Consider the following 55,777-nt stretch of genomic DNA (forward strand, 5'->3'; position numbering starts at 1 on the left):
TTCTAGGGTCATCGCAAGAACACCGCCGCCTGCGTTTCTCTTTCCAAATCAACAATGTCAAAGACCTGGAACCTCCGAAGAGGCCCGACCGTTTAGCGCCGTGTCGTCGGCGGAGGCGGCGATTTAGAGAACCGCAAACCCCGTGTCAACCGCTCTTTTCAGAGATCTTTCGGAGAGAAGAGCGAACCCTTCAGACCGCAAGAAACCACCGGAGGAAAGCGAGGCTTACCTCTGAAAACCCGTCGGCGATTCGATTGGAGCGCGGAACCTAGTGAAACCAACCGATGAAAGCAAGAAGTTTTTCGCTTCTTTCTTCCGTGAAACCGTGAGGACCTAAACCCCCGCGGCCCCGCCGGCCGGCCCGTTTCCGAGCGAGGCGGCTCTATACGGACCACCCTCTTTGTCAGCAAGCGGATTCTGATGAGATTGGGGAAGTTTCTCGCAAAACCGGAGTCGGCCAACAGCGCGCGCGCCTCTCAGCCTGCAATATAGGTCCGCAAGCTCTCGGCCTCATGGGCGTGTTCGGCGATCTGGCACTTCACCACGTCGCCGATGGAGATGACGCCGACCAGACGATCCGCCTGCATCACCGGCAGATGCCGGATGCGCCGATCGGTCATGCGGGTCATCAAGGCCGACATCTCCTCGGCCGGTTCGGCATAGATCACCTTGGCCGTCATATAGTCGGCGACCGGACGGGCCAGCGCATCGGCGCCATCGGCCGCCAACGCCTTGACCACATCGCGTTCGGAAAACACCCCGACCACCTTGTCGCCGTCACAGACGACCAGCGCCCCGACCCGCTTCTGCTCCAGTTCTGCGCACGCCTGCGTCACCGTCAGATCCGGCGCGATGGAGAAGACGGCGTTTCCCTTGGTCTTGAGGATTTCGGCGACGAACATCGCGGTCCCTTCTCTCTATAAGAGACGACCGCAGGGCCGGAATGGCGACAGGGCCGCTCAGGGAGCGATGATCGCTCACCCCCCGTCCGGAATCAACGCGCCTCAGCGATGAGGCGCGGCCCCGCTTCCGAACATCCGCCCCAAGGGACCGATGGCCAAAAAGCCAACGATGAAGCCGACCGCGTGGGCCTCCCAGGCGATCCTGGCCCCTTCGGCGCCGGGTAGTCCGCCGATCATGCCGGTCACGGCGTTGACCGCCATCCAGGTGATGGCTGCGCCGATCACGCGGCGATCGCCCATCGGCAGCACCCTGCCCTGTCCACCCAGCAGTCGCGTTGCGGCGCCGATCAGGCCGAAGACGGCGCCGGACGCGCCGACCATCGGCTCGCTGGATCCCCAATGGATCAGCCCATAGCCCAGCGACGCCAGGACCCCGCACACCAGATAGAAAAGCAGAAAGACCGTCGGACCAACCTTGGTCCCGAACAGCCGCGCCACCGGCGTCCCGAACGCCAGCGCCGCCACCGCATTCATGATGGCGTGAGTCCAGCCGCCGTGCAGCAGCATGGCCGTGAGCAGCACGCCCCACCGTCCCTGTTCCAGATCAATGGGCGCAAACGCCATGCTCATGCCCATGTCGGGCAGGTCGCGCTGGAACAGATACAGCGTCGGCATCGACACCGCGATCAGCAGCACCACCAGCGGCACGTTGAACATCGGCTCTCGCGCCGGGCGGCTGTTCGGCGGATCGAATCGACCGGATGCGTCTGACATGACGCCACAAATGCTCAGTGACCTGCGTCACATCAAGCGCTTCTTAATAACCTTAATGCAGGTTGGGGTGCGGATCACGCTCGTGGTCCGGCGTTCGTTTGTGCGCGAGGAACCCCAGAATGCCCGCCAAGAGGCTGTTTGTATCCACCGCCGTCATGGCCTTCGCCGCCGCTGCGAGCGTGCCGGCGATCGCGCAGTCGACGGGTTCGGGCGGCGCTTCGCGCTTCCAGCAGGGCTATGGCGGCGCGCGAACGGCCGCCAATACGGCCGCGACCGGCTATACCCGCGACGCCAACGGCAATCGCCTGATCGTCAACGGCATCATCCAGTCGGGCGCCTCATCCTATTCCAGCCAGTCCGGCGGCGCGGCCTCGGCCTATGCCGGCGCAGGCGCGTCCAGCAACGGCGGCACCACCATCGGCGGCTCCACCGCCATCGGCAATCAGCTGAACGTGGTGGTCCAGGGCAACCGCAACACCGTCATCGTCAACTCGACCCAGACCAACACCGGCGCCATCAACGCCGGTACGGCCTTGAACGGGAATATCAACCTGCCATGAGCCGCCGTCATCTCATCAAGGGGTCCGCCGCCGTTTCGGCCGTCGCCCTTCTCCTCGCCGGCTGCGTCAGCCCCGTCGCGGGTCCGTCGGGTCAATATGCGACGCCGATCGGCAATGCCCCGGTGACCGCAAACCCCACGCCCTATTCCGCCGCGCTGTATTGCCTGGCCGACTACGCCCGTCGCTACAACCTGCCCTCCCCACGCATGGCCGTGGGCCGGATCAGCGACTACACCGGCACGGTGTCGTCCGATGGCGGCCGCCAGATCACCGGCGGCGCCTCCCTGATGGCCAACTCGGCGCTGGCCAAGGCCGGCGCCCGCATTGTCGAACGCTACGACACCTCAGTGTCCGAGCTTGAGCTGCGCTACGCCAACAACAAGCTGATCGGCGACCAGGCTCCCGACGCCAAGGGGCCCGAAGACACGCAATACCGCCGCATCCTGGCCGGTCAGGTGCCGGGCTCTGACTTCTATGTGGTCGGCGGCATCACCGAAGTGAACTACAACATCCGCTCCGGCGGCTTCGACATCGCCGGCGGCGAGGTCGACAGCAACCGCCCCGGCTCGGGCATCGTCAACCACCGCGTCTATGTGATGAACATCGCCATGGACCTGCGCCTGGTCCAGACGACCACGCTGGAGGTGGTCGATGTCGTCTCCTATCAGAAGCAGATCATCGGCCGCGAAATCTCGGCGGGCGTCTTCGACTTCCTGAACGGCAACGTCTTCGACATCTCGGCCGGCACGGGCGGGATGGAGCCGACGCAGCTGGCCGTCCGCGCCCTGGTCGAACGGGCCACGGTCGAGTTCATGGCCAACCTCTATGGCGCGCCCGGCCCCGAAATCTGCCTGAACCCCGCCAACGACCCGCTCGGCGATTCCACGGTCGGCCCGACCGGCGGCTATTATCCGGCCTATCCCACTCAGGACACCAACAATGGCCAGACCCGCGCCGATCCGTCTCGTTGGCATGATGGCCGCGACGGCGACGTTCGCCGCACTCGCCACTGAGGCGAGCGCCCAGCAAACGCCGACCTGCGATCCGCAAGCCGGCGAAACCTGCTCCAGCACCCAGACCCAGACTGGCGACGTCACCGGCCTGGTGGATATCGATCTGTCCGTCGATCAGGTGACCGTCAGCACAAACGCCCAGGGCAATGCGCTCGCGGGCGGGGTCATGGCCGCCTCCGCCGGCCTGGTCTCGCGCCAGTCGATGACCGGCGCGACGGTGGCCCGCAGCAATGTGGTCGTGAACGGTGAGGCCGACGGCCAACTCAGCGTCGATACGACCGCGCGCGGCAACTATCTCGGCGTTACCACCGATCGCGCAACCTTCGCCGTGGACTCGAGCCAGTCCGCGACCGGCGACCGGGTCGAGGCCGGCACCTACGTGCAGGCGCCGAACGGCCGCGTTTTGCAGGGTGGTTTCGCCACCAGCACCGCCGTCGCCAACACCGTCGCCCTGGGCGGCCCCTCCTCGTCGCTGACCGGCGTCATCGACCAGAGGGCCCAGACCACCGTCTTCGTCGAGACCGTCGCCGACGTTCAGTACATTCCCGCGCCCGCGACCTTCTCGTCCCAGGCCGTCGCCAATGCGGTTCAGACCAACACCACCGGCGCGTCGCACCAGGATCTGGCTATCCGCCAGTCGAACGCCGCTTCGACGACCGAGGCGCGCACCGATGTCTATGTCGACAACGGCTGGGACCTGACGGTCGGCGCCAATGCTGGGGCGAACCAGGCGATCACCGCCAACGCTGGCGGCTCCATGCTGATCCAGACGGACCAAGCCAACGCCGGCCGCGTCCGCGCCGACGCCCGCGTCCAGACCAACCTCCAGGGCCAGACGGTTCTGGCGGCCCGCAGCGTCGCCAACGAGACGGTCGCCGGCAACAATGACATCTATCTGAAGCTAGACAACACACAGCTGAACACCGGCGGGGTCGAGGCCAACGCCACCTATGTCGGCGTCAACGGCTATGACGCCTATGTCGGCTCCGACGCGGTCGGCAACGCGGTGACGGGCTATGCGTGTTCCCAGTGCGGCGGCGACGTCAACGTCAACAACAACCAGACCAACAGCGGCAATGTCACCGCGACCACCAACGCCACGGTCTCGTCCGGACGCACAGCCGTGGTGGGCGCCAACGCCGTCGGCAACAGCGCCAGCTTCTACATCAGCCGCCCCGGCGGCTGATCCGAACATGACAAGTCGGTAAGGTTCGCCAGCCCCGCTTGTGGCGAAGGCAAGCACACTTTACACATCCGGCATCGCGCCATCGGGGGTTGCGGTTTCGGAGTGATATTATGCGTTCTGCGCGTCATCTGCTGCTTGTCGCCGTCTCGGGACTGGCCCTGACCACCGGGGCGTTCGCCGCCCCTGCTCTCGCCCAGACCGCGCCGCCCGCTGCGGCCGCCGCCGGTCAGGTCGCGCCGTCCGCCCCCTGGGCCCAGGCCGCCAGCGACATCCCCGCCGATCCCGCCGTCCGTTACGGCCTGCTGCCCAACGGCATGCGCTACGCCCTGCTGCACAATGCGACGCCTCCGGGTCAGGCCTCGTTCCGCCTGCGCATCGACGCCGGCTCGCTGATGGAGCGCGACGATCAGAAGGGTCTGGCTCACTTCATGGAGCACATGGCCTTCAACGGCACCAAGGACGTGCCGGAAAACGAGATGCTTCGCATCCTCGAACGCCTGGGCCTCGCCTTCGGCGCCGACACCAACGCCTTCACCAGCTTCGATCAGACCGCCTATATGCTGGAGCTGCCCAATACCAAGGATGAGACGGTCGATCCCAGCCTGCACATCCTGCGCGAGATGATGTCGGCGGCCCTGATGGCGCCGGACGCCATCGATTCCGAGCGCGGCGTCATCGTCGGCGAGGAGCGGACACGCGACACGCCGCAACTGCGCGTGCTGAAGACCCAGCTCGGCCTCCTGGCGCCCGGCCAGCGTCTGTCGGAACGCCTGCCGATCGGCGACCTCGACATCATCCGCACCGCGCCGCGCCAGCGCTTCGTCGACTTCTACGACGCCTACTATCGCCCCTCGCGCGCGACCTTCATCGCCGTGGGCGACTTCGACGTGGATGCGATGGAGGCCAAGGTCCGCGAGGCCTTCGGCGATTGGAAGCCGACCGCCGCCGATGGTCCCGAGCCCGATCTGGGCACCGTCGCCCCGCGTCAACCGCAGACCAGCATCCTGGTCGAGCCGGGCATCCAGTCCTCCATCCAGATCAACTGGATCAAGGCCCCGGACCTCAGCCCCGACACGGCCGCCGAACGCGCCGCCGACGTCCGTCGCGGTCTTGGTCTGGCCGTGCTGAACCGTCGTCTGGGCGAGATCGCCCGCGCCGACAACCCGCCCTTCATCGGCGCCGGCGCCGGTTATCAGTCGCTGTTCGACAGCCTGGACGCCGGCACCCTGTCGGTCGCCTTCAATCCCGGCGGCTGGCAGCGTGCGCTGGAAAGCGTCGAGCAGGAAAGCCGTCGTCTGGCCGAATACGGCGTCAGCGACGCCGAGCTTCAGCGCGAAATCGTCAACACCCGCACCGCGCTTCAGAACGCGGTGGCCTCGGCCGCGACCCGTTCGACCCCGGCCCTTGCGACCGGCCTCCTGGGCGCCGTCAACGACGACCAAGTGTTCAGCTCGCCCCAGACCAACCTCGATCTGTTCAACAAGGCTGTCGAAGGCCTGACCGTCGATCAGGTCAATCAGGCCACCAAGGCGGTGTTCGAGGGCCAGGGCCCGCTGCTGCTGTTCAGCTCCCCCGTGCCGGTCGAGGGCGGCGAGGCCGCCGTCACCGCAGCGCTGGAGGCCTCGCGCAACACCCCGGTTCAGGCCCGCGCCGCCGAGGCCGAACTGAAGTGGCCCTATGACAACTTCGGCGCCCCGGCGGTCCCCGCCGCCCGTTCGGAAGTCGCAGATCTGGGCGCGACCCTGGTTCGCTTCCCGAACGGCACCTTGCTGAACATCAAGAAGACCGACTTCCGCGCCGATCAGATCCTGGTCAGCGCCCGCACCGGTCTTGGCGAACTGGGCCTGCCTGCCGACACCCTGTCGCCCCTGTCGATGGCCAGCACCGTCCTGGCCCCCGGCGGTCTTGGCAAGCTTAGCTTGGACGAGATGAACCGCGTCCTCAGCGGACGCACCTACAGCGCCGCCGTCAATCAGGCCGGCGACGCCTACATCTTCGCCGGCGCCACCAAGCCCGCCGATCTCCAGCTGGAGCTTCAGGTCCTGGCCGCCTATCTGACCGATCCGGGCCTGCGCGGCGCCTCGTTCGAACAGACCAAGGCCATGTTCCCGCAGATCCTTGCCCAACTCGGCGCCACGCCGCGCGGCGTCTTCCAACGCGATGCTTCGGGCCTGCTGGCCAGCGGCGACGCGCGTGAGACGACCCCGACGGCCGAACAGATCGCCGCGATCCAGATCGACGACATCCGCTCCGGCGTTCGCTCGGCCCTGGCCCAGGGTCCGGTCGAGATCACCGTCGTCGGCGACGTCGACGTCGACGCGGTCATCGCCGCCGTCGGCTCGACGTTCGGCGCCCTGCCCTCGCGTGGTGAGGCGCCCACACCGCCCGCCGGCTCGACGGTGCGCAAGTTCCCGGCCCCGACCGCTACGCCGGTCCAGCTGTATCACACCGGACCCGCCGAACAGGCGCTGGGCTTCGTCGCCTGGCCGACCACCGATCAGGTCGAGGATCGCAAGACCGCGCGTCAGCTGTCGATCCTGTCGGACGTGCTTCAACTGCGCCTGAACGACGAAATCCGCGAGAAGCAGGGCCTGGCCTATTCGCCCAGCGCCGGCTCGACCGCCTCGGACACCTATCCGGGCTACGGCTTCATCTCGGTGACGGCGGAAACCCCGCCAGCCGCCCTGCCCAAACTATTCGAGACGGTAGACGCCATCGGCGCCGACCTGCGCGACAATCCGATCAGCGAGGACGAACTGAACCGCGCCCGTCGCCCGGCCGTCGAGCGCATCCGTCGCAGCATGGCCGACAACGGCTATTGGCTGACCCAGCTGTCGCAGGCCCAGAGCGATCCGGCGACGCTGGACCAGACCCGCAACCAGATTGCCACCCTGGAAGCCGTCACCGCCGCCGACCTTCAGGCCCTGGCTCGCCAGTATCTGAAGTCCGACAGCGCCTGGCGCGCCACCGTCACCGCTCAACCGGCGGCTCAGTAACGCATACGAAAAAGGCCCCGGTTCTCGCGAACCGGGGCCAGTCGTCAGGATCGTCGACGGAGAGCCGACGGTCGACTTATCTCATGTTCCGCCTGATCGGCGGCTGAACGGGCGTGTTTAGGTCCGGTTCAGAAGACCCGGCCGCCGACGCCGCCGTCCAAGGTGATCACCCCGGTCAGCACGGTCGCGCTCTCGACCTGTTCTTCGCGGTATTCCGTGTATTCCTCTTCGCGGTACATCGTCAGGATCTTGATCCCGGCGCCGTAGCGACGCAGCAGCGAACGCTCGTTGCAATCCCGCTCTGGCTTCTCGGGCCGGCATTCCAGCTTGCCGCCCGTCCCGTACCATAGCGCCTCATGCTTGCGGCAGGTCAGGGTCGTGCCGTGATCGAAGCTGACGTCGCCGTTGTAGTCGGCGATGGTCGCCTGCAGCCAGGTGCCCGACAGGCAGCGATACAGCTCGCCCTCGAACCCTTCAGCGATCTCGCGATCCGGCCGCACCTGCGAGGCGGGGTGCGGCACCTGGCGGTCGTCGATGCAGACGGCCTGGATGACGACCCGCTTCATCATGCTGCGGAAGGCGCTGTAGGGGGTGCGCACCGTCTGGGCGATCACGCCCTCGACGGCCAGGCCCTGGATGGTGGTCGGATAGGGCTGATCGACGCTGACATAGGCCGCGCCGCCGCCTCCGCCGAAGCTGCCCGAGAACCCGCCGGCGCGCGCATTGACGTATGACCGCGCGCCAGAGTTGGCGTTCGAGTTGGCCCCGGCGCCCGCGTTCGCATTGGCGCTCGCGCCAAGGTTCACGTTCACATTGACGTTGGTGTTGATGTTGCCGTTCCAGTTTCCACCGCCGCCGGGACCGCAGTTTCCACCGCCGTTGCAGGGCGGCGGCTCAGGCGGAGGCGGAGGCTCGCACGACGTGCAGGGCGGCGGCTGACAGCCGGACGTGCATTGCGCCAGCGCGGCTCCGGCGCCCGCCGAGACGGCGAGACCGGCCGCCAGGCCCAGCATCCATTTCGTGATCCGCAGCCGCATCGGCGGGAACTCCCAAGCGAATATCGTGTCGGCCGAACAAGATTCCGGCCGATCCTCCCGTCACAAAACCGCAAAAGCCTTTCGTTTCCGTTGATGAGGCCTGCGCTTCGGGATGGCGCAATGCCGCATCCGTCTGCTAGACCGCCCGCACAATGACCGTCCGCGTCTCCATTCGCCTGATTTCGATTAGCCGCCCGGCGTAGCGCTCCAGGGCCGAATGGCCCCGTGCACGCCGGGAAGACCGCCCTGATGATCGGGCGAACGAAGACAGCGACCTAATTTTCAAGACGCCGAGACGACCCATGGCCGACGCCCCCGAATCTAACGCCCGCGACTATCGCGACACCGTCTTCCTGCCCGAGACGCCCTTCCCCATGCGCGGCGGCCTGCCCCAGAAGGAGCCGGTCATCCTGGAACAGTGGGGGGACCTCTACGGGACCCTGCGCGCTGAGCGACAGAAGCAGAACGCCCCCCTCTATGTCCTGCACGACGGCCCGCCCTACGCCAACGGCGACATCCACATCGGCCACGCCCTGAACAAGACGCTGAAGGACTTCGTGGTCCGCAGCCGGTTCCTCCTGGGCTACGATGTCGATTACGTCCCCGGCTGGGACTGCCACGGCCTGCCGATCGAATGGAAGATCGAGGAGCAGTTCCGCGCCAAGGGCCGCCGCAAGGACGAGGTGTCCAAGGACGAGTTCCGCCGCGCCTGCCGTGAATACGCCGGCAAATACATCGACCTGCAAAAGGACCAGTTCCACCGGCTGGGCATCGTCGGCGACTTCGCCAACCGCTACGCCACCATGGACTTCACCTCCGAAGCCGCTATCGTCGCCGAGTTCCACAAGTTCAAGAACTCGGGCCAGCTCTATCGCGGATCCAAGCCCGTCATGTGGTCGCCGGTGGAGCGCACGGCGCTTGCCGACGCCGAGATCGAGTATCACGACCACGTCAGTCCGACCATCTGGGTCAAGTTCCCAGTCACGGCCATGTCGGACGACCATCCCGACGATCTCCTGGCCTTCCGCTCCAGCACCCCGTCCATCGTCATCTGGACGACCACGCCCTGGACCATCCCGGCCAACCGCGCCATCTCCTACGGCCCCGAGATCGCCTATGGCCTGTATGAGGTCACGGCCATGGAGGAAGGTCTGGAGTTCGCGCCCTGGGCCAAGCCCGGCGACCGGCTGATCGTCGCCGACAAGCTGGCGGAAGACGTGTTCAAGGCCGCCAAGATCGCCGCCTGGACCCGCGTCTACGACATCAATCCGTCGGGCCTTGAGACCGCCCACCCGCTGGCCGCGCTCGACGGCGGCTACGGCTTCTCCGTGCCCCTGCTGGCTGGCGACCACGTCACCGACGACGCCGGCACCGGCTTCGTCCACACCGCGCCCGGCCACGGCGCCGACGACTTCGAGGTCTGGAAGGCCCACGGTCATCACGAGGTGCCCGACACCGTCGATCCCGACGGCGCCTACTACCCCGGTGTCCCCCTGTTCGCGGGCCTGAAGGTGCTGGAGACCGAAGGCAAGAAGACCGGCAAGTTCGGCCCCGCCAACGGCGCGGTGATGGAAAAGCTGATTGAGGCCGGCAACCTCTTGGCGCGCGGACGACTGGAGCATTCGTATCCGCACAGCTGGCGCTCCAAGGCCCCGATCATCTTCCGCAATACACCCCAGTGGTTCATCCGCATGGATCAGCCCCTGAAGAGCGGCGACACCTTGCGTGAGACGGCGCTGAACGCCATCGACGCCACCGCCTTCCATCCCGTCGCCGGCAAGAACCGCATCCGCTCGATGGTCGAGGGCCGTCCCGACTGGCTGGTCAGCCGCCAGCGCGCCTGGGGCACGCCTCTGGCCATGTTCATCGACAAACAGACGGGCCAGCCTCTGCATGACCCCGAGGTTGACGCCCGCATCGTCGCGGCTGTCGCCGAACACGGCGCCGACATCTGGTTCACCGCGCCCGACAGCGATTTCCTGGGCGCCCACGACCCGGCCCGCTACGAAAAGGTCGAGGACATCCTGGACGTCTGGTTCGATTCCGGATCGACCCACGCCTTCACGCTCGACCCGCGCCTGCCGGAAAACGGCTACACTGGCGACCGTCCCGCCCACTGGCCCGCCGACCTCTACCTGGAAGGCTCCGACCAGCACCGCGGCTGGTTCCAGTCGTCCCTGCTGGAAGGCTGCGGCACCCGTGGCCGCGCCCCGTTCAAGGCGGTCCTGACCCACGGCTTCACCCTCGACGAGAAGGGGGAGAAGATGTCCAAGTCCAAGGGCAATACGACCGACCCCCTGACCATCATCAAGGAGTCGGGCGCCGACATCCTGCGTCTGTGGGTGGCACTGGTCGATTATTCGGACGACCAGCGGATCGGCAAACAGATCCTGCAGACCACGGTCGACGCCTATCGCAAGCTCAGGAACACCGTTCGCTATCTGCTGGGCGCCCTGGCCGATTTCGACGAGGCCGAACGCCTGCCGCTGGACCAGATGCCGCCGCTGGAGCGGTTCATCCTGCACCGCCTGCACGAACTCGACGCTCAGGTCCGTGCGGCTTACGCCGAATACCGTTTCCAGGACGTCGTCCGTCCGGTGCTGGAGTTCTGCGCCGGCGACCTGTCGGCCCTGTATTTCGACATCCGCAAGGACGCCCTCTACTGCGACCGCCCCGACGCCTTGCGCCGTCGCGCCGCCCGCACTGTGATGGACGAGGTCTTCATGCGCCTGACCGCCTGGCTGGCCCCGTTGACGCCCTTCACCATGGAAGAGGCCTGGACCACCCGCTTCCCCGACGCCGGCTCCAACTGCGCGCGCGTGATCCCCGACACCCCGGCGGAATGGGAGAACGAAACAGCCTACACCAAACTCAAGAACCTGCTTCCCATCCGCGAAGTAGTGCTAGGTAGTTTGGAACTGGCACGACGCGACAAGATGATAGGATCCAGCCTCGATGCTGATGTTCTCATCGTCTTGGATGACCCGGCTTTGATCCAACTGGTTCAAGACGTTGCAGGGTCTGAGAATCCTGACCAGTTCATGGCAGACTTCTGCATCGCCAGTGTCGCAAGGCTGACTCGCGATGACCCTCAGGGTCCCGAAGTGCCATTCAGACTGCCTGAACATGCAGGCATAGGTGCCCTAGTGCGACGCTCCGACAACCCGAAATGCGCCCGCTCCTGGCGCCGCGTCCCCGACGTCGGCTCGGACCCCGCCTACCCCGACCTCTCGGCCCGCGACGCCGATGCGGTTCGGCACTGGGACCAGACGCACGCCTGATCGCACCAAAGTCTCCTCCCCACAGCGTGGGGAGGGGGACCGCGAAGCGGTGGAGGGGTTCTAGACGCCGCTTGAGCGCCGGTATCCGCTGAAGAGCCCCTCCGTCTCTCCGCTGCGCTTCGAGCCACCTCCCCATGACATGGGGAGGAGACGATGCTCAGCCATTGCAATGCCGCTGTCCACTCGCAGCGATTTCAACCACTTGCCGATTTATGTCCCCCGTCTCCCATCCACGGGGTCAAACGGCCCCATAATAAATCCGTCTCGTCGCATGGAGGGCTCGTAAGGCCTGCGACCTTGCGGCGGCGAGAGCGGAGGGAACGGGGGCGATGGTGAAATCCCATCGCGGCGCCGGGGCTGATCGGTCGGGGAATCGCCCCGGCGTCCGCAGTCGCGTCGCAGGGTCGAGGGGGATACTCGGCCGAACCGGGGATCGGGGATCGCTGCTCCGACCCGCCCGTCGCAGGCTTATGGGGTTAGGCGATAAGACCGCCACCGCTCGGCGCCCCGAGCTTGCAGGCCAACCTTCCGCGCGGAGCGTCACACCCTTCGTCGAACGGTAATCACATCACAGAACTCCGGGCGAAGGCCCGGCGCTCCGCCCAGCCCTCCAGACTTCGCAGGCCGAACGCCGCGAAGACAAAGCCGTTTTCCGTCCCGCGCGACACCCCGTCATCTTGTCAAACCGCCCCTCGCGCCCCAACTGCAAAGCCTACCCAAATCACACCTTCGCTCGCGACAGGAGCCCTGATGCCGCATGCCGACAGCCTGATTCTCACCCTGGTCGGGGGCTTCGTCCTCGCCTTCGTGTTCGGCATGCTGGCGCATCGGCTGAAACTGTCGCCCCTGGTGGGCTATCTGGTCGCGGGCGTGATCGTCGGCCCCTATACGGGCGGCTTCGTCGCCGACACCGAACTGGCCCCGCAACTGGCCGAGATCGGCGTCATCCTGCTGATGTTCGGCGTCGGCCTGCACTTCTCCCCCAAGGATCTGATGCAGGTCCGAAAGGTCGCCATCCCCGGCGCCCTGGTTCAGATCGGCGTCGCCACCGTGCTGGGCTGGGGGCTGGGCCGGTTCGTGCTGGGCCTGGGCGATGTAGAGGCCTTGCTGATGGGCTTCGCATTGTCCGTCGCCTCGACCGTCGTCCTGCTGCGCGCGCTTGAGGAGCGTAAACAGGTCAAGGGCGAGATCGGCCGCATCGCCGTGGGCTGGCTGATCGTCGAGGATCTGGTCATCGTCATCGCCTTGGTCATGCTGCCCATGGTGTTGGTTCCGGCAGGAACCCAGACGGACTTCGCCGCCTTGGGGACCGACGTCGGCCTGACCCTGCTCAAGGTCGTGCTGTTCGTCGTCGGCATGCTGGTCGTCGGCGGCAAGGTCATTCCCTGGCTGCTGATCCGCATCGCCCACACCAAGTCGCGCGAGCTCTTCACCCTGGGCGTCCTCGCCATCGCCCTGGGCATCGCCTGGCTGGCCTATTTCCTGTTCCACTCCTTCGCGCTGGGCGCCTTCCTGGCCGGTCTGGTGATGAACGCCTCGCCCCTGGGTCACAATGCGGCCGAGCGGTCCCTGCCCCTGCGCGACGCCTTCGCCGTGCTGTTCTTTGTTTCGGTCGGCATGCTGTTCGACCCGATGATCGTGGTTCGCCAGCCGTGGGCGGTCCTGGGCGTGCTGGGCATCGTCATCGTCGGCAAGTCGGTCGCGGCCCTGGTCATCACCAAGACCTTCAAGCTGGATCGCCCAACTGGCTTCACCGTCGCGGCGTCCCTCGCCCAGATCGGCGAGTTCTCCTTCATCCTGGCGGCGCTCGGCGTGTCGCTGGGCGCCATGAGCCGCGAGACCCACGACCTGATCCTGGCCGCCGCCCTGTTGTCGATCTCGTTGAACCCCTTCGTCTTCCTGTTCACCGACCGGATGGGCGGCAAGCCGAAGCCTCCCGCCGCCGCCGCGATCCGACCCGCCGCTGCGGACGGCCCGATCACGGATGCGGTCGCGGCGCCCTGAGCCCCTTTCCGCGCCGCCCGCCGCCCGCTATCGTTCGTTCATGGACAAAATCGCCGCAGATCAGGCCGTTCTTCATTATGGCGACGGCGAGTTCGCCGTCTTGAAGCCCGGCCGCTTCGTGCGCTGCGCCGTGACGGACAAACCGATCCCGCTGGAAGTCCTCCGCTATTGGAGCCCCAGCCGTCAGCAGCCCTATTTCGGCCCGGCCGAGTTCATCGCGGCCCAGCAAGGCGATCGATGATCCCGTCGCGCCGCGCCCTGCTGACCGGCGCGGGCGCCAGCTTGATCGCCGCGCCGCTAATGGCTGAAGACCGCAACGCCCTGCCGCTGGCCTTGAACGGCGCTTGGCGTCAGGGCGGCTACGCCTTCGGCCGCACCGCGCCGCGCGCTCTGATCTTCGTCGACGGCGAGGCCCTGACCACCGCCTCGACCGCCGGCCTCTTCGTGATCGGCTTCGACCGCGACGCCGGTCCGACCACCCAGATCGAAGCCCGGTCCGGCTACCGGTCCGCTCGTCGCACGCTCGACATCGCCCCCTACGCCTTCCCCTCGACCAGCGTGAACGGCCTGCCGCCCTCGACCGTCGAGCCCAGCGATCCCGCTCTGCTGGCCCGCATCCAGCAGGAGATCGCGCTGAAGACGGAGGGCTTCGCCAGCCGCATCGACGCCGACGACTTCAAGGATGGGTTCGTCTGGCCGCTGGAGAGCTACCGGGTCTCCAGCGCATGGGGCGCCCAGCGCGTCCTAAACGGCACGCCCGCCCGGCCGCACTATGGCATCGACCTGGCTGCTCCGCAGGGCAGCGTCATCCGCGCCCCCGCCGACGGCCGCATCGCCTTCGTCCGCCCCGAAATGCATTTCGAGGGCGGCCTGACCCTGATCGACCACGGTCAGGGCCTGATCAGCTGCTATCTGCATCAGTCGCGGCTGGACGTGGCGCTGGGTCAGCGCGTCCGGCGCGGCGATGCGCTGGGCCGCGTCGGCATGACCGGCCGCGCCACCGGCCCCCACCTGTGCTGGCGCATGAAATGGCGCGATCGCAACCTGGATCCTTCCCTCATGATCGGGGCGCGTGTTCCAGAAAGTCTAGCCTGATCAAAGGCTCCTCTTGCGAGACTACGCATATCCCCTTAGCCTCGATCAAAGATCTGGCGGGGCCCGATGTTTTCTCTGAAATCGCTGAACGTCCTGCTCGTGGACGACAATCAGAATATGCGCGCCATCGCGTCGGCCGTGCTGCATTCGGCCGACATCCGCAACGTCTATGAGGCGTCCGAGGGAGCCACGGCTTTCGATCTGCTGCGTCGCCACGCGATCGATCTGGCCATCGTCGATTTCAACATGTTCCCGCTGGACGGGGTCGAGTTCACACGGCTGGTCCGCACCAGCCCCGACAGTCCCAATCCGTTTCTGCCGATCATCATGATGACCGGCCATTCCGAACGCAGCCGCGTCTACGAGGCGCGCGACGCCGGAGTGACCGAGTTCATCGTCAAGCCGATCACCGCCAAGGCCATTCTGGATCGGCTGAACGCCGTCATCATGCGGCCGCGCCCTTTCATCAAGACCGATGGCTATATCGGCCCGTGCCGTCGGCGCCGCGATACGCCCGACTACGCCGGGCCTTACCGTCGAGGATCGGACGCCTCGCGGTCCAACGCCGCATAGACCTTGTCGGGCCAGCGCTTGTGGACCCAGAACCAGTCCACGGGATGCTCTCTGACCCGGTCCTCGACGAAACGATTGGCGGCCTGGATGCCGGCCAGCGTATCGGCCGCCTTGTCCTCGCTTTGATTGACCACGATCGGCTCGTGCGCCGTCACCCGGAACCGCACGCCTGGCAGGCGAACCACCGACAGCGGCAGCATGACCGTGTCGAACTTCAACGCCAGCCTGGCCGCCCCAGGCGAGGCGTTCACCGGCTGACCGAAGAACTCCACCTCCGGCCCCTGATTGTATTTCTGATCGACCAGCAGGGCGATGGAATCGCCGCGCTTCATCCCCGCCATCAGCTCGCGCGTCCCATCGCCCTTGGGCGCGAACAGGCGGATGCCGTATCGCTCCCGGCTCTGGCGGATCAGGGCGTCGACGTACGGATTATTGGCGGCGCGATAGGTCACCTGACACGGCACGCCCGACGCCATGATCACCGCCGCCATCACCTCAAAGTTGGCCAGATGGCCCGAGATCAAAACGGCCGGCTTGCCGCTGTCGCGCAGGGCGTGCAGCCGCTCCATCCCGACCACCTCGACCCGCCCGCCTTCGGGCGTCAGATGATCCATGACCGCCAGTTCGGCGAAGGTCCGGCCCGTCTGATCCCATTGCGCCAAGGCCAGCGCCTCGCGCTCGTCTGCAGGCATGTCAGGAAAGGCGATCCGCAGGTTGCGCATTACCGTCTTCTGCGTGCCGGTCAGCGGCCCCAGCGTGCGCAGCAGCCAGCCGCCCAACCCCGACGCCCGCTCGACGCCCAGCAGGCGCAAAAAGCCGAACAGCGCCTGAAAGCAGAAGGCCTCCAGGCGCCATGCGAAATCCTGCTTCCACGCTTTTGCGCTACCGCCCGCCGTGCGGCTTGAGCGCGTATCTTCACCAGGCAATCGTCAATCCACCGTCCACCACAAGGGTCTGGCCGGTCACATAGGCCGACGCAGGGCTGCACAGATAGACCGCCGTGCCCGCGATTTCATCGGGCTGGCCGATCCTTTTCAGCGGCGCCGGCTCGGTGACCTGCTTCAACAGCTCCGGGTTCTCCCACAGATATTTGGCGAAATCGGTCTGAACCAGCCCAGGCGCAATGCAGTTGACCCGCACGTTCGACGGTCCCCACTCCACCGCCAGATTGCGCACCAGCTGCATGTCCGCCGCCTTGGAGATATTGTAGGCGCCGATCAGGGCGTTGCCGCGAAGCCCGCCGATGGACGAGATCACCAGGATCGCCCCGTCCTTGCGCTCCAGCATCTGCGGCGCGACCATCTGGATCAGCCAATGGTTCGAGATGACGTTATTCTGCAGGATCTTCTCGAACTGGTCGTCGGCGATGCCCGCCATCGGCCCGGCGTAGGGATTGGTCGCGGCATTGCACACCAGGATGTCGATCTGGCCGAAGACGGCGTTGGTCTCATCAACCAGCCGCTGCAAATCCTCCTTCGAGGCGATGTTGGCGGGAACGGCAATTGCGCGTCCCTCGCCATACTTGCCGTTGATCTCGGCGGCGACCTCGTCGCACGGCCCGGCCTTGCGCGACGAGATGACGACCTTGGCCCCGTGTTCGGCCAGCCGTTCGGCGATGGCCTTGCCGATTCCCCGCGATGAGCCGGTGATGATTGCGACCTTGCCGGTCAGATCGAACAGTTCCATTGCGTTTCCCGTAGGTTTGGCGGGGATATTTGCAGCCCCGCTCTAGCCGAATGACATTGATAGCCTGATACTCAGGCGATTCCATCCGGGAGTGGCCGACCGCCAGCCGATGCGCAACGTAACAACGGGCTTTCTGTATTTCGCCTATCTGTTCCTCGGCATGACCGTGGGCGCCTTCCTGTGGCGCGCGGGCCTTGGGATCGGCGCAGGCGTGGCCGGAACGCTCGGCGCACTGGGGCTGTTGGGCGCCTTCCACGGCATCGTCACCGGCATCGCCGAGCGCCGCGTCCTGAAAAAGGAAATCGGCCAGGTCCGCGAGGCCCACCGCCTGCTCGCCGATGCGATGGAATCGACCCAGGGCGCCCTGACCGAACTGGCGCACGCCATCGAGACCGGCGTCCTGTCCGACACCGATGCGCTGACCGGCGAGGTCCGGATGCTTGAATCCCTGGTCCAGCAGATGAGCGAAAGCATCGACGAACGTCTGGCCGCCGCGCCCCATATCGGCGTGGAGACCTTCGAGGGCCGTCGCATGGCCCAGTCCAACGTTCTGCTGCGCACCATCCACGAGGCGCTCAGTGAAGGCCGCGTCGATCTGTACCTTCAGCCGGTCGTCTCCCTGCCCCAACGCCGGACGATCTTCTACGAGAGCTTCACCCGGCTGCGTGACTCCACCGACCGCGTCATGATGCCGGCGGAATACCTGTCCCTGGCCGAGGGCGAGGGCCTGGTGCCGGCGATCGACAATCTGTTGCTGTTCCGCTGCGCCCAGATCGTGCGGCGGCTGGCGCGTCAGGACCGCAAGGTCGGCGTCTTCTGCAACGTGGCCCTGACCTCGCTGGGCGACGAGACCTTCTTCCCGCAGTTCCTCGACTTCCTCAGCGAGAACCGCGACCTAAACCAGGCGCTGATCTTCGAACTGGGCCAGGCGACGTTCGACGCACGCGGCGCCATCGAGGCGCGCAACATGGCCAAGCTGGCCGACCTGGGCTTCCGCTTCTCGCTGGACAAGGTGCAGACGCTGGACCTCGACTTCGCCGATCTGCAACGCTCGGACGTCAAGTTCATCAAGGTTGCGGCCGACCTGATGATCGAACAACTGCTGGACCTGGACGGCGGCGCGCCCTTGCGCTCCATGCCCGACATCCAGGCCGCGGACTTCGCCGCCCTGACCCGCCGCTATGGCGTCGAGGTCATCGCCGAAAAGGTCGAGAACGAACGCCAGGTCGTCGACATCCTGGAACTGGACGTCGGCATGGGCCAGGGCCATCTGTTCGGCGAACCCCGCGCCATCAAGGAACAAGTGTTGGCCGAGACCGACCCCCCGGCCGAGTTCCTGCGTTCCACCCTTCGCAGCGCCGAGCAGCGTCGCCGGTTCAGCTAGACCTTCCGTCTCGGCGCCCAAGCCGCTAATCACGGCGCCATGACCCTCCCCCACGCCCTGCCCCACCTCGGCGCCGTCGCCGGCGATTATGACATCCTGCTCTGCGACGTCTGGGGCGTGATCCATAATGGCCGCGAAAGCTGGCCTGGCCCGTGTGAGGCGCTGACGCGGTTCAACCGCGAGGGCGGCCATGTCGTGCTGATCTCCAACTCGCCCCGCCCGGCCTCGGACGTGATCGCTCAGTTGGACGGGCTGGGCGTGCCGCGCGAGGCATGGAAGGCCTTCGTCACCTCCGGCGACGCGACCCGCGCCGAACTGGCCAGGCGCGCGCCCGGCCCGGCCTGGATCGTCGGCCCTGAACGTGACGCGCCGCTGTATGCGGGCCTTGGCCTCGAGCGCGCCGCGTCGCCTGAGGACGCCGCCTTCATCTCCGTCACCGGCCCGGTGGACGACACGGTCGAGACGCCCGAAGACTACCGGGAACGGTTCGCCGTCGGCGCCGCACGCAACATCGAACTGATCTGCGCCAATCCCGACCGCGTCGTCCAACGCGGCGACCAGCTGATCTACTGCGGCGGAGCGCTGGCCGACCTCTATGAATCGCAGGGCGGCCGGGTCGTGATGGCGGGCAAGCCCTTCGCCCCGATCTACGACCTGGCGATCAAGGAGGCGGAAGGCCTGCTGGGCCGCTCCGTCGATCGCTCGCGCATCCTGTGCATCGGCGACGGCGTCGTCACCGACGTCATGGGCGCAAACGCGCAAGGGCTGGATTGCCTGTTCATCGCCCAGGGCATCCACGGCGACCAGGCCAAGGGCGAGGACGGCGCGCTTGACCCTGCCCGCGCCGCCGCTCTGCTGAAGGCGGAAACGACCTATGCGCGATACGCCGCGCTCGAACTGAACTGGTAAGGCTCGCCATTTTGTCGCACCGCCGCTAAAGCCTCATCCATGGTCGAATTGGTTCAGCAGCATCCGTCCGGTGGTTACATCCTGGACGAACTTCACGTCGGCATGGCGGCCGAGAAAATCGTCGTCGCGACGGAGGACCGCATTCGGCTGTTCGCCGAGGCGTCCGACGACTTCAACCCGGTGCATCTGGACGAGGCCTTCGCCTCCAAGACCGCCTATCGCGGCCGCATCGCCCACGGCCTGCTCAGCGCCTCGTTCGGATCGGCCGTGGTCGGCACCATCCTGCCGGGCGCCGGCTCGATCTATATCTCCCAGACCCTGGCCTTCCATCAGCCGGTGCGGATCGACGACGTCGTGCGCATCCTGATCACCGTGATCGAGGTCGAGCCCGAGAGCGCGCGGGTCAAGCTCAGCTGCGAAGGCTTCGTCGGCGAGACCATGATCATGGACGGCGTCGCCGTCGTCCGCGTCCCCCGCCGGCGCAAACCCTCCCAGCGTTGATGCAGATTGTCCGCGACTGGCGCGACCTGCCGGACGCGCTGAAAGGCGCTGCGGTCGCCGTCGGCGCCTTCGACGGCGTGCATCGCGGGCATCAGGCCGTCATCGCCGGCGCCCGTAACGCGGCGGAACGGCTGGGCGCGCCGCTGGGCGTCGTCAGCTTCGATCCTCATCCCCGCCGCTGGTTCCAGAAGGACGCCGCGCCCTTCCGACTGATGACGGCCGACCAGATGGCCGAGGCCCTGGCGCCGCTGGGTGTGGACATCCTGTATCTCCTGCCCTTCGACGCCGAGATGGCCGGCATGACCGACGCCGCCTTCGCCGAGCGGGTTCTGGCCGAGGGTCTGGGCGTCCGCCACGCCGCCGTCGGGTTCGATTTCACCTTCGGCAAGGGCCGATCCGGCTCGCCCGAAGCCTTGCACGCCTACGGCGAGCGGCTGGGCTTCACCGTCTCGGTCGCCGAACGGCTGGATGACGCGGACGGGCTGAAACTGTCGTCCAGCGCCGTTCGAGAGGCCCTGAAGGCCGGCGACATGGCCCGCGCCGCCGCGATCCTGAGCCGCCCCTTCGCCATTCGCGGCGAGGTGATCCACGGCGACAAGCGCGGCCGCACCATCGGCGTGCCGACGGCCAATATCGCGCTCGGCGACTACATGCGCCCCGCCTACGGCGTCTATGCGACCCGCAGCCGATTGCCGGACGGGCGGGTGATCGACGGCGTCGCCAGCCTGGGCGTGCGTCCCATGTATGCGCTGGAGACCCCGCTGATGGAGGTCTGGCTGTTCGACTTCGACGGCGACCTCTACGGCCAGACGCTGGACACGGAACTGGTCGCCTGGCTGCGTGGCGAGGAGACCTTTGACGGTCTCGACTCCCTGAAGACCCAGATCGACGCCGATGCGGCGGCGGCGCGGTTTGTCCTCAGCCGGTCATAGAGGCCGAAGCTCCGCTGCGAACCGCTTCCAGTTCTGCACATAGTGTTCGGCCGACATCTGCAGCACGGCGATGTGCGCCGGGTCACGCTCCCGCACCACCTTGCCGGGCTGGCCCACCACCAGACTGTTGTCCGGGATGATCTTGCCCTCGGTGATCAGCGCATTCGCGCCGATGATGCAGTTCCGGCCGATCTTGACCCCATTCAGCACCACGGCCCCGATGCCGATCAGGCTGTAATCCCCGACCTCGCAGCCATGCAGCATGGCCTTGTGTCCCACCGTCACGCCGCGTCCCAGCGTCAGCGGCGAACCCATGTCGGTGTGCAGCACGCTGCCGTCCTGAATGTTGCTGTCAGGCCCCACTGTGATCGGATCGTTGTCCCCGCGCAGCACGGCGCCGAACCAGACACTGGCGTTGGCATTGAGAATCACATTCCCTATCACCGATGCGCTTGGTGCCACCCAGTATTCGCCCTGCGGCGGAAGCTGTGGTTTGCTGTCGCCCAAGGCGTAAATGGTCATCTGTACACCGCCTAATCTTTGAAAAATGAGGGCTTTAACGGATCGCTAACCACGATAGCATCATTCTGTTGATGCGATTCGTGGGTCGCCATTTCGGCCCCGGATCCGAAACCGGATCAAGCCCGATCCGGTCATCAAGTCGGGGCTTTCGCGTGGCGCGTTGGGATCCTGGTTCGGTTGTTCGGCGGCGGGCGCACCCCGTTGCAGACGGCCCTGCTGTCGATCCGGGCCGCTGCTCTGCAGGCCGCGACCTCTTCCTCCCCAAGACCATCCAAGGCGGCGCCCGTTCGGGTCCGCCTTTTTTCATGCCCTGGAGGCGTCCATGACCAAGCGTGCTGCAACCAAGCGTCAAACGCGTGAACACGGAATCCTGGATTCGCGTGATTTCATGGAGGAGTCGAAAGTTCGTCGGCTTCACGCCCCACATCACGAGCGATCAGGGTGGTCGCCCTATCCTTCGAACGACGACCGCGACCAAGGTTATCTGAAGACGCTGAAGCCCAAGTCTGAGGGCCAGGGCGAGTTGATGGAAGCCATCGACCACCACAACCTGGTCATGGCGCTGGGTCCCGCAGGCACCGGCAAGACTTACCTCGCTGTCGCCAAGGCGGTCGAGGCGCTGGAGGCGGGCAAGGTCGGCCGCATCGTCCTGAGCCGCCCTGCTGTCGAGGCCGGCGAATCCATCGGCTTCCTGCCCGGCGACATGGAAGACAAGCTGGCCCCCTATCTGCGCCCGCTCTATGACGCCCTGTCCGATCGTCTGTCGATGAAGCGGGTCAAGGCGCTGATGGCCGAAGGCCTGATCGAGATCGCCCCGGTCGGCTATATGCGCGGCCGCACGCTGAACAACGCCTTCATCGTCGTCGACGAGGCGCAGAACTGCACCTACGTCCAGCTCAAGATGCTGCTGACCCGACTGGGCTGGCATTCGACCATGGTGGTGACCGGCGACCCGCAGCAGTCGGACCTGCTGCCCGGCATCTCCGGCCTGTCGGACATCTCGGCTCGACTTGAGGCCGTACCCGACATCGCCGTGGTGCGTCTGGCCGAGCGCGACATCGTCCGTCACCCGCTGGTCGCCTCGATGATCGGCGTCCTCTAGCTCTGATCCTGCAGCCGACGCTGGATGGCGTCGGCTGCAGACCCGTTGCACCGCGAAACCAAAAGCCATTGTCCCCGGGCGCACCGCACCGCTAAAGGTCGGCTCGCGGCTGATGAGGGATTTCGATGCGCGTAGCGATGATTGGGACGGGCTATGTGGGCCTGGTGTCCGGCGCCTGTTTCGCCGACTTCGGCCATGTCGTCACCTGCATCGACAAGGACCCGTCCAAGATCGAACGGCTGGAGCGGGGCGAAATCCCGATCTACGAGCCGGGGCTGGATGATCTGGTCGCCGCCAATGTGCGCGAAGGCCGACTGTTCTTCACCCTGGACGGCGCCGAGGCCATTCGCCGGGCGGACGCCGTCTTCATCGCCGTGGGCACGCCGACGCGTCGCGGCGACGGCCATGCCGACCTGTCCTACGTCCACGCTGCCGCCGAGGAGATCGCCGGCCTGATCGAAGGCTTCACGGTCGTCGTCACCAAATCGACCGTCCCGGTCGGCACGGGCGACGAGGTCGAGGCGATTATCCGCAAGACCAATCCGAAGGCCGACTTCGCCGTCGTCTCCAACCCCGAATTTCTGCGTGAAGGCGCCGCGATCGGCGACTTCAAACGTCCCGACCGCGTCGTCATCGGCATCGACGACATGACCGGCGACACCGGCGGTCGCGCGCAAAAGGTGATGAGCGAACTTTATCGTCCGCTGAACCTGAATGAGAGCCCGCTGCTGTTTGTGGGCCGTCGCACGTCCGAGCTGATCAAATACGCCGCCAACGCCTTCCTGGCGATGAAGATCACCTTCATCAACGAGATGGCCGACCTGTGCGAAGCCGTCGGGGCCGACGTCCAGCAGGTCGCGCGCGGCATCGGCCTGGACAAGCGTATCGGCTCGAAGTTCCTGCACGCCGGCCCCGGCTATGGCGGCTCGTGCTTCCCCAAGGACACTATCGCCCTGGTCCGCACCGCCCAGCAGTATGGCGCGCCGACAAAGCTGATTGAGGCGACGGTCGAGGTCAACGACGCCCGCAAGAAGGCCATGGCCGACCGCGTCGCCGCGACCCTGGGGACAAGTGTCCAGGGCAAGACGGTCGCCCTTCTGGGTCTGACGTTTAAGCCGAACACCGACGACATGCGTGACGCCCCATCACTGGACATCGCGCCTGCCCTGATCGCCGCAGGCGCGACCGTCCAGGCCTTCGATCCCGAAGGCATGCATGAGGCCGCTAAGCTTTTGCCGGACATCCAGATGAAGGACAGCGCCTATGACGCCGTCGTCGGCGCTGACGCTGTGGTCCTCGTCACCGAATGGGACCAGTTCCGCGCCCTGGATCTGGACCGCATCAAGCTGCTGATGAAGCAGCCGGTCCTGATCGATCTGCGCAACATCTATCGGCCCGAGGACATGAAGAGCCGCGGCTTCCGCTACATGGGCATCGGGCGCGGCTGATGGGGTCGCCGATCCTCGTCACAGGTGCGGCCGGCTTCATCGGCATGCACGTCGCCGAACGCCTGCTGGACCGCGGCGAACAGGTGATCGGCGTCGATGTCTTCAACGACTACTACGATCCGCGCCTGAAGGCGGCCCGCGCCGCTCGGCTTGAGGGTCGCGACGGTTTCAGGATGGTCCGCGCCGATATCGCCGACCACGCGCAGATGCGTGCCCTCGTTTCAGACGCCGGGGTCAAGCGGATCGTCCACCTCGCGGCTCAGGCCGGCGTCCGCTACTCGCTCGAAAACCCCTTCGCCTATGAGCGGTCCAATCTGGCCGGCCATCTGTCGATGCTGGAGGCCGCGCGGCACAATGACGTGACCCATTTGGTCTATGCCTCGTCCAGTTCGGTCTATGGCGATCGGCCGCTGGAGGGTTCGGGCTTTCGTGAAGACGATCCGACGGTCAATCCCGTCTCGCTCTACGCCGCGACCAAACGCTCGTGCGAACTGATGAGCCAGAGCTACGCCAAGCTCTACGGCTTTCCGCAATCGGGCCTGCGGTTCTTCACCGTCTATGGCCCCTGGGGCCGGCCCGACATGGCCTATTTCAGCTTCACCCAGAAGATCGTGCGCGGCGAGCCGATCGAGGTCTATGGCGAAGGCAAGATGGCGCGCGACTTCACCTATATCGACGACATCGTCGACGGCGTGGTCGCCGTTCTGGACCGTCCCCCCGCGCGGGGCGTGCATGAGATCTACAATATCGGCGACAGCCAGCCCGTCGGCCTGATGGAGATGATCTCCACGCTGGAAACCGCGCTAGGCGCCCAGGCGAACAAGATCATGCGGCCGATGCAGCCAGGCGACGTCACCGCCACCTATGCGGACATTTCAAAGCTGAACGCCCTGTGCGGTTATCAGCCCAAGGCCCCGCTGAAGATCGGACTGGAAAAGTTCGTCGCTTGGTGGCGTCAATACGAGAACGGCTGACGCAGGAAGGCTGGGGGCCGATGCGACGCGAAATCCTGCCGGCTGGCATCGCCCTGCTGCTGTTCGGCGCAACCGACGCCTCGGCCCAGGCTTTGCGCTCGGCTCAAGACGCGCAAATCGACCTCTTCGTTCGCAACCGCGCGGTCGCCGTGCGTGATCGGCCGCAACCCGCCTATGACCCTCTCGGCATCCGGGCCGGCGGCTTCACGGCCTTTCCCCGGCTTCAGTCGGGCGTCGTCCATGACAACAATATCTTTGCGGCCGAGGGCGACCGTCAGCCTGCAACGACCCTGCGCCTGACGCCTGAAGTCGTCGTCCGATCCAACTGGTCGCGCCACGCGTTTGAAACCCGCGCCCGCGCCGAGATCGACCGCAACCTCGACTTCGACAGCGAGAACACGACCGACTGGAGCCTGGGCGGCGCCGGTCGTCTCGACGTGGCGCGAGGCGTCGACATCACCTTGGCCGCCGACTACGCCCGCGATCACGAAGCCCGCACGGCCGCCGGCGCCGGCCCCGACGCTCGCCGCCCGATCGCCTTCGATCTGGCTTCCACCTCGCTGGCGGCGACACGCTCGCAAGGTCGATTGCGCCTGTCAGCCAAGGCCGCCGTCCTTCGCTACGACTACCGCAATGGACTGAGCGCTGCCGGCGCCGTCATCGAACAGGACGACCGGGATCGCACCGTCGCCCGCCTGACCGGCCGCGCGGACTACGCCCTCTCTCCCGCGACGGCCCTGTTCTTTCAGGTCGCCCGCGATGACCGCAACTATCGCAAGGTGGCAGGGTCGCCGGAACGATCCTCTTCCGGTCACGAAGCCTTGGCTGGCGTGGACTTCGAGCTGGGCGCGCTGATCCGGGGCGAGGTCGCCGCCGGATACATCCGCCAGGACTTCCAAGACGCAGCCTATGGCGATCTCGACGGCTTCGGCGGTCGTGCGCGCCTGTCGTGGTTCCCCACCCAACTGACGACTCTGACCGCCACCGCGGCGCGCAGCGTCGCGGACACCGGCGTGATCGACTCGGCCGGCGCCCTGCGCACCGACCTGTCGATCAGCGTGGACCACGAACTGCTGCGCAACCTGATCCTGACGGCGGAAACGGCGTGGAGCGAGGACGGCTACAACGGCCTCGACCGCACGGACACGCGCTTTACCGCCGGCTTCAGCGCCGTCTATCGCCTCAACCGTCGCTACGGTCTGACCGCCGGCGTGACCTTTCTCGATCAATCCTCGTCCGGCGCGGCGGCAGGACCGAGCTATCGCTCGACGCGCCTTTCCGTCGCTGTCGTCTCGCAGTTCTGAACACACGGCCACAGCGCGAAGATTGACAACCTGAAGGCATCATCGCACCACTGGACGGGACGATCACCGTTCGATGGCGCGATGACCCACCACGACCCCGCGATCGGCGGTCCCGGCCAGCCTGCGGACGACGCCATCGACCTCCATGCCTTGATCGCCGCCTTCCGGCGTCGTCTCGGCCTGTTTATCGCTGTCGCAGCAGCCGTCTGCCTGATCGTGCTGGCGCTGATGCTGGGCCAGCCGCCCGTCTATACTGCGACCGCCAGCCTCCAGATCAACACCCGCAAGGAACAGGTCGTGGCGGGACAGGCCGTGCTGTCGGCGCTCGACGCCGAGGTGGCCATCGTCGACACCGAGGTCGAGGTTCTGAAGTCACCCCAGCTCGCCGCCCAGGTCGTACAGACGCTGGGCCTGATCCGCGATTCCGAGTTCAACGCCCGCCTGCGATCCTCGCCCCTCACCCAACACCTGCCGCGCGCCACGCCTGCGCCGACCGATAGCCAGATCGAGCGCCAACAGGTGATCGACGCCGTCCGGCGACGCCTGACCGTGCGCCGCGTCGGCCTGACCTATTCGATGGCGGTCAGCTTCACCTCCGAAAGTCCGATTAAGGCTGCCCGCATCGCCAACACCTTCGCCGACGCCTATCTCCAGTCTCAACTCACCGCCAAGTTTGACGCCAACGCCCAGGCCAACACCTTCCTGGGCGCCCGGCTGGAAGATCTGCGCCGCCAGGTCGAGGCCGCCGACGCGGCCGTCTCAGCCTACCGGATCGACAATGGCCTGCTCAGCGCCCAGGGCGCCACCCTGACGGAGCAGGAAATCTCGGCCTACAACCAGCAACTCGCCCTGGCCCGCGCGCAACAGGCCGAACAGGACGCCCGCCTGCGCACCGCCCGCTCTCAGATGGCGGCCGGCTCCAACGGCGACGATGTGGGCGAGGCCCTCTCCTCTCCCGTGGTTCAGAACCTGCGCGCCCAGCGCGCGGCGATCAGCACGCGCGTCGCGGACCTTTCTGTCCGCTACGGCCCTTTGCACCCCGACATGATCCGCGCCCGTCAGGAGCTGGCCGACATCGACGCGCAGATCCAGGCCGAGATCCGCCGTGTCGTCTCGAACCTGGACGCCCAGGCCCAGGTCGCCCGCCAACGCGCCGCCTCGGTCCAGTCCAGCCTGGACGCTGCGCGCGGCGCCTTGGCCGACAACAACGCCGCCTCGGTGCGTCTGCGCGAACTGGAAGGTGAGGCCGAGGCCGCCCGCGCCATCTACCGCGCCTTCCTGGATCGTTATCGCGAGACCAGCGCCCAGACCGGCGTCGAGCAGGCGGACGCCCGCATCGTCTCGCGCGCCACGCCTCCGACCGCACAAAGCGCGCCGAACCTGATGATCAGCCTGGCGCTCGGCCTGATGCTCGGCGCGGCGGCGGGAATCGGCGCCGTCATTATCGCCAACGCCATGCAGACCGGCCTCAGCGGCCCCGATGACGTCGAGCGCAGGCTGGGCGTCGGGGCCATTGGCGCCATTCCCCTCGCCTCCTCCGTGGCGACGGCGGAGGATCAGATGCTGCACCCGATCGACCTCGTCGTCCAGCGACCGCTGTCGGTCTTCGCCGAGGCCTTTCGGGCGCTACGCACGTCGATCACCCCCATCGTCAGCGTCGTGGGCGAACCGTCCGCGCGCATCGTCGCCGTCACCTCCGCCCTGCCCGGCGAAGGCAAGACCACCACAGCCGTCTGTCTGGCCCGCGTCGCCGCGCGCTCCGGCGGACGCGTTCTACTGATCGACGGCGACCCGCGCCGGCGCGGCGTGACGCGGATGCTGGGCCTGAACCCCGACCACGGCCTGGCCGAGGTCCTGCATGGCGCGGCGGCCTGGCGAAACGCGCTGTTGCTGGACCCGGCCTCCGGCGCACAGGTTCTGCCCCTTTCGGGATCTGGCCTGTCGGCCGACGACCTGTTCGGCGCCCCGCCGATGACCACCCTGCTCGACGAACTGCGTCAGGCTTTCGACCTGATCGTCATCGACGCCGCGCCCGTTCTGGTCCTCGCCGACGCCCGTATCCTGTCAGCCAAGGCCGACACCGTCATCCTCCTCGCCCGCTGGCGAAAGACCCCCGCGCGGGCCGTCGCCGCCGCCCTGCGCATCCTGCATCAATCCGGGGCCCGTCCCATAGGCGTCACCCTCAGCCAGGTCGATGTCCGGGCCCAGTCGGGCCAAGGCTATAGCCACGCCGACTACGACTACCGCGCCTATCGGAAATACTACGTGGCCTGACGCTGGCGTCAGCGCGGCCGTTCCCCGCGCCGGCTCGACACCTCGGTCGAGGCTAACCGGTCCCACATCTGGAAATACAGGCCGTAGTTGCCGTTGAAACGTTTGTGGTGCGCGTCGTGGTGGGTGGCGGTGATCATCCAGCGCAGGGGGGCGCGTTTCAGCCAGGACGCGGGCCAGACCTCTCGGCCTGCGTGATTCAGCACGGCGGTGGCGGTCATGAAGGTCAGCAGCGCCAGCGCCACGCCCCAATGAATGGGGATAAAGAGGGTCAGGGCCGGCAGGAACCAGGCCGTGGCGATCGCTTCGGCCGGATCGAAGGCGAAGGAGGCGAAGGCGCTGGGATCGCGCGACCGATGATGTTCGGCATGGGCCCAGGGGAAGATGCGCGGATGGTGCAGTCCGCGGTGAACCCAATAGTAGAAGGCGTCGTGGGCCAGCATGTAGACAATGAAGCTGACGGGCAGCCACCACAGCGGCCAGGCATGGAGATCGTCGTAGATCGCCGCTCCACCGCGCTTCCAAAGCTCGATGACCAAGGCAGCCGGCAAGGCGTAGATCGGGCAGGCGATCAAGGACGCGATGATTTCGGCGCGGATACGTTTCGCCACCGGCGGCCGGTGGTTCAGCTGACGCCCCCGTCCCGCTCCGCCCCACAGCAAGCCATGGGTCACGACACCGACCAGCAGATAGCGCACGCCGATGATCAGGCTGAGCGCGAGGGTGGTGACGAACAGGTCCTTCAACATGGGCGCACAGACGGCGAAACGTCGCGCCGGGTCAAGTCGTGACGCGCGGTCCGTAAAGCGCCTATGATGGGTCATGTCCTGGCCGACGATGATCCTGCTGTTCCTCGCCACCTTCCTGGGGATGGAGGTCTTCGCCTGGGCGATGCATCGCTATGTCATGCATGGCCTGCTGTGGACCTGGCACCGCAGCCATCATGAGCCGCACGACGACGTGCTGGAAAAAAACGACCTGTTCGCCGTGGTGTTCGCCGCCCCGGCTATCATCCTCGTCGCCTTGGGTCTGCATCTGTGGCCTTGGGCGCTGCCGATCGGCATGGGCGTGACAGCCTATGGACTGATCTATTTCTTCTTTCACGACGGACTGGTGCATCGCCGGTTTCCGACGGGAATCGTCGGACGCTCGGGGTTCTGGACGCGACGCATTCAAGCCCACCGACTGCATCACGCAGTGCGGACGCGCGAAGGCTGCGTGTCGTTCGGCTTCCTGTGGGTGCGGTCGGCGCGCGCGCTGAAGGCCGAACTGTCTCAGAAGCGCGGCGCTTCCAGCAACGGCGCCTGAGCCAGGGCGGCAAGGTCCGCCGACCCGGTGCAGAAGCAGGCCAGCCGCAGTTGGGCCGCCATCAGATCCAGATGACCCACCACGGCCCCGGTCGAAGTTAGCGCCGCCTCGAGCACGCCCGCCGCTTGGCCGACCAGACAGGCGCCCAGCCGGATCGCGCGCGCCGCATCCAGACCGTCGCGGATGCCGCCCGACCCGATCAGATCCAGTTCCGGCGCGGCCTGGGCGCAGTCTACCAGGCTGCGCGCCGTCGGCACGCCCCAGCCGGCGAAGGGCGCGGCCAGCGCTTCCGCCCGACCTCCCGTCGCTCGCGCACCCTCGATCAGGCCCCAGTTGGTGCCCCCCGCCCCGGCCACGTCCAGCGCGGCGACGCCCATGTCCGCCAAACGACGCGCCACCGCGCCGGACAGGCCGGCGCCGGTCTCCTTGACGATCAGACGGCCCGGGAAAGCCGCCGCAATCTGCTCGATGCCTCGCGCCACGCCACGCCAGTCGCGATCGCCCTCGGGCTGAACGCCTTCCTGCAACGGGTTCAGATGCAGGATCAGGGCGTCGGCGCCGATCATCTCCATGGCCCGCCGCGCCTCGTCCACGCCATAGCCCAGGGCGAACTGCACGGCGCCCAGATTGGCCAGGATCATCGCATCCGGAGCCCGGCGTCGCAGATCCAGCCCCAGACCCAAACCGCCGTCCGTCTCCAGCGCCACACGCTGCGAGCCGACAGCCAGAACGACGCCCAGAGCCTGGGCGGCCTCCGCAAGCCGCGCATTGATCGCCTCGGCCCGCGATGGCCCGCCGGTCATCGAACTGATCAGGAACGGCAAGGCGACCCGCCGCCCCAGAAAGCGCGTCGCCAGATCGATCGCGTCGTGATCGATATCTGGCAGGGCGTCATGAGCGAAACGGACGGCATCCAGACCCGATGTCGTCTGGCTGACGCCTCGTCCGGCCCGCACGTGGTCGATGTGTTCGTCCTTGCGCCGGATCAAGGCATCGGCGTCGGTGGACATCGCAAACGGCTCCTGGCGGGTTGCATCCGACGCGGTCGTGATGCCGTATGGCATCATAAAGGTTCGGCGCGTGGTCGCAACGCGACGCCGGCGAGTATGGGAGATCTGTATGGCGATCGTCGGCATCCGGCGCCAACCGCCCCTGGCGGACGCATCCTGCGACCCCGACGATCTGCGCCTTCGGGTTCAGTCGCGCTTGGCTGAGCTGGCTCCGGCGCACGACGGCCTGCTGTCTACGGCGGCCCGCGAGGCCTTGCTGGGCCAGGGAAAACGCGTCCGGCCGGTGCTGGCCATGCTGGCGGCGGCGCATGTCGGAGGCGAGCCGGAAGACGCCCTGGACTACGCCTGCGCGCTGGAAATGGTCCATGCCGCGTCGCTGGTTCTGGACGATCTGCCGTGCATGGACGACGCCTCGCTGCGTCGGGGCCAGCCGACCCTGCACCGTCGCCACGGCGAGGACACGGCGGTTCTGGCGGCCGTGGCCCTGTTGAACCAGGCGACGCGTCTGGTGCTGCAGACCCCTGCGCCGGCGGAAACGCGTCTGGCTGCCCTGGACCTTTTGACGCAGGCGATTGGTTTCAATGGTCTGTCCGAGGGTCAGATGCGCGACCTGCGCGACGACGCGAGGAATCGCGACGAAACCGCCTTGCGCCAGATCAACGATCTGAAAACCGGCGCCCTGTTCGTCGCCACCGTGCGCGGCGGCGGTCTGCTCGGCGGCGGCGATACGCAGGATTTGGCGCGGCTGTCGATTTTCGGCGAGGCGATCGGCTTCGCCTTCCAGCTTTGTGACGATCTGCTGGATGTTTGTTCGACCATGGATGCCGCCGGCAAGGACGTGGGTCAGGACGACGACACCACCACCTTCGTCGATCTGTGGGGCGAATGCCGGACCCGCGCCGCGGTGCGACAATCCTTGGCCAAGGCGGTCGAGGCGGTCGGCCATGACAGCCCCCTGGCTCTCTATGTCCTCGACCTTTTCCAGCAGGCCGAACTTGGGGTCTGACGTCGCGCCGGCCCTGTCGCTGAGCGGGATTGATGCGGGCTACGACGGCCGATCCGTGCTGAGCGACTTCAGCCTGAGCATCGCTGTGGGCGAGGTCTATGCCCTGCTCGGGGCGAACGGCGCGGGCAAGTCCACGGTGGCGCGTGTGGCCTCGGGTCTGCTGCCCGCTCGGCGCGGGCGTGTCGTATTGGGCGAAGGCGGCGGACCACGCGGGCGCATCGGGTTGGCGCCGCAGGACAGCGCCCTGTTCGCAGCCCTGTCGCCACGCGAGAACGTCGATGTGACGGCGCGGCTATGCGGCGTGCCCAAGCGTGATCGCGGCGCGGCGGTGAACCGCGCGCTCGACCTGACCGGCTGCGGCCCGCGCGCGGACCAGCCGGTGCGCACCCTGTCCGGCGGCTGGAAGCGGCGCGCCAACCTCAGCGCCGCCTTGGTCGGGCAACCGCGCCTGCTGATCGCCGACGAACCGACGGAAGGGGTGGATGCGGCGACCCGAAGCGTCCTGTCCGTCGCCCTGCGCGAAACCGCAAAGGCGGGCGCCGGCTGCCTGCTGATCAGTCACGACGCCATCTTCGTCGCCGATACGGCCGACCGGATCGGTGTCCTGGCCCAAGGGCGACTTCTGGCGGAAGGCGCGCCGAACGCCCTGCTTCATCGCGCGTTCGGCTCAGCCCGGCTGCTCAGCATTCGCCTGACCCGACCCGCGTCGGATCCCGCCGCCCAATGGTTCGCCCAAGCGGGGCTGACCGCGTCCGAAGATGGGCTGGAGTGGCGGCGGCTCTGCGAGGACGCGTTGGCCATCGCCCAGATGCTGGCCGCCGTCGTCGATGGCGAGGATGGCGAGGTCGCCGTGCGTCGCCCCGGCCTGGACGATCTGGTTGCACAGCTGTCGCAGGCTCCATCATGATGGCGGTGGCGGGCGCCTGGGCGAGAGGGTTTTGGCGCGACCGCGCAGGCGTGATCCTGACCCTGCTGTTGCCACCCTTGGTCTATCTGCTGTTCGCAGCGATCTTCGGCGCGGGCGCGCGCGGCGACATCGATACGAGCGTCGTGCTGCACGACGCTTCGCGAACGCCCGCAACGGCGGCGATCCGCGAGGCGGTATCAAAGGACATGGGGGCGCGTCTTCGCATCGTGGAAGATCGCGAGGCTTTCGACCGCGCCGTCATCGACGGTCGCGCCGACGCGGGCATACTGATCCGTCCCTCGACGCAGGGACCGCCGAAGCTGGTGATCGTTTCCGCCGCCGGCAGGGATGTGGCGGCGTCGGCGCTTCAGGCGCGGCTGGAGCCGATGGCCGCCGCGCTGTCGGGTCAGGGCGCACGACCCGCACCGCGCGTTCAAACCCTGCAGATCGGGCCTCAGGGTGATGTGCAGGCGACCTATTATGCGGGCGCGGTCAGCGTCATGTTCGTCTTCTTCGCCGCCATGCACGGGGCCATGGGCGGGCTTGACGAGCGGCGATCCGGTCTTCAGTCACGCCTGGCCCTGGCGCGCGGCGGCCTTGCGCCCATCCTTGGCGGGCGGGCCGTCTGGCTGACTGCTGTGGGCCTGATGCAGTCGGCGGCTGTCTTCGTCGCCGCCTGGGTCAAGTTGCCTGACCTGGCCCCCTGGCAGATGGCGGCGACGGCGGTCACCGCCTTTGCGGTCGGCTCCTGCGCCGCCGGTCTGGCCCTGGCTCTGACAGCAGCGTGTCGATCGCGCGAACAGGCCCAGCCGTTGACGACCTTCGTCGTCCTGCTTCTGGCCGCTCTGGGGGGATCGATGGCGCCGCGCTTTTTGATGCCCGAGGCCTTCCGCGATCTCGGCTGGATTACGCCCCACGCCTGGGCCATCGAGGCCTATCAGGCCGTGATCTGGCGCGGCGAGTTCACCTCGACCGTCATCGCAGCCTGGGCGGTCATGGCCGGTCTTGGCGCAGGGGGTCTCGTGGTCGCCCTGATGTTGGAGAGGCGGCGCGCGGCTCGCTGATCGTCAGACGTGGGTCCACAGCGCCGGGCGCGGCGGCGGCTCGCGCCAGGCGTCCAGCGTCTTGCACCACAGGGCGATCAGACCACCCCGCCCCAACAGCATCAGCTTGCCCGCCTTGTCGACCGACGTCCGTCCGTCCCAGGCGCTCACGCCGGCGCGCGACACATGGCGGCCGATCGAACGATAGACGCCGCGCGCCGTAGCGATGGCCCAGGCCGAGCGCGGGTTCAGATCGCGCAAACCCCACCGGGCCGAGGCGTAGAAGGGTTCGGCCGCCGCGACCAGGCGCTGGGCCGTGCGCGCCACGGCGGCGCGGTGCTGGGGCTGATCGACCTGGTCGCGCGGCACGCCCGCCTCGTCCAGCCAGGCGCCGGGCAGATAGACCCGTCCACCCTTAGCATCCTCGACCACGTCGCGAGCGATGTTCGTTAGCTGGAACGCCAGCCCCAGGTCCTGGGCGCGTCGCAAGGTCGGCGCATCGTCCACCCCCATGATCCGCGCCATCATCACCCCGACGACGCCGGCGACGTGATAGGCGTAGTCCAGCGTGTCCTCCAGCGTATCGTAACGCCGGCCGACCACGTCCATCTCGAACCCTTGCAACAGGTCCATCGCCTCATCGGCTGGAATGCCATGACGCATGGCCACGCGTTGGAAGGCGGTGAAGACCGGGTCCGTCTGCGGCTCACCGGCCAGGGCGGCGGCGGTGCGAAGACGCAGTTCGTCCAGCTTCTCGCCGGCCAGCACCGGATCGATGCCGACCGCACCGTGGCCCAGCACCTGGCCGTCGATCTCGTCGTCGCAGTGCCGGCACCAGGAATACAGCATCCAGGCGTCATCCCGGATCGCCGCCGGAAACAGGCGCGCAGCGGCGGCGAAGCTCTTGGACCCCTGCTCCATCGACTGGCGGCTGTGATCCAGGACGGCGTCGGTCATGCCGGCTGCCTCGCGTCCTCGATCATCAGGGCGGCGGTGGCCTTGGCCGATCCGACCACGCCCGGCACGCCCGCGCCGGGATGGGTGCCGGCGCCCACGAAATAGAGGTTGGGGATCTGGTCGTCGCGGTTATGCACCCGGAACCAGGCGCTTTGGGTCAGGATCGGCTCCAGCGAGAAGGCCGAACCCTGGTGAGCGTTCAGCTGGTCGCGGAAATCGACCGGCGTGAAGATGCGGCAGGTATCCAGATCCGCCGTCAAACCGGGGATGTAGCGTTCTTCCAGATAGGCCAGGATCCGGTCGCGATAGCGTGGCCCCTCGACCTCCCAGTCGATGTCAGCCGAGGCCAGGTGCGGCACGGGCGCCAGGACATAGAAGGCGTCGCAGCCTTCCGGGGCCAATGACGGATCGGTCCGCGTCGGCGCATGCAAATACAGCGAGAAGTCGTCGGGCAGGTCCGGCCCCTTGAAGATTTCGGCGATCAGCTCGCGATAGCGCGGCCCGAACAGCACCGTGTGGTGGCGCACCTCCGGGTGGACGCGTTTCAGGCCGAAATAGATGACGAACAGCGACATGGAGTGACGTCGCGACGCCAGCCTGGCGCCCTCCTTCTGACCGCGCGGTTCCTGACCCAGCAGGCGCTGATAGGTATGAACCACGTCGGCGTTGGAGGCGACCATGTCGAAGGCCAGCGTCTCGCCGTTAACCACTACGCCGCTCGCGCGACCGTTCGCCATGGTGATGCGTTCGACCGGACTGTTCAGCCGGACTTCCCCGCCCAGATCCTTGAGCAGACGCACCATGGCCTGGATCAGGGCCCCGGTGCCGCCACGCGGGAACCACACGCCCCAGCGCCGCTCAAGCGCATGGATCAGCGCATAGATCGAAGAGGTCGCAAACGGATTGCCGCCGACCAGCAGGGAGTGGAAGCTGAACGCCTGACGCAGGTGCTCGTCCTGAATATAGCTGGCGACCTTGTCATAGACCGATCGCCAGGCCTGAAGCCGCATCAGCTCCGGCGCCGCCTTGACCATGCTGGCGAAGTCCAGAAACGGCACGGCCCCCAGCTTCAGATAGCCTTCCTTCAGCAGGTCCTGCGAATAGGCCAGGAACTTGCGATAACCGTCCTTGTCGGCCGGATTGCGCGCCACGATTTGGCGGTCCAGCTCGTCCTGGTCGTTGACGTAGTCGAAGACATCGCCGTCTTCCCAGCACAGTCGGTAGAAGGGCGCGACCGGCAGCAGTTCGACATAGTCCGACAGCTTGCGCCCGCTGGCCTCGAACAGTTCCTCCAGCGCCGACGGGTCGGTGATGACGGTGGGACCGGCGTCGAAGGTGTAGCCCTTATCCTTGAACACATAGGCCCGGCCGCCCTCCAGATCGCGGGCCTCGAACACCGTAGTCTGAATGCCCGCCGACTGCAGCCGTATGGCCAGCGACAAGCCTCCGAAGCCCGATCCGATTACAGCAGCCCGCATCACGCACGTCCTCTTTCGACCATACAGGTCAGTGCGGCGCCGATCGGCACCGGGGGTTTTCCACTCAGGATCCGCGCCTTGTCAGCGAGGGTGGATCCAGCGGCGTAGAAGCGTTCGACCAAAGGCTGGGGCAGACGATAGAACCGCTCCAGCACCTTGTATCGCTCATCAGGCCGCGCCGCACGGAATAGCATCCGGTTCAGCAACCGATAAAAGCCTCGTCCGGCCCATACGTCATGCGCATGGCGGCGGATGTCTTGAGCGGTCGTCGCCGGCTCGAAATCCCGCGCCAACCGGTCGGCCAGGCGCACCGCGTCCGGCAGGGAATAGCCGGTGGTCGGGTGAAATAGCCCAGCGCGCAGGCCGCTGAGCGCCGTCGGCCCCATCCGCGACAAATGCGCGCCGATGTCCCCATCGAGCGCCACGGGCAGGACGCCGTCCTCTTCGCGCAAGACCGTCTCGATCTCCCAGCCCTTCGCGCGGGCGTAATCCAGCACGCCCTGCCGGAAGGCCGCGCGATCCAGCGCATCCCCATCGGTGTAGCGCGTATCCTCGATCAGCAGCGTGCGATCATCAAACGGCAGGGTGTAGAGAAACCGATAGCCCCCGGCCTGATCGACGCAGGCGTCCATGACGATGGGCGTGGTCAGACCGTGCGGCGCCGCCAGCCGCACCTCTAGCCCGACGAACTTCTGGAAACCCAGCGCCAGATCCGGCGTCGCGGTTGGCCCGCGCCCATCGATCACCGCCTTGGCGCTCAGACGCCGTCCATCAGCCAGCACCGCTTCGGTCGGCGACACCGAAGCGACCGGCGCACCCAGCATGATCCTTCCGGGCAAGGCCGCCTCGACCACCGCCGCAAACCGTTCGGCCGTGACGCTGCAATAGGGGGTCGACAGCGCCCGTTCGAACTGGGGAAAACGGACGCTGTATCCCGGCCAGCGATGCACCACCAAGGGCGCGATCCAGTCGCGCTGCGCCTGCGTCAGGTCGCTGTCGAAGAAGGACCAGGTGTGGACCCCGCCCAGGGTCTGCGCCGCCTCGACGATTCGCACGTCCAGATCAGGGCGGACCTGCGACAGCCGCAACGCCAGCAAGCCATTGGCCAGGCCGCCGCCGACCAGCAGAAGGTCCGGCGCGGAAGTGTCAGAGGCGTCGACCTGCATTCCAGACAGGTGGCACGCGACGACGCATGCGGCAAGCGAACAGGATGCTTACCGGGCCGCGATGCGCTAAGTGTCGCGCCATGTCCGCCGTCACGCCAATGTCACGGGTCGTCCCGAACCAGGCCCTGATCGGTCTGACGCTGGCTGGCCTGATCGCGGCGGCTTGGCTGACCCTGCATATCTACGGCGTCTATTTTCATCGCTGGACGATCTGGAGCGTCCTGACCGTTCCGCTGATCGTCGCCGTCCAGACCTGGCTGTCCGTCGGCCTGTTCATCGTCGCCCACGACGCCATGCACGGCTCGCTGGCCCCGGGACGCCCCCGGCTGAACACGGCGATCGGCAGCCTGGCGCTGGCCCTCTACGCCGGTTTTCGGTTTGCGCCGCTGAAGACGGCACACCACGCCCATCACGCTGCGCCCGGTACGGCGGACGATCCCGACTTTCACGCAGAGGCTCCAAGCGCCTTCCTGCCCTGGTTTTACGGCTTCTTCCGCACCTATTTCGGCTGGCGAGAATTGGTCGTTCTGACTATTCTCGTGGCTGTCGCGGTGCTGATCCTGGGCGCCCGCATGCCCAATCTCTTGGTCTTCTGGGCCGCGCCCGCCCTGCTCTCGGCGCTACAGTTGTTCACCTTCGGCACCTGGCTGCCTCATAGGCACACCGACGACGCCTTCCCCGACCACCACAACGCCCGCACCAGCCCCTTCGGCCCGGTCCTGTCGTTGCTCACCTGCTTCCACTTCGGCCGCCACCACCAACACCACCTGACCCCCTGGAAGCCTTGGTGGCGTCTCTTCAGCTAGGCGGATCGCGTCAGCCGTCGCGCCATTCACTGAGCATCTGGCCGTCGGCGTCTTCGAAGGCGACGCGGTCCAGTTGCACTGCGCCGATGCAAACCGGCCGTTTATCGGCTGCGGCGGCGCGGCAATGGATGGCGCGGCCGTCGGCGAAGGCGGTCATGCGCCCTTCGAGGACAAGACGGTATCCTTGCGCCTGCGGCACGGGTGGTTGGCCATCCTCGCCACGCAACGTGAACTCATAGGCGCGGCCGTTTCGGCGGCCGGTCCGCGCGCCGTTCGCCTTGAACACGGCGGCCAAACCCACCGTCTGAGGCGAAGACTGGTCGGACGTCGAGGCGCCGGGCGCCATCGCCGGGCAGGCCTCGGTGCGCAGCCACGGCCGTTCCAGCCAGAATCCCTCCACCGCCTCCAAGCCGCTGTCGTCGCGTCCAATCAGACCGGACTGCAGCCAATCCGCCGGCGCCAGGCTGAACTTCAGGCTCTGGCGATCCTTCGCCCAGGCCACCGTCGCCAGCCCATCGGCCGCAGCTTCGGCAGCCTCATTAGGCTCACCGCACCCAAAGGCCTGGCGGACGACAAAGCGTCGCCCGGCCAGAGACGCGCCCCCGACCTCGCGCCCTGCGGCGAAGGCCGAGGCGGCGATGTCCATGGCCTCAAGCAGGCCGGCGCGATCCAGCACCGGCGCAGGCGCAACGGTCACCACCGGCGGCGTTTCGGATTTTTGGGCCGGAGCAGGCGCAAGCTGCGGCTCACGCTGGCAAGCGGCGAGCGCCAGCAGGGACGCCGCAAGCGCGACTATCAAAGACCGAGGCGACGCAATCGTTTCGAGCATGGAACCACTCTAACACGCGAACCGCTGAGGTGGATGCGCTGACCCGAAAAGGTTGACGCGAACGATGGGGGACGGTCTGCACAGCATCATGACTTTCGACCAGATCGCCGCCCTTGCCGTGCTCGTCGCCGTCGTGGGCGTCCTGATCCATGGCAAGATGCGGGCCGACGTCGTCGCCTTGACCGGCGCCGCCGTGCTTCTGCTGCTGGGCGTCGTGCGGCCGGTCGAGGTGCAGGGCGCCTTCGCCAGTCCCGCCGTCATCGCTTTGGCAGGCCTGTTCGTCATCGCCTACGCCATTGAACTGTCCGGCCTCTTGGGCTGGTTGATCCGACAGTCGACGCAGCTTTCCGCCCGGATCGGCGCCCGGGGCATCTGGATCGTCATCGGCCTGTGCGGTTCGGTCGGCGGCTTTCTGAACAACACCCCTGTGGTGGTTTTGGCCGCGCCGGTGATCCGCGACGTCGCCCAGTCGCTGCGCCTGTCGCCCAAACGCTTTCTGATGCCGCTCAGCCACGTCACGGTCATGGGCGGTCTGCTGACGCTGATCGGCACCTCGACCAACCTGCTCGTCAACGACATGGCCCGCAACGCCGGCCAGCCGGTCTTCGGCCTGTTCGAGATCACGCCCGTGGGTCTGGCCGTCGCGGTCGTCGGCGGCCTGTGGCTCTATTTCGTGGGCGCGCGCCAGCTGGGTCGATCGGTCGCCAGGGATGAGGCGGAAACCGCGCGCCTGGCGGAAATGGAAGAGGCGCGTCGCCGCGCAGAGGCCGAAGCCATCAATCGCCGCAAGCGCCTGCTGCCGTTCGGCCTGCCGCGCCTGGGCGGATCACGAAACCAGGTCGATGGATCGGGCGATGCGCATCTCGGCGACGTTGAACTGTATGGCGCCGCCGATCGTCCGCTGCGGCTGAGGCCGGCTGCGATCTCGCTCGGCGTGTTTGTCCTGGTGATCCTGTCGGCGGCGCTGGGGTGGGCGCCGATCGCCGCCTCGGCCTTCGCCGGCGCCGTCGGACTGATCCTGCTGCGTGTCATCACGCCCGAAGAGGCCTATGCCGGACTGCGCCCTGAAATCCTGTTGCTGATCGCCGGCATGGTCGTGGTCGGCACGGCGATCGAGGTGACCGGTCTGGCGTCGGCCGGCGCGGACCGTCTGATCGGCGTGATCCGGCCCCTGGGGCCGCTGGGCGCCCTGATCGTACTTTACGGCGTGACGCTGTTCGCCACCGAACTGCTGTCCAACGCCACGGTCGCGGTTTTGATTACCCCCATCGCCGTAGCCCTGGCCGAAAGCCTGGGCGTGGATCCCCGACCCTTCCTGGTGTGCGTCATGATGGCGGCCTCGGCCGCCTTCGCCACCCCGTTCGGCTATCAGACCAATGTGCTGGTCTTCAATATGGGCGGCTATAGCTACATGGACTTCGTCCGCGTCGGCCTGCCTCTGAACCTGATCACCTGGATCGCCGCCATGGTCGCCATCCCGATCTTCTTCCCGTTCTGATCGAGTGGCAGTCGGAGTGGTGCGGGCGGCCGGGCTTGAACCGGCAAGGACTTTCGTCCGGCAGATTTTAAGTCTGCTGCGTCTACCAGTTTCGCCACGCCCGCAGCCCGGTCTGGCCCGGTTCGGCTCCTATAGACGGAACCGGGCCGGGTCTCCAAGTCGTCAGCGTGTCGGGGTCGCCGGCGTGGTCGCGGGCTTCATCGCCCGGAAGTCCACGTCGGAGTCGGCGATCAGCCACAGCAGGCCCGCCCAGGCGGCGACGTTCTGGTTCAGTTGCGCCGGGTCGATCTTGTCCAGCGTGTCGTTGGCGGTGTGGTGCAGGTCGAAATAGCGGGTTCCGTCCTGGGCCAGGCCGAAGAAGGGCACGCCCAGCGGGCCCATCGGTCCGACATCGACGCCGCCTTCGGTCTCGACCCGATCCGAGGCCAGGACGCCGATCGGATAGAGAACGCGGGTCGCGGCCTTCTGGAAGTCCGAGCCTTGCGCGCCGGCGGGCAGGCGCAGGGCATAGACGCGGTCGGCTCCGAAATCGCTCTCGCCGGCGATGATGTGCTTGTCCAGCGCCGCGCCCTGGCCGCGCGCGTAGACGCCGCCGCCGTTGCCGGTCTGAGCGGTCGGCTGGGCCACTTCTTCCGAACCGTAGAAGATGACGCGCAGGGTTCGGGCTGGACGGCGGCCGCTGTCGGCGATGGCCTTAGCGGCGGCGATGGTGATGGCGCCCCCGGCCCCGTCGTCGATGGCGCCGGTGCCCAGGTCCCAGCTGTCCATGTGGGAGCCCAGGACGATGATCTCGTCGGGGCGCGTGGCGCCCGGCAGATCGCCGATCACGTTCTGGCTGGTGGTGCGATAGGTGCGGGCGGTCGAGGTCAGGCGCATCCGCACCGGCTGGCCCAGGGCGACCAGGCGGCTGACCTGATCGGCGTCGGGCGCGGCCAGCGCGAAGGCGGGAATGGTCGGCTTGCCGTCGACATAGCGGGTCGTGCCGGTGTGCGGCATCCGGTCCTCGTCAGAGCCCACCGAGCGCATGACGAAGGCCGCCGCGCCCTTGGCGGCCGCCACGCCGGGGCCGGCGCCGCGCACGCGGGTCTGGGGACCATAGCCCGAGCCGTCCTGCATCGGGTGCATCTGGCCCAGATCGACATAGACGATCTTGCCGCGGACGGCGGCCTCGGGCGCGGCCTGCAGATCTTCGAAGGTGGAGAAGCGCACGATCTCCGCCTCGACACCGCCCCTCGGCGTGGCCGGCGAGTGGCCCAGAGCCGCAGCGACCAGGGCCTGGGCGTTGTCGCCGACGATGGCGGCCGAGCTTTCGCCCCGCTCCCAGCCGACCAGTGGGAACTCTTCGATGCGGACATTCTGGAAGCCGTTGGCGCGCAGATAGTCGGCGGCCCAGGCGGCGGCCTGCTGTTCGGAACGGGAACCCGCCGGGCGCGCGCCGAACCGCGTCGTCAGCTGGGTGACATAGTCCATTGCGATGTTCGAGCGCATCGCGGCGTCGCGCACGACGATCGCCTGCTGCACCGTCGCCGCATCCTGAGCCTTGGCCGCCGGGATAAACGCGACAAGACCCAGGGCGACGGCGCTGGCGGTCAGCAGACGGATGGACATAGGCAGGCTCCGGATTCAGATGAGAGCCGGACCCTAGGTAGGTTCAGTCGTTCTGGAAATAGGGTTCGACCGGACCCTGCAGTTTCACGGTCAGGGCCTTGCCCTTGCGATCCACGCGGTTGCCGAGCGCCAGACGCACCCAGCCTTCGGACACGCAATATTCCTCGACATTGGTCTTCTCTTCGCCCTTGAAGCGAATGCCGACGCCGCGTTGCAGGACCTCGGCGTCGTGATGCGGGCTGGACGGGTCGACCGAAAGACGATCGGGGGGCGTGTCGGACATGGCGTTGGTCGGGCTCAGATCTCGGGAAGGCGCGGTGATAGACGCGCTGGCGCGCCCTGCCAATCCGAAACCGGGCGGAAACCGGGTTCGAAGGCCTTAGGGCAGCAGGTGATAGTGTTGGGCGACGGCGGCCATCATCACGGTTCCGACCGCCGGAACGGCGAGTATGATGGCCCTGCGCATGCGGTGCGCCACGTAAAGCAGTTCGCCGATCATGGCGCGGATCCTCGATGTCATCGCTCTCTGACGGAGCGTTCGAAGATCATTGGTCGAACAGTGCGCGCTGTCGAGACGAAACGTCAGCGTCGAGATTACACTTAAGGTTACTGCACAGTTTGCCGGGGCTGGGCGTTGGGGGCGGCTGACGGCTGATAGGCCTGCGGGCCGGTCGCAGCGGGAGCGGCCGCAGGCGTGGCGGCAGGACGACGCGCCGGGGTCGCGGCCGGACGGGCCGCTGGTCGCGCAGCGGGACGGTTGGCGGCCGGGCGCGGCGTCGGACGGGTCGTTGGGGCGGCCGTAGGCTGAGCCGTCGGCGTCGCTGGCGGGGTCGTCGCGGCTGGCGCAGCAGCGGCAGGCGTAGCGGCCGGAGGCGGTGTGGCCTCGGCGGCGGCGGCGCGGGCGGCCATCTGCTGGGCCTGGAAGCGGGCGGCGAGCTTTTCGGTCAGTTCTTTGGCTTGCGGCGCGCTCATCTGGGCCATGATGGCGGCCAGGGTGCGCGGACGCATGGCGGCGGCGACCGGCAGGCGCACCCGGTCCTCCAGCGCGGCCATGACCGGGGCGGCCTCCTTGGGACGCATGGCGGAATAGACTTGAACCAGACGATCGATCTCGGCCTTCTCGCGCTCGTCGACTTGGCCGAGCATCTGCTTCATCTCGGCCTTCAAGGCTTCCAGCGCCTTGACCTTGGCGTCCAGCTTCTGCTCGGCGGCGACCATCAGCGGCAGAGTAGTGGCGAAGTCCTGGTCACGCGCATCCAGCGCCGCGCGGCGCTGCGACAGCGACTGGATGATCTTCAGCTCGGCCGGCGAAATCCCGGCCTGCTGGGCCAGCTGTTCGGGAGACAAGGCGGAACAGGTGCCGGGCAGAACCGGCTTGGGCGGCGCGCCGGCCGCAGATGGAACCGCCTCCTCGGCCCAGGCCTTGGCCCCGTCGAACAGGCCAGGCGCGACGCCGACGGCGCGCACGGCGACGACCCCGCCGATGGCGATGGCGATCAAGGGCAGGATGCGAGGAAGGCGGGCCATGAAATGGGGTTCCGAACTCAGGCGGCGAACAGGTCGTCGTCGAGATTACGACGCGCGGCGTTGAGGCTTTGTTTGGCGGAATGGTTAGCGGAGCGTCCGGCCGTCAGGGCCTGAACAATGGCGGCGACATTGTCGCGCCCGGCGGGCGCAGCCGCTTCAGTGCGACGGTTCGAAGAGGGACCGGCCAGTCCCTGGATGCGTTGAGCAAGGGCCGCCATACGCTCGGCCCGCTCCTCGTCTTCGGTCGCGGCCGGAGCCGGGGCCAGGGCGGCCGGGGGCGCGCGACGGACGGGTTCGTCCTCAACGATCCGCGCCGGCGCCACTGCCGGCGCGCGGGCAATCAGGGTCTCCAGCTGGGCCTTGACCTCACGCGCCTTGATGATCCGGTCGTGCAGCAGATCCGTTTCCTGACCCGAGGCCCGAAGGGTGGCCAGGGCGTTTTCGGCGCGCCCCGCAGCGGCGTTCAGTTCGGTGACGGCCTGGGCGAAGGCCAGCTGTCCGGCGCGCAGGGCGGCCAGCTTGCGTTCCAGCTTGATGCCGTAGCCGACCGCCGCGATCAGCAGCACCATCAGCACGCCGTCCATGATCATTCCGGCCATCAGACGTTCACTCCCAGGCGGGCGGCGACTTCCGGATTGACCGGTCCTTCGACGCGTATGGCGATGTGCTGGCCCTTGCGACCCATGCGGCCTGTGGTCAGCGGAATGGAGCCGGCGCGGATCGAAACCTCGGAATCCGGCGTGGCGTTCAGCATCATCGTGTCGCCGACCTTGAGGTTCAGCACGCTGGACAGAGGCATTTGCTGTTCGTCCAGGACCGCGCGGACTTCGGTTTCGGTCGTCCAGATCTCGGTGGCCAGGTGGCCTTCCCAAATGTTGTCGCGGCCGAACTTCTCGCCCATGAACTGCTGCAGCAGCATCTTGCGGATCGGCTCCAGCGTCGCATAGGGCAGCAGCAGTTCGATGCGACCGCCGCGATCCTCCATGTCGATCCGCAGCTTGATCAGGATGGCGGCGTTGGCGGGACGCGCGATGGCGGCGAAGCGCGGGTTGGTCTCCAGCCGGTCCAGGTTGAAGTGGACCGGCGTCAGCGGCTCGAACGCCTGGCGGGCGTCGTTCAGCACGACCTCGACCATCCGCTGCACCAGCACCCGCTCGATGGTGGTGTAGGGCCGGCCTTCGATGCGCAGCGCCGCCGTGCCGCGACGACCGCCCAACAGCACGTCGACGATCGAATAGATCAGGTTGGAATCGACCGTCAGCAGACCGTAATTGTCCAGCTCCTCGGCGCGAAACACCGCAAGGATGGCCGGCAGCGGGATCGAGTTCAGATAGTCGCCGAACCGGATGGAGGAGATATTGTCCAGGCTGACTTCGACGTTGTCGGAGGTGAAGTTGCGAAGGCTGGTCGTCATCAACCGCACCAGGCGGTCGAACACGATCTCCAACATCGGCAGACGCTCGTAGCTGACGAGCGCGGAGTTGATGATGGCGCGGATGCCCGAGCGTTCGGAACCGTCGTCGTCGCCCAGGTCGAAGCCCAGCAGGCTGTCGATCTCATCCTGGTTCAGGACGCGTTCGGACAGGGCGTCGCCGGGATCGCCCAGACCGCCGAACGGATCGAGTTGCGCCGCGTCCGTCATGCCTATTGCACCAGCATTTCTTCGATCAGCACGGCGTCGATCTTGCCCGGAGCGGCGATCAGATTGACGCGGCGCAGAATCTCGGCGCGCAGCTGATAGGTGCCGGCCGAGCCGCTCAGATCCTCAGGGCGCAGTTCGCGCATGAAGCTGGTGAACATGTCCTGCAGACGCGGCATCTCTTCCTGCAGATGGGTCGCCACCTCGGCGTCCTGCATCTCCAGGGTCAGCTTCAGCTTCAGGAAGGTCGGACGGCCGTCGGGCGACTGAATGTTCATGACCATGTCGGGCAAGGTGTAGAAGGTGACGCCATCCGGCCCCGCGGCGATGACGCCCAGCGCAGGATCGGCCTCGCCCTCCTTGCCGCCGCCGCCGTGACCGCCGCCTTCCTTCTTCTCTTCCTTGCCCTCGGCCTTCTTGTCGGCCTTCTCTTCTCCGTGACCGGCTTCGGCCTCGGCGCCCTGCGCTTCGGCGGGCTTGGGCTTCAGCATGAAGAAGGCCGCCGCGCCCCCGCCGCCCAGCACCAGCAAGGCGACCGGCGCGATGATGAACAGCAGCGGGATCTTCTTTTTCTTGGGCGCGGCGGCGTCGCCCTCGACGGCCTCGCCTTCGGTCACGGCCGGCAGGTTGGCGTCGGCGTCGGCCGCAGGCGCACCCTTCTTCTTGCCGAACTTGAACATGCGCGCGCCCCGGAGACTTTCTCATGACGAGGATCGTCCGGTTTGGTTAACGCGACGTTTACAATGGGCAGGATTTGCCGGGTCGGAAGCGGCCCGATCCCGCTCAAACCCGCATTCCGCCTGAATTAACCCTGTTGGCACGGCCGTTGCGAGGGCTGAGGCGAAGGAGCACGCCTCTCGTGGAAAACGCCGCCTATATCGGACTGTCACGCCAGATGACGTTGCGTCGCGAACTGGACATCGTGGCCAACAACGTCGCCAACGCCAACACCACCGGCTTCAAGGTCGAGCAACTGATGCTCGGAACCGAGATCGGGCAGCGGGCGCGCAACGACTCGATCCGCCCGTCGGCCAGCTTCGTGCTGGACAATGGCGTCGGTCGCGACTTCGGCCAGGGTTCGATGCAGCAGACGGGCCGCTCGCTGGACTTCGCCATTTCCGGCGAGGGCGCCTTCTTCACCGTGCGTGATGGCGCCAACGGCGAAGCCTACACCCGCGACGGCGCCTTCACCCTGGACCCGGAAGGGCGTCTGACCACCAAACAGGGTCAGGCCGTCCTTGGCGGCGGCGCGGAGATCGTGCTGGACCCCGCGCTTGGCGCGCCCAGCGTCGGCGCTGACGGCACCATCACCCAGAACGGACAGGTCACTGGCCGGCTGTCGGTCGTGCGTTTCGATACGCTGGGCGTGCTCGAAAAGGGCGGCGACAGCCTCTACCGCAATAAGTCCAACGCCCAGCCGATCGAGGCCGCCGACGCCCAGGTTCATCAGGGCTCGCTGGAGTCTTCCAACGTCAATCCATTGATCGAAATCACCAATCTCGTCGAGATCAGCCGCGCCTACGAGAGCATTTCCAAGCTGATCGAAAACACCACAGACCTGAGCCGTCGCGCCGTCGAGCGCCTCGGCAAGGCCGCTTAAAGGAGAGCCGGAACATGCGCGCTCTGAGAACCGCAGCCTCGGGCATGGCCGCCCAGCAGTTGAACGTGGAGGTTATCTCCAACAACATCGCCAACATGAACACGGTGGGCTTCAAGAAGCAGCGCGCCGAGTTCCAGGACCTGCTCTATCAGAACGTCGAACGCATGGGGGCCCAGTCCTCGGCCTCAGGCACCGTCGTTCCGACCGGCATCCAGATCGGCGCAGGCGTCAAGGCCGGGGCCGTCTATCGGATCACCGAACAGGGCACGCCCCAGGCGACGGGCAACCCGTACGACATGGCCATCGACGGCAAGGGCTATTTCCAGATCAGCCTGCCTTCTGGCGAAAAGGCCTACACCCGCGCCGGCAATCTGCAGGTCAATCCAGAAGGCCAGATGGTGACCGACGACGGCTATCTGCTGGAGCCGGCGATCACCATCCCGCAGGACGCGACCAAGGTATCGATCTCCAAGACCGGTCTGGTTCAGGTGACCCAGGCCGGACAGCCCGCCCCGACCACGGTCGGGCAGATCGAACTGGCCAGCTTCTTCAACGAGGCGGGTCTGGAAGCCATCGGAGACAACCTGCTGCTGGAAACCGCCGCGTCCGGGCCGGCGATCGTCGGGACGCCCGGCGACGCGGGCTACGGCCAGATCATGCAGTCCTACACCGAGGCGTCAAACGTGGACGCGGTAGCAGAGATCAGCGCCCTGATCGTGGCGCAGCGCGCCTATGAAATGAACTCCAAGGTCATCAGCACCGCCGACCAGATGCTGTCCGTCGCCTCGCAAGTGAAGGGCTAGGGCCGTGATCATGATCCGTTCCCTGCTGCTCGCCGCCGCCGTCAGCGCCTTCGCCGGCGCCGCCCTCGCCAACCCGGTCGTGCTGCGCGCCAACCCCGTGGACGACGACGGTCGCGTCACCCTGGGCGACATCTTCGAGGGCGCGGGCGCTGCGGCCAATGTCGCCGTCGCCGAACGCGTCGGTCCTTCTGTCGTGCTGGACGCCGGTCAGCTTCAGGCCCAGGCGCGTCAGGCGGGCCTTGACTGGAGCAATCCCAACGGCCTGCGCCGCGTCGCCGTGCGCCGTTCGGCCGGACCCGTTCAGACCGTGGCCGAGGCCGCGCCGACGGACGCCGTCCAGGCTGCCCAACCCATCGCCCGCGCCGCCTATCGTCCCGGCGCCGCGCCGCAGGTCATCGCCCGCAACGATATGGTGCGCGTTACCTATCAGGTCGGCGGCGTGAACCTGGCCGTCATGGGCAAGGCCATGCGCAGCGCCGGTCTGGGCGAGCCGGTCGCCATAATGAACACCACCTCCAACCGCGTCATCGATGCGGTCGCCTCCGGCCCCGGCCAAGCCATCGCCGGCCCCGGCGCCGACATGGCCCGCGCCAATCCCCAACAGTTCGCCGCCCGCTAGGGAATCCAAGTCATGCGTAAAGCCGTCCTGATCCTCGCCGCCTTCGCCCCGCTCGCTGCCTGCTCGACCGTCGCTGAAACGGTGCGCGGTCCGGAACTGGCCCCCATCGGCTATCCCGCCGCCCTGATCCCGGCGCAGCAGGCCTATCTGCCCGCGCGCGAGACCGCGCCGGCCAGCGCCAACAGCCTGTGGCGCACGGGCGCCCGGACCTTCTTCGGCGACCAGCGCGCGCGCCATATTGGCGACATCCTGACGGTCAAGATCGACATCGACGATCGCGCCCAGACCCAGAACTCGACCCAGCGCTCGCGCTCCAACGAGATCAATGCCGGCGTCAGCAATCTGTTCGGCCTGGAAAGCAGCCTGGGTCGCGCCTTCCCCGGTGGCTTCGATCCGTCGAAGATGGTTGGCATGGAAGGCGATCTGAAGTCGTCGGGCAATGGTTCGGTCACCCGCGCCGAGAAGGTGTCGCTGACCATCGCCGCCGTCGTCACCGACGTCCTGGCCAACGGCAATCTGGTGATCCAGGGTCGGCAGGAAGTGCGCACCAACCGCGAGGTCCGCGAACTGACCGTCGCCGGCATCGTCCGCCCCGAGGACATCTCATCGGCCAACGCCATCAACCACACCCAGATCGCCGAGGCGCGCATCTCCTACGGCGGTCGTGGCGACGTCAGCCGCGTCCAGGCCCCGCCCGTGGGTCAGGCGCTGGCGGAACGCTTCAGCCCGTTCTGACGCGAGCCGACCCTGCGGGTTGAACTGCAGACGGATAACCGCGTTCAAAGTGAATGCGGTCGTCTGATCTTGCGGTCACAGCCGCGTCTGACGACATTGAAGGCGACGCGGCGCTGCGCGTCGTCGGCGGGGGCTGACACATGATGCTGATACTCTCCGCCCTGATGGCGGCCGCGATACAGACTGCGCCCGGCGCAGGCTGGACCTGGAGCCTGTACGAGGGCGAGGGACCGATGGTGCTGGCCAACGACATCCCCGACACGGCCAGCCTGCGCGCCACGCTGCAATGCCTGCCGGGTTCGGGCGCGGTCTCGGTCGCGGTCTATGGCGAGGATGCGTCCGCCGGATTTGCGCGTATCACCTCAGGCGGGTCGACGGCGACCAGCGAGGCGCGCATCGGGCGTGGCGGCAAGCTGGAGACGGCGATTCCCGTCGACCACCCCGCCTTTTCCGCCTTCGTCGAGAACGGCCGGATGACAATCGCCGTCGGCGACGACGCCAGCACGATCACCGTCGAACGTCCGCACATGGCCAAGCTGCGTCGCTTCGCCGATCGCTGCGCCGGCTGAGGAATTCACGCATGCGTCTTCGCTTGATATCAGCCTTGATCGCCGTCTCGGCCCTTGCAGCTTGCGCGACCCAGGTCCCAATGCCCCCAGCCGGCTCTGCGGCGACCGCATCAGCCCCCGCGCCCACGCCCGGTTACGACTGGTTCCTGAACACCGATGGGCAGGAGGCCATGCTGGCCTACGGCGTCGCCAACAGCGACGAAGTCAAACTTCGGCTCGCCTGTCAGGTGGGGTCGAGCGCGCTGGAACTGACGGCCTCCAGCGACAAGCCGGGCCGCGAGATTTATCTCGAATCGGGCGGCGACACCGAGCGCTATCGCGCCGCATCTGAGCCGGCCGTCGTGCATGACGGCGAACTGCTGACGGCGCAGGCCAAGACCAAGGATCCGGTCTTCCAGCGCTTCCGACGTCTGGGCTGGATCGCCGCCTGGGCTGACGGCGAACGTCACGTCTACGCCGCCCATCCCGCCGCAAAGGTGCAGATCGAGCGGTTCTTCACCGTCTGCGGTTGACGCATCGGCTCTGCTCGGCTTGCGTGCCCCTCCTGACAGGAGGGGCGTCATGAAGATTTCTTATCTGGCTGTTGCAGCCATGCTTGCGGCTGGCTCGCCGGTTGCGGCCGTCGCGCAGACGCCGCCCGCTGCCGTCGCAACCGCCCCGGCAGACGCCGCGCTGAACGCCGTCATCGCTGACTACGAGACCTATCTGAAGTCGGTCGATCCGATCTCGGCAGGCGGAGAGGGCGATGTCGAGGCGATGGGGCGGGTGCCTGACCTGTCGCGGGAGTTCGAACTGGCCCAGCGCGCGCCGCTGCAAGGGTTCGTGCGGCGGTTGGCGGCCATCAACCCGGCAAGTCTTTCCCACGCCGCCAGCATCAATCACGCCTTCCTGCTCTATACGCTCAACCGCAGTCTCGAAGGGCTGGATTATGACACCAGCCGCCTGGGGTTCGACTCCGAAGGCGGTCCCGGAACCTGGGCGCTCTATGTCGGCGGCAGCACGCGCCTGAACTCGGTAGCGGAGGCCGAGGCCTATATCAAGCGTATCCGGGGCTTCGGCCAAATCTACGCCCAGACGACCGCCAACGCCCGACGCGGCCTGGATACCGGCCTGGTCCAGGCCCGGTCCGTGACAGAAAGCGCCCTGACGCTGGCGCGAAACGATGTGGCGATCAAGCCGGACGCCGAGCCGCTGCTGAAGCCCTTGGCGACCCTGCCGTCGATCGTGTCTCAAGCGGATAAGGATCGCCTGACCGCAGCGGCGACGGCGGCGGTTTCGGAAACGATCCTTCCCGCACGCCGGGCCTGGCTGGCCTTCCTCGAAAGCGACTATCTACCCAAGGCGCCGGTCCAGCCGGGCATCGGCAATCGGCCCGGCGGCAAGGAACTCTACGCCTATCTGGTGCGCGGCCACACGACGACCGACCTGACGCCGGACCAGATCCACCAGATCGGTCTGGACGAGGTCGCGCGCATCCGCGCCCGCATGGATGTGGAGATGAAGGCGTCGGGCTGGACCGGCGACTTCGCCGGCTTCCTGAACTTCCTGCGCACCGATCCTCAGTTCTATGCGACCAGCCGCGAGGCCCTGTTGCAGCAGGCGTCGGAGATGGCCAAGCGCGCGGATGGCGGTTTGCCGCCCCTGTTCGCCACCCTGCCCCGCCTGACCTACGACGTCCAGCCCGTGCCGCCGCAGATCGAGGAAAACTACACCACCGGCCGTTACAACGGCGGTTCGATGCAGAACGGCGTTTCGGCCCATTACATCGTCAATACGTCCAAGCTGGATCAGCGTCCGCTGTACGAGTTGCCCGCCCTGACCCTGCATGAGGCCGTGCCGGGCCACCACCTCCAGATCGCCTTGCAACAGGAGGCGCCCGGCCAACCCTATTTCCGCCGTCAGGCCAATGTCAGCGCCTATACCGAGGGCTGGGGCCTGTACGCCGAATATCTGGGCGAGGAGATGGGCTTCTACCGCACGCCTTACGAACGGTTCGGCCGCCTGTCCTATGAGATGTGGCGCGCCTGCCGACTTGTCGCGGACACCGGCCTGCACTGGATGGGCTGGACCGAGGAACAGGCCCGCGCCTGTTTCCGCGACAACTCGGCCCTTGCGCCCCACAACATCGAGACCGAGCTTCAGCGCTACATCGGCTGGCCCGGCCAGGCCACGGCCTACAAGATCGGCGAAATCCGCCTGCGCGAAATCCGCGCGCGGGCCGAGCGGGAGCTGGGGTCGAAGTTCAACGTCCGCACCTTCCACGACGCCCTGCTGGTCGAAGGCCCGCTGCCGCTGGCGCTGCTGGACCAGCGGATGGATGCCTGGATCGCGAAGCAGAAGGCGAAGTAGCAGAAGCGTCGTCTCCTCCCCGCTTCGTGGGGAGGTGGCTCGGAGCGAAGCGGAGAGACGGAGGGGTTCTTAGCCGCATCACAGGCCGCTTGTGGGACTTCAAGAGCCCCTCCACCGCTTTGCGGTCCCCCTCCCCACAAGTGGGGAGGAGACGATGGGCTTACGCCCAGTCCGGCTCCGGCAAACCTTTCGAACGCAGGAATTCCGGGTTGAACAGCTTGGACGCATAACGCGAACCGGGATCGCACAGGCAGGTCACGATGGTCTTGCCTGGCCCAAGCTCGCGCGCCAGCCGCACCGCGCCGGCGATATTCACCCCCGCCGATCCGCCCAGCGACAGACCTTCGTGCTTCACCAGGTCGAACAGGATCGGCAGGAACTCCGCGTCCTCGATCCGATAGGCGTAGTCGGGCCTGAAGCCTTCCAGATTGCCGGTGATGCGGGCCACGCCGATCCCCTCGGTGATCGACGATCCCTCGCCCGTCATCTCGCCCTTGGTGAACCAGTTGAACATGGCCGCGCCCGCTGGATCGGCCAGGGCGATGGTCACATCCGGCTTCTGTTCGCGCAGATAGGCGCCGACGCCGGCGATGGTCCCGCCTGAGCCGACGGCCGAGACGAAGGCGTCGACCTGACCGTTTGTCTGCGTCCAGATTTCGGGGCCGGTCGTGTTGTAGTGGGCCTCGCGGTTGGCGGTGTTGTCGAACTGATTGGCCCAGATGGCGCCGGCCTCTTCGCTCTCGTTCAGTTCGGCGGCCAGACGCCCGGAATAGTGGACGAAGTGGTTCGGGCTGGAAAAGGGTGCGGCGTCCACCTCGACCAGGCGGGCGCCCAGCGAACGGATGGCGGACTTCTTCTCTTCCGACTGGGTGCGTGGAATGACGATGACGACCGGATGACCCAAGGCGGCCCCGACCAAGGCCAGGCCGATGCCGGTGTTGCCGGCCGTGCCCTCGACGATCGTCCCGCCGGGTTTCAGCGCGCCGGACGCCCGCGCGCCCTGCACGATCGACAGGGCCGCGCGATCCTTGATCGAGCCGCCGGGATTCAGAAACTCGGCCTTGCCCAGGATTTCGCAGCCCGTCGCGTCGGACAGGCGGTTCAGGCGCACCAGCGGCGTATTGCCGATCAGGTCGATGACGGATGACGTAGCGGACAAGGTTGGGCTTTCAGGCGAAGGTCGAAACAGGGCGGATCAGGCGGCGGCCTGGCGTTGCCCTAAGTGGATGCCGCACTCGACCTTGTCCATGCCCGACCAACGTCCGGCGCGGGCGTCTTCGCCGTCCTGGACCGCGCGGGTGCAGGGCCAGCAGCCGATGGAGGCATAGCCCTGCTCGACCAGCGGGTGACGCGGCAGATCGTTCTCTTCCAGCCAGGCTTCCACGTCGTCGGCGTCCCAGTTGGCCAGGGGATTGATCCGCAGCACTCCGTCCAACACCTCGAACGGCTTCAGCTTTGCCCGCGTGGCGGATTGGTAGCGTTTACGTCCGGTGATGAGCGCATTGAACCCGGCGGTCGCCCGCGCCAGCGGCCGCACCTTCCGCAGATCGCAGCAGGCGTCGGCGTCGGTCTTCCACAGGTCGTCGCGCGCATCCAACGTCGCCTTCTCGCCCGCATCCGGCGTGACCAGCCGCACGTCGGTCAGGCCCAGCGCCTTGGTCAGTTGCGTGCGATAGGACAGGGTCTGGAGAAAATGCTGGCCTGTCTCCAGAAACACCACCGGCACGGTCTTGTCCTCGCCGGCGATGATGTCAAGCAAGGCGGCGGATTCGGCCCCGAACGACGAGATGGCGCCGACCCGCAGGCCAAGCGCCGGGTCCAACGCCGCCTTCAGGATTTCGGACGCGTCCTTGCCCTCGGTCTCGCGGTTCAGCCGTTCGGCCAGCGCGTCCAGGTCGCGGTCGTTGGACGCCGCGCGTCGCCGCTGCCAGATCGTCGGCGCGGGATCGACGGCGGGCTGATAGGCGGCGCTGAACGCCCGGTCCATCCGGTCCCAGGCCGCTGTATCCGCTCCCTCGGCCAGCTCCACCGCGTCAAAGCCCGAACGCCGCAGGTGCCCCGCCTGATCCGGCAGCACCTTGCCCGCCGCGATCAGACGCCCTGCATAACCGCGCTCTCGCAGCACCGCCGCCAGCGAAAAGCCTCGTCCATCGCGGAAGGCGTCGAACTCCAGCAACAGCGTGTCTTCGCTTGCGGCAGCCGCCTCGACCTCCTCCAGCGGCGTGGTGACGGGCAGGCGCAGCCCGTTCTGAATGCCCTCAAGCCGTTGCATCGAGCGTCTCATAGATGGCGTCGCGGAAGGGATCGGGACCGACGCGGCGCACCGTGTCGATGAACCGTTCGCCGTCCGTGCGGATTTGCAGATAACGGTCCAGGGTCCGGTGAATGGCCGGCGCGACCTCGTCGGCCGGCAGGCTCTTGCCGACGATGTCTCCCAGAGCCGCCTGTTCGTCAGGCGAGCCGCCGACGGTGATCTGGTAGTATTCCTCGCCCTTGCGATCGACGCCCAGCACGCCGATGTGGCCGACGTGGTGGTGGCCGCAGGCGTTGATGCAGCCGCTCATATTGATGCGGACTGGCCCCAGCTTCTCCTGATAGTTCATGTCCGCCAGCCGCTTGGACAGGGCCTGGGCCACCGGGATCGACCGGGCGTTGGCCAGGCTGCAATAGTCCAGGCCCGGGCAGGCGATCACGTCCGTCGCCAGATCGGCATTGGCCGTCGCCAGCCCCGCCTTTCGCAGCGCCCGCCAGACCGTCGGCACATCGTCCAGCCTCACATGGGGCAGGACAAGGTTCTGCTCGTAGGCGGCGCGCAGTTCGTCGAAGGAATATTGCTCGGCCAGGTCCGCCACCGCGTCCATCTGGTCCGCCGTGATGTCGCCCGGCACCCCGCCGACCGGCTTCAGCGACACCACCACCGAAGCGTACCCCGGCTGGCGATGACGACGGACGTTGTTGCGGGCGAACCGGGCGAAGTCCGGATCGGCCAACAGGGCGCGGTCGAACGGACCGCTGACCTTGGGCAGATCCTCGAACGGCGGCGGGGCGAAATAGGCCTTGATCCGCTCGGCCTCGTCCTCGGGGATGCGCAGATCCTCACGGCGTAAGGTGGCGTAATGCTTGTCCACCTCCTCGCGGAAGGCCTCGATCCCCAGCGAGGCGACCAGGATTTTGATCCGCGCCTTGTGGATGTTGTCACGCCGACCCAGCAGGTTCCAAGCCCGTAGAATGGCGGTCAGATAGGCCAGCAGGTCCGCCGCCCGGACCGCCGGGGCGATCTCCTGACCGATATGGGGCAAACGTCCCTGTCCGCCGCCGACGAAGACGCGGAAGGCCATTCCACCGTCATCGCCCGTCACGATCTGCAGGCCGACATCGTGGGTGCGGATGGCCGCCCGGTCCTTCTCCGCGCCGATCACCGCGATCTTGAACTTGCGCGGCAGGAAGCTGAACTCGGGGTGGATGGTCGACCACTGGCGGATGATCTCGCACCAGGGGCGCGGGTCCTCGATCTCGTCGTCGGCGGCCCCGGCGAAGACGTCGGTGGTGGTGTTGCGGATGCAGTTGCCCGAGGTCTGGATGGCGTGCATCTCGACATCGGCCAGATCGCTCAGGATCGCCGGCAGGTCGGTCAGGGCCGGCCAGTTGTACTGGATGTTGCAGCGGGTGGTGAAGTGACCGTAGCCCTTGTCGTAGGTCCGCGCGATATGGGCCAGCCGGCGCAGCTGACGGCTGCTCATCACGCCATAGGGAATGGCGACGCGCAGCATATAGGCGTGAAGTTGCAGATAGACGCCGTTCATCAGCCGCAGCGGCTTGAACGCGTCCTCGGTCAGGGCGCCGGATGCGCGGCGCGCCACCTGGTC

At 67.1% G+C, this 55,777-nt stretch carries 53 protein-coding genes and 1 tRNA gene (1 of these 54 cut by a window edge); 31 read left to right on the forward strand and 23 right to left on the reverse strand.

What is annotated here, in order from left to right; translation table 11 throughout:
- Positions 1-476: 476 nt before the first annotated feature.
- Both AC3WRC_RS04080 and AC3WRC_RS04085 read right to left on the reverse strand, forming a co-directional pair.
- Complete coding sequence (locus tag AC3WRC_RS04080) at positions 477-902, reverse strand: CBS domain-containing protein (RefSeq protein ID WP_492302999.1); 426 nt, start codon at positions 900-902, stop codon at positions 477-479.
- 102 nt (positions 903-1,004) lie between these two features.
- Positions 1,005-1,676, reverse strand: coding sequence for a rhomboid family intramembrane serine protease (locus AC3WRC_RS04085; RefSeq protein ID WP_492303000.1), 672 nt, complete (start codon positions 1,674-1,676; stop codon positions 1,005-1,007).
- Positions 1,677-1,795: 119 nt separating this feature from the next.
- Here AC3WRC_RS04085 and hfaA point away from each other — a divergent pair, with 119 nt between their 5' ends.
- From hfaA to AC3WRC_RS04105, 4 genes are all read left to right on the forward strand, one after another.
- Positions 1,796-2,236 carry a holdfast anchoring protein HfaA gene (gene hfaA, locus AC3WRC_RS04090; RefSeq protein ID WP_492303001.1) on the forward strand — a complete coding sequence of 147 codons (441 nt, stop codon included), beginning with the start codon at positions 1,796-1,798 and terminating at the stop codon, positions 2,234-2,236.
- Positions 2,233-3,249 (forward strand): holdfast anchoring protein HfaB, encoded by a 1,017-nt coding sequence (gene hfaB, locus AC3WRC_RS04095; RefSeq protein ID WP_039247049.1) that lies wholly within the window; start codon positions 2,233-2,235, stop codon positions 3,247-3,249. The genes hfaA and hfaB overlap by 4 nt, the downstream gene beginning before the upstream one ends.
- Positions 3,176-4,435: a holdfast anchor protein HfaD gene (hfaD, locus tag AC3WRC_RS04100; protein ID WP_492303002.1), complete on the forward strand. Its 1,260-nt coding sequence runs from the start codon at positions 3,176-3,178 to the stop codon at positions 4,433-4,435. Before hfaB ends, hfaD begins: the two co-directional genes overlap by 74 nt.
- 110 nt (positions 4,436-4,545) lie before the next feature.
- A complete protein-coding gene (locus AC3WRC_RS04105; RefSeq protein ID WP_492303003.1) occupies positions 4,546-7,431 on the forward strand; it encodes a M16 family metallopeptidase in 2,886 nt (961 codons plus the stop codon).
- 128 nt (positions 7,432-7,559) lie between these two features.
- Here the strand turns inward: AC3WRC_RS04105 and AC3WRC_RS04110 are convergent, their stop codons facing one another.
- Entirely contained in the window at positions 7,560-8,468 is a 909-nt protein-coding gene (locus AC3WRC_RS04110; RefSeq protein ID WP_307510444.1) for a hypothetical protein, read from the reverse strand.
- Between the two features lie 302 nt (positions 8,469-8,770).
- On the opposite strand from AC3WRC_RS04110, the gene ileS reads away from it, so the two are divergent.
- The 5 genes from ileS to AC3WRC_RS04135 all read left to right on the forward strand — a co-directional run bounded on the left by ileS (position 8,771) and on the right by AC3WRC_RS04135 (position 15,421).
- Positions 8,771-11,749, forward strand: coding sequence for an isoleucine--tRNA ligase (ileS, locus tag AC3WRC_RS04115; protein ID WP_492303004.1), 2,979 nt, complete (start codon positions 8,771-8,773; stop codon positions 11,747-11,749).
- 750 nt (positions 11,750-12,499) lie between these two features.
- Positions 12,500-13,753: a cation:proton antiporter domain-containing protein gene (locus AC3WRC_RS04120; RefSeq protein WP_492303005.1), complete on the forward strand. Its 1,254-nt coding sequence runs from the start codon at positions 12,500-12,502 to the stop codon at positions 13,751-13,753.
- Between the two features lie 40 nt (positions 13,754-13,793).
- Positions 13,794-13,994: a DUF2093 domain-containing protein gene (locus tag AC3WRC_RS04125; protein ID WP_055754203.1), complete on the forward strand. Its 201-nt coding sequence runs from the start codon at positions 13,794-13,796 to the stop codon at positions 13,992-13,994.
- On the forward strand, positions 13,991-14,848 hold the full coding sequence (locus AC3WRC_RS04130; protein ID WP_492303006.1) for a M23 family metallopeptidase: 858 nt from the start codon (positions 13,991-13,993) through the stop codon (positions 14,846-14,848). Before AC3WRC_RS04125 ends, AC3WRC_RS04130 begins: the two co-directional genes overlap by 4 nt.
- A gap of 66 nt (positions 14,849-14,914) precedes the next feature.
- Positions 14,915-15,421 (forward strand): response regulator, encoded by a 507-nt coding sequence (locus AC3WRC_RS04135; protein WP_165117709.1) that lies wholly within the window; start codon positions 14,915-14,917, stop codon positions 15,419-15,421.
- On the opposite strand, the gene AC3WRC_RS04140 is transcribed toward AC3WRC_RS04135, so the two are convergent.
- Positions 15,379-16,347: a lysophospholipid acyltransferase family protein gene (locus tag AC3WRC_RS04140; protein WP_492303007.1), complete on the reverse strand. Its 969-nt coding sequence runs from the start codon at positions 16,345-16,347 to the stop codon at positions 15,379-15,381. The two genes, AC3WRC_RS04135 and AC3WRC_RS04140, sit on opposite strands and share 43 nt — an antisense overlap.
- Positions 16,337-17,107, reverse strand: coding sequence for an SDR family NAD(P)-dependent oxidoreductase (locus AC3WRC_RS04145; RefSeq protein ID WP_055754159.1), 771 nt, complete (start codon positions 17,105-17,107; stop codon positions 16,337-16,339). The genes AC3WRC_RS04140 and AC3WRC_RS04145 overlap by 11 nt, the downstream gene beginning before the upstream one ends.
- 109 nt (positions 17,108-17,216) lie before the next feature.
- Between AC3WRC_RS04145 and tipF the strand changes: the two genes are divergently transcribed.
- Genes tipF through AC3WRC_RS04165 form a run of 4 tightly spaced genes read left to right on the forward strand, consistent with a single transcriptional unit; the run spans position 17,217 to position 20,833 of the window.
- Positions 17,217-18,491, forward strand: coding sequence for a flagella assembly cyclic-di-GMP phosphodiesterase TipF (gene tipF, locus AC3WRC_RS04150; protein ID WP_492303008.1), 1,275 nt, complete (start codon positions 17,217-17,219; stop codon positions 18,489-18,491).
- Between the two features lie 39 nt (positions 18,492-18,530).
- Positions 18,531-19,400: a TIGR01459 family HAD-type hydrolase gene (locus AC3WRC_RS04155; RefSeq protein ID WP_492303009.1), complete on the forward strand. Its 870-nt coding sequence runs from the start codon at positions 18,531-18,533 to the stop codon at positions 19,398-19,400.
- A gap of 39 nt (positions 19,401-19,439) precedes the next feature.
- Positions 19,440-19,901: a MaoC family dehydratase gene (locus AC3WRC_RS04160; RefSeq protein WP_017506733.1), complete on the forward strand. Its 462-nt coding sequence runs from the start codon at positions 19,440-19,442 to the stop codon at positions 19,899-19,901.
- The gene (locus AC3WRC_RS04165) at positions 19,901-20,833 is read left to right on the forward strand and encodes a bifunctional riboflavin kinase/FAD synthetase (protein ID WP_313008399.1); all 933 of its coding nucleotides are present in this window, start codon (positions 19,901-19,903) and stop codon (positions 20,831-20,833) included. Before AC3WRC_RS04160 ends, AC3WRC_RS04165 begins: the two co-directional genes overlap by 1 nt.
- Here AC3WRC_RS04165 and AC3WRC_RS04170 read toward each other — a convergent pair.
- Entirely contained in the window at positions 20,828-21,355 is a 528-nt protein-coding gene (locus AC3WRC_RS04170) for a gamma carbonic anhydrase family protein (RefSeq protein WP_492303010.1), read from the reverse strand. The two genes, AC3WRC_RS04165 and AC3WRC_RS04170, sit on opposite strands and share 6 nt — an antisense overlap.
- A 310-nt stretch (positions 21,356-21,665) precedes the next feature.
- Between AC3WRC_RS04170 and AC3WRC_RS04175 the strand changes: the two genes are divergently transcribed.
- The 5 genes from AC3WRC_RS04175 (at position 21,666) to AC3WRC_RS04195 (ending at position 28,457) form a co-directional block, all read left to right on the forward strand.
- Positions 21,666-22,457 (forward strand): PhoH family protein, encoded by a 792-nt coding sequence (locus AC3WRC_RS04175; protein ID WP_088582943.1) that lies wholly within the window; start codon positions 21,666-21,668, stop codon positions 22,455-22,457.
- A 125-nt stretch (positions 22,458-22,582) separates the two neighbouring features.
- On the forward strand, positions 22,583-23,905 hold the full coding sequence (locus AC3WRC_RS04180) for a UDP-glucose dehydrogenase family protein (RefSeq protein WP_492303011.1): 1,323 nt from the start codon (positions 22,583-22,585) through the stop codon (positions 23,903-23,905).
- Positions 23,905-24,879: an SDR family NAD(P)-dependent oxidoreductase gene (locus tag AC3WRC_RS04185; RefSeq protein ID WP_492303012.1), complete on the forward strand. Its 975-nt coding sequence runs from the start codon at positions 23,905-23,907 to the stop codon at positions 24,877-24,879. The genes AC3WRC_RS04180 and AC3WRC_RS04185 overlap by 1 nt, the downstream gene beginning before the upstream one ends.
- Positions 24,880-24,899: 20 nt before the next feature.
- The gene (locus AC3WRC_RS04190) at positions 24,900-26,183 is read left to right on the forward strand and encodes an outer membrane beta-barrel protein (RefSeq protein WP_492303013.1); all 1,284 of its coding nucleotides are present in this window, start codon (positions 24,900-24,902) and stop codon (positions 26,181-26,183) included.
- A gap of 81 nt (positions 26,184-26,264) precedes the next feature.
- A complete protein-coding gene (locus tag AC3WRC_RS04195) occupies positions 26,265-28,457 on the forward strand; it encodes a GumC family protein (RefSeq protein ID WP_492303014.1) in 2,193 nt (730 codons plus the stop codon).
- 8 nt (positions 28,458-28,465) lie between these two features.
- On the opposite strand, the gene AC3WRC_RS04200 is transcribed toward AC3WRC_RS04195, so the two are convergent.
- Positions 28,466-29,278: a sterol desaturase family protein gene (locus AC3WRC_RS04200; RefSeq protein ID WP_492303015.1), complete on the reverse strand. Its 813-nt coding sequence runs from the start codon at positions 29,276-29,278 to the stop codon at positions 28,466-28,468.
- On the opposite strand from AC3WRC_RS04200, the gene AC3WRC_RS04205 reads away from it, so the two are divergent.
- Positions 29,277-29,762, forward strand: coding sequence for a sterol desaturase family protein (locus AC3WRC_RS04205; RefSeq protein WP_492303016.1), 486 nt, complete (start codon positions 29,277-29,279; stop codon positions 29,760-29,762). The genes AC3WRC_RS04200 and AC3WRC_RS04205 overlap by 2 nt on opposite strands.
- Here the strand turns inward: AC3WRC_RS04205 and fni are convergent.
- Positions 29,729-30,772: a type 2 isopentenyl-diphosphate Delta-isomerase gene (fni, locus tag AC3WRC_RS04210; protein WP_066554777.1), complete on the reverse strand. Its 1,044-nt coding sequence runs from the start codon at positions 30,770-30,772 to the stop codon at positions 29,729-29,731. The genes AC3WRC_RS04205 and fni overlap by 34 nt on opposite strands.
- A gap of 109 nt (positions 30,773-30,881) precedes the next feature.
- On the opposite strand from fni, the gene AC3WRC_RS04215 reads away from it, so the two are divergent.
- Genes AC3WRC_RS04215 through AC3WRC_RS04225 form a run of 3 tightly spaced genes read left to right on the forward strand, consistent with a single transcriptional unit; the run spans position 30,882 to position 33,749 of the window.
- A complete protein-coding gene (locus AC3WRC_RS04215) occupies positions 30,882-31,778 on the forward strand; it encodes a polyprenyl synthetase family protein (RefSeq protein ID WP_492303017.1) in 897 nt (298 codons plus the stop codon).
- Positions 31,768-32,685 carry an ABC transporter ATP-binding protein gene (locus tag AC3WRC_RS04220; protein WP_492303018.1) on the forward strand — a complete coding sequence of 306 codons (918 nt, stop codon included), beginning with the start codon at positions 31,768-31,770 and terminating at the stop codon, positions 32,683-32,685. The genes AC3WRC_RS04215 and AC3WRC_RS04220 overlap by 11 nt, the downstream gene beginning before the upstream one ends.
- 50 nt (positions 32,686-32,735) lie before the next feature.
- On the forward strand, positions 32,736-33,749 hold the full coding sequence (locus AC3WRC_RS04225) for an ABC transporter permease (RefSeq protein ID WP_492303019.1): 1,014 nt from the start codon (positions 32,736-32,738) through the stop codon (positions 33,747-33,749).
- 3 nt (positions 33,750-33,752) lie between these two features.
- Here AC3WRC_RS04225 and AC3WRC_RS04230 read toward each other — a convergent pair whose 3' ends face one another.
- Genes AC3WRC_RS04230 through crtY form a run of 3 tightly spaced genes read right to left on the reverse strand, consistent with a single transcriptional unit; the run spans position 33,753 to position 37,329 of the window.
- Positions 33,753-34,685, reverse strand: coding sequence for a phytoene/squalene synthase family protein (locus AC3WRC_RS04230; protein WP_066626564.1), 933 nt, complete (start codon positions 34,683-34,685; stop codon positions 33,753-33,755).
- Positions 34,682-36,163, reverse strand: coding sequence for a phytoene desaturase (locus AC3WRC_RS04235; protein WP_492303020.1), 1,482 nt, complete (start codon positions 36,161-36,163; stop codon positions 34,682-34,684). Before AC3WRC_RS04235 ends, AC3WRC_RS04230 begins: the two co-directional genes overlap by 4 nt.
- Complete coding sequence (gene crtY, locus AC3WRC_RS04240) at positions 36,163-37,329, reverse strand: lycopene beta-cyclase CrtY (protein ID WP_492303021.1); 1,167 nt, start codon at positions 37,327-37,329, stop codon at positions 36,163-36,165. The genes AC3WRC_RS04235 and crtY overlap by 1 nt, the downstream gene beginning before the upstream one ends.
- An 80-nt stretch (positions 37,330-37,409) precedes the next feature.
- Between crtY and AC3WRC_RS04245 the strand changes: the two genes are divergently transcribed.
- Complete coding sequence (locus AC3WRC_RS04245; protein WP_492303022.1) at positions 37,410-38,135, forward strand: fatty acid desaturase; 726 nt, start codon at positions 37,410-37,412, stop codon at positions 38,133-38,135.
- 10 nt (positions 38,136-38,145) lie between these two features.
- Here the strand turns inward: AC3WRC_RS04245 and AC3WRC_RS04250 are convergent, their stop codons facing one another.
- Positions 38,146-38,964: a hypothetical protein gene (locus tag AC3WRC_RS04250; RefSeq protein WP_492303023.1), complete on the reverse strand. Its 819-nt coding sequence runs from the start codon at positions 38,962-38,964 to the stop codon at positions 38,146-38,148.
- Between the two features lie 88 nt (positions 38,965-39,052).
- Between AC3WRC_RS04250 and AC3WRC_RS04255 the strand changes: the two genes are divergently transcribed.
- A complete protein-coding gene (locus tag AC3WRC_RS04255; RefSeq protein WP_492303460.1) occupies positions 39,053-40,462 on the forward strand; it encodes an SLC13 family permease in 1,410 nt (469 codons plus the stop codon).
- A 17-nt stretch (positions 40,463-40,479) separates the two neighbouring features.
- Here the strand turns inward: AC3WRC_RS04255 and AC3WRC_RS04260 are convergent.
- The 8 genes from AC3WRC_RS04260 to AC3WRC_RS04295 form a co-directional block, all read right to left on the reverse strand.
- Positions 40,480-40,566: transfer RNA gene (locus AC3WRC_RS04260), tRNA-Leu, on the reverse strand.
- A 58-nt stretch (positions 40,567-40,624) separates the two neighbouring features.
- On the reverse strand, positions 40,625-42,070 hold the full coding sequence (locus AC3WRC_RS04265) for a M20/M25/M40 family metallo-hydrolase (RefSeq protein WP_492303024.1): 1,446 nt from the start codon (positions 42,068-42,070) through the stop codon (positions 40,625-40,627).
- 43 nt (positions 42,071-42,113) lie between these two features.
- Positions 42,114-42,353 carry a DUF3297 family protein gene (locus tag AC3WRC_RS04270; RefSeq protein ID WP_045810378.1) on the reverse strand — a complete coding sequence of 80 codons (240 nt, stop codon included), beginning with the start codon at positions 42,351-42,353 and terminating at the stop codon, positions 42,114-42,116.
- Positions 42,354-42,449: 96 nt separating this feature from the next.
- Positions 42,450-42,590: a hypothetical protein gene (locus tag AC3WRC_RS04275; RefSeq protein ID WP_155965911.1), complete on the reverse strand. Its 141-nt coding sequence runs from the start codon at positions 42,588-42,590 to the stop codon at positions 42,450-42,452.
- Between the two features lie 86 nt (positions 42,591-42,676).
- Positions 42,677-43,597 (reverse strand): MotE family protein, encoded by a 921-nt coding sequence (locus AC3WRC_RS04280; protein WP_492303025.1) that lies wholly within the window; start codon positions 43,595-43,597, stop codon positions 42,677-42,679.
- A 17-nt stretch (positions 43,598-43,614) separates the two neighbouring features.
- On the reverse strand, positions 43,615-44,196 hold the full coding sequence (locus AC3WRC_RS04285; protein WP_492303026.1) for a DUF6468 domain-containing protein: 582 nt from the start codon (positions 44,194-44,196) through the stop codon (positions 43,615-43,617).
- The gene (gene fliM, locus AC3WRC_RS04290) at positions 44,196-45,239 is read right to left on the reverse strand and encodes a flagellar motor switch protein FliM (protein WP_017504455.1); all 1,044 of its coding nucleotides are present in this window, start codon (positions 45,237-45,239) and stop codon (positions 44,196-44,198) included. The genes AC3WRC_RS04285 and fliM overlap by 1 nt, the downstream gene beginning before the upstream one ends.
- A 2-nt stretch (positions 45,240-45,241) precedes the next feature.
- Positions 45,242-45,916: a flagellar basal body-associated FliL family protein gene (locus AC3WRC_RS04295; protein ID WP_492303027.1), complete on the reverse strand. Its 675-nt coding sequence runs from the start codon at positions 45,914-45,916 to the stop codon at positions 45,242-45,244.
- A gap of 179 nt (positions 45,917-46,095) precedes the next feature.
- On the opposite strand from AC3WRC_RS04295, the gene flgF reads away from it, so the two are divergent.
- The 7 genes from flgF (at position 46,096) to AC3WRC_RS04330 (ending at position 51,911) form a co-directional block, all read left to right on the forward strand.
- Positions 46,096-46,836, forward strand: coding sequence for a flagellar basal-body rod protein FlgF (flgF, locus tag AC3WRC_RS04300; RefSeq protein ID WP_055754136.1), 741 nt, complete (start codon positions 46,096-46,098; stop codon positions 46,834-46,836).
- A 14-nt stretch (positions 46,837-46,850) separates the two neighbouring features.
- On the forward strand, positions 46,851-47,639 hold the full coding sequence (flgG, locus tag AC3WRC_RS04305; RefSeq protein WP_055754135.1) for a flagellar basal-body rod protein FlgG: 789 nt from the start codon (positions 46,851-46,853) through the stop codon (positions 47,637-47,639).
- A 10-nt stretch (positions 47,640-47,649) separates the two neighbouring features.
- The gene (locus tag AC3WRC_RS04310; RefSeq protein ID WP_205678522.1) at positions 47,650-48,258 is read left to right on the forward strand and encodes a flagella basal body P-ring formation protein FlgA; all 609 of its coding nucleotides are present in this window, start codon (positions 47,650-47,652) and stop codon (positions 48,256-48,258) included.
- Between the two features lie 12 nt (positions 48,259-48,270).
- A complete protein-coding gene (flgH, locus tag AC3WRC_RS04315) occupies positions 48,271-48,993 on the forward strand; it encodes a flagellar basal body L-ring protein FlgH (protein ID WP_153922591.1) in 723 nt (240 codons plus the stop codon).
- Positions 48,994-49,133: 140 nt separating this feature from the next.
- Positions 49,134-49,562 (forward strand): hypothetical protein, encoded by a 429-nt coding sequence (locus AC3WRC_RS04320; RefSeq protein ID WP_492303028.1) that lies wholly within the window; start codon positions 49,134-49,136, stop codon positions 49,560-49,562.
- A gap of 80 nt (positions 49,563-49,642) precedes the next feature.
- Positions 49,643-50,074, forward strand: a complete 432-nt coding sequence (locus AC3WRC_RS04325) for a hypothetical protein (RefSeq protein WP_082854233.1) — start codon at positions 49,643-49,645, stop codon at positions 50,072-50,074.
- Between the two features lie 49 nt (positions 50,075-50,123).
- Complete coding sequence (locus tag AC3WRC_RS04330; RefSeq protein WP_492303029.1) at positions 50,124-51,911, forward strand: DUF885 domain-containing protein; 1,788 nt, start codon at positions 50,124-50,126, stop codon at positions 51,909-51,911.
- Positions 51,912-52,071: 160 nt separating this feature from the next.
- Here AC3WRC_RS04330 and AC3WRC_RS04335 read toward each other — a convergent pair whose 3' ends face one another.
- The 3 genes in view from AC3WRC_RS04335 to AC3WRC_RS04345 are tightly spaced (at most 36 nt apart) and all read right to left on the reverse strand, a layout consistent with a single transcriptional unit that may run on beyond the window.
- Positions 52,072-53,070 (reverse strand): cysteine synthase A, encoded by a 999-nt coding sequence (locus AC3WRC_RS04335; protein WP_492303030.1) that lies wholly within the window; start codon positions 53,068-53,070, stop codon positions 52,072-52,074.
- 36 nt (positions 53,071-53,106) lie between these two features.
- Positions 53,107-54,183, reverse strand: a complete 1,077-nt coding sequence (locus tag AC3WRC_RS04340; protein WP_492303031.1) for a phosphoadenylyl-sulfate reductase — start codon at positions 54,181-54,183, stop codon at positions 53,107-53,109.
- On the reverse strand, positions 54,170-55,777 hold the 3' portion of the coding sequence (locus AC3WRC_RS04345) for a nitrite/sulfite reductase (RefSeq protein WP_492303032.1). 60 nt of this gene lie beyond the right edge of the window; 1,608 of the gene's 1,668 nt are visible here — the last part of the coding sequence; its start codon lies off the right edge, out of view; its stop codon occupies positions 54,170-54,172. The genes AC3WRC_RS04340 and AC3WRC_RS04345 overlap by 14 nt, the downstream gene beginning before the upstream one ends.

This window comes from Brevundimonas sp. EU05-FHT14B07 (genome assembly GCF_058790795.1).

Bases quoted from the DNA above. Each gene is read 5' to 3' on its own strand.
- AC3WRC_RS04080 (WP_492302999.1), bottom strand. From the start codon at position 902: ATGTTCGTCGCCGAAATCCTCAAGACCAAGGGAAACGCCGTCTTCTCC.
- AC3WRC_RS04085 (WP_492303000.1), bottom strand. From the start codon at position 1,676: ATGTCAGACGCATCCGGTCGATTCGATCCGCCGAACAGCCGCCCGGCG.
- hfaA (WP_492303001.1), top strand. From the start codon at position 1,796: ATGCCCGCCAAGAGGCTGTTTGTATCCACCGCCGTCATGGCCTTCGCC.
- hfaB (WP_039247049.1), top strand. From the start codon at position 2,233: ATGAGCCGCCGTCATCTCATCAAGGGGTCCGCCGCCGTTTCGGCCGTC.
- hfaD (WP_492303002.1), top strand. From the start codon at position 3,176: ATGGCCAGACCCGCGCCGATCCGTCTCGTTGGCATGATGGCCGCGACG.
- AC3WRC_RS04105 (WP_492303003.1), top strand. From the start codon at position 4,546: ATGCGTTCTGCGCGTCATCTGCTGCTTGTCGCCGTCTCGGGACTGGCC.
- AC3WRC_RS04110 (WP_307510444.1), bottom strand. From the start codon at position 8,468: ATGCGGCTGCGGATCACGAAATGGATGCTGGGCCTGGCGGCCGGTCTC.
- ileS (WP_492303004.1), top strand. From the start codon at position 8,771: ATGGCCGACGCCCCCGAATCTAACGCCCGCGACTATCGCGACACCGTC.
- AC3WRC_RS04120 (WP_492303005.1), top strand. From the start codon at position 12,500: ATGCCGCATGCCGACAGCCTGATTCTCACCCTGGTCGGGGGCTTCGTC.
- AC3WRC_RS04125 (WP_055754203.1), top strand. From the start codon at position 13,794: ATGGACAAAATCGCCGCAGATCAGGCCGTTCTTCATTATGGCGACGGC.
- AC3WRC_RS04130 (WP_492303006.1), top strand. From the start codon at position 13,991: ATGATCCCGTCGCGCCGCGCCCTGCTGACCGGCGCGGGCGCCAGCTTG.
- AC3WRC_RS04135 (WP_165117709.1), top strand. From the start codon at position 14,915: ATGTTTTCTCTGAAATCGCTGAACGTCCTGCTCGTGGACGACAATCAG.
- AC3WRC_RS04145 (WP_055754159.1), bottom strand. From the start codon at position 17,107: ATGGAACTGTTCGATCTGACCGGCAAGGTCGCAATCATCACCGGCTCA.
- tipF (WP_492303008.1), top strand. From the start codon at position 17,217: ATGCGCAACGTAACAACGGGCTTTCTGTATTTCGCCTATCTGTTCCTC.
- AC3WRC_RS04155 (WP_492303009.1), top strand. From the start codon at position 18,531: ATGACCCTCCCCCACGCCCTGCCCCACCTCGGCGCCGTCGCCGGCGAT.
- AC3WRC_RS04160 (WP_017506733.1), top strand. From the start codon at position 19,440: ATGGTCGAATTGGTTCAGCAGCATCCGTCCGGTGGTTACATCCTGGAC.
- AC3WRC_RS04165 (WP_313008399.1), top strand. From the start codon at position 19,901: ATGCAGATTGTCCGCGACTGGCGCGACCTGCCGGACGCGCTGAAAGGC.
- AC3WRC_RS04170 (WP_492303010.1), bottom strand. From the start codon at position 21,355: ATGACCATTTACGCCTTGGGCGACAGCAAACCACAGCTTCCGCCGCAG.
- AC3WRC_RS04180 (WP_492303011.1), top strand. From the start codon at position 22,583: ATGCGCGTAGCGATGATTGGGACGGGCTATGTGGGCCTGGTGTCCGGC.
- AC3WRC_RS04185 (WP_492303012.1), top strand. From the start codon at position 23,905: ATGGGGTCGCCGATCCTCGTCACAGGTGCGGCCGGCTTCATCGGCATG.
- AC3WRC_RS04190 (WP_492303013.1), top strand. From the start codon at position 24,900: ATGCGACGCGAAATCCTGCCGGCTGGCATCGCCCTGCTGCTGTTCGGC.
- AC3WRC_RS04195 (WP_492303014.1), top strand. From the start codon at position 26,265: ATGACCCACCACGACCCCGCGATCGGCGGTCCCGGCCAGCCTGCGGAC.
- AC3WRC_RS04205 (WP_492303016.1), top strand. From the start codon at position 29,277: ATGTCCTGGCCGACGATGATCCTGCTGTTCCTCGCCACCTTCCTGGGG.
- AC3WRC_RS04200 (WP_492303015.1), bottom strand. From the start codon at position 29,278: ATGACCCATCATAGGCGCTTTACGGACCGCGCGTCACGACTTGACCCG.
- fni (WP_066554777.1), bottom strand. From the start codon at position 30,772: ATGTCCACCGACGCCGATGCCTTGATCCGGCGCAAGGACGAACACATC.
- AC3WRC_RS04215 (WP_492303017.1), top strand. From the start codon at position 30,882: ATGGCGATCGTCGGCATCCGGCGCCAACCGCCCCTGGCGGACGCATCC.
- AC3WRC_RS04230 (WP_066626564.1), bottom strand. From the start codon at position 34,685: ATGACCGACGCCGTCCTGGATCACAGCCGCCAGTCGATGGAGCAGGGG.
- AC3WRC_RS04235 (WP_492303020.1), bottom strand. From the start codon at position 36,163: ATGCGGGCTGCTGTAATCGGATCGGGCTTCGGAGGCTTGTCGCTGGCC.
- crtY (WP_492303021.1), bottom strand. From the start codon at position 37,329: ATGCAGGTCGACGCCTCTGACACTTCCGCGCCGGACCTTCTGCTGGTC.
- AC3WRC_RS04245 (WP_492303022.1), top strand. From the start codon at position 37,410: ATGTCCGCCGTCACGCCAATGTCACGGGTCGTCCCGAACCAGGCCCTG.
- AC3WRC_RS04250 (WP_492303023.1), bottom strand. From the start codon at position 38,964: ATGCTCGAAACGATTGCGTCGCCTCGGTCTTTGATAGTCGCGCTTGCG.
- AC3WRC_RS04255 (WP_492303460.1), top strand. From the start codon at position 39,053: ATGACTTTCGACCAGATCGCCGCCCTTGCCGTGCTCGTCGCCGTCGTG.
- AC3WRC_RS04265 (WP_492303024.1), bottom strand. From the start codon at position 42,070: ATGTCCATCCGTCTGCTGACCGCCAGCGCCGTCGCCCTGGGTCTTGTC.
- AC3WRC_RS04270 (WP_045810378.1), bottom strand. From the start codon at position 42,353: ATGTCCGACACGCCCCCCGATCGTCTTTCGGTCGACCCGTCCAGCCCG.
- AC3WRC_RS04275 (WP_155965911.1), bottom strand. From the start codon at position 42,590: ATGACATCGAGGATCCGCGCCATGATCGGCGAACTGCTTTACGTGGCG.
- AC3WRC_RS04280 (WP_492303025.1), bottom strand. From the start codon at position 43,597: ATGGCCCGCCTTCCTCGCATCCTGCCCTTGATCGCCATCGCCATCGGC.
- AC3WRC_RS04285 (WP_492303026.1), bottom strand. From the start codon at position 44,196: ATGGCCGGAATGATCATGGACGGCGTGCTGATGGTGCTGCTGATCGCG.
- fliM (WP_017504455.1), bottom strand. From the start codon at position 45,239: ATGACGGACGCGGCGCAACTCGATCCGTTCGGCGGTCTGGGCGATCCC.
- AC3WRC_RS04295 (WP_492303027.1), bottom strand. From the start codon at position 45,916: ATGTTCAAGTTCGGCAAGAAGAAGGGTGCGCCTGCGGCCGACGCCGAC.
- flgG (WP_055754135.1), top strand. From the start codon at position 46,851: ATGCGCGCTCTGAGAACCGCAGCCTCGGGCATGGCCGCCCAGCAGTTG.
- AC3WRC_RS04310 (WP_205678522.1), top strand. From the start codon at position 47,650: ATGATCCGTTCCCTGCTGCTCGCCGCCGCCGTCAGCGCCTTCGCCGGC.
- flgH (WP_153922591.1), top strand. From the start codon at position 48,271: ATGCGTAAAGCCGTCCTGATCCTCGCCGCCTTCGCCCCGCTCGCTGCC.
- AC3WRC_RS04320 (WP_492303028.1), top strand. From the start codon at position 49,134: ATGATGCTGATACTCTCCGCCCTGATGGCGGCCGCGATACAGACTGCG.
- AC3WRC_RS04325 (WP_082854233.1), top strand. From the start codon at position 49,643: ATGCCCCCAGCCGGCTCTGCGGCGACCGCATCAGCCCCCGCGCCCACG.
- AC3WRC_RS04330 (WP_492303029.1), top strand. From the start codon at position 50,124: ATGAAGATTTCTTATCTGGCTGTTGCAGCCATGCTTGCGGCTGGCTCG.
- AC3WRC_RS04340 (WP_492303031.1), bottom strand. From the start codon at position 54,183: ATGCAACGGCTTGAGGGCATTCAGAACGGGCTGCGCCTGCCCGTCACC.